This window comes from Streptomyces sp. NBC_01224 (genome assembly GCF_036002945.1).
In the GTDB taxonomy this organism is placed as follows: Bacteria; Actinomycetota; Actinomycetes; order Streptomycetales; family Streptomycetaceae; genus Streptomyces.
This window is the reverse complement of record NZ_CP108529.1, coordinates 3505725-3562076: the sequence shown is the minus strand read 5'-3', so window position 1 is coordinate 3562076 and position 56352 is coordinate 3505725. Positions and strand designations below refer to the sequence as shown.

The following is a 56352-nucleotide window of genomic DNA, read 5'->3' as shown; positions in this document are numbered from 1 at the left end:
TTCGCGGGCGTTTTGCCGTCGCGGCCGATGGCCTTGAGCGTCACGTCGTACGACTCGATCTCGCGCTCCACCGCGGCCGCCGTGCGGACTGTCTGGCCGCTGCCGGTCGCCACGACATACGCGGAGTACGAACCGTCCGTCGTGCCGCCCAGCCGGGTGTCCGCCGTCAGCGGCACCTCGGCCGTGCCGCCCGCCGGGACGGTGACCTCGCTCGTGCTCAGAGTGAAGAAACCGGCCGGGGCGGGCTTGCCCTTCGGGTCGAGCCCCGTCACTGCCAGCGAGAGGGTGACGTCCGTCGTCCCCAGGTTGCGGTACGTCACCTGCTTGGTGACCGGGGTGTCGTCGGTGTGAGGCCACTGCTGTGTACCGAACCCGACCGAGACCGGGTCGGCGATGACGCTCTGGTCGATCGCCCGGTCGAGGGCGATCCGGCCCGTGCCCTGCTCGAACGGGGTGTACGCGCCCGGCTTGGTGGAGGCCGTCAGGGCCCCCTTCAGCTCGGTGTTCCGCCACTGCGGGTGCTGCTGCTTGAGCAGCGCCGCGGCGCCCGCGACATGAGGGGTCGCCATCGACGTACCGGAGATGGTGGTGTAGCCGGCCGGCTTCTGGCCGACTTCCTGGTCGATGAGTGAGCCCGGCACCGCGGCCGCCGTGATGTCCACGCCGGGGGCGGTGACATCGGGCTTGATCGCTGAGTCGCCGATGCGCGGACCGCGGCTGGAGAAGTCGGCCAGCTTGTCGTTGTCGTCGACCGCGCCGACGGTCAGTGCGGCGTCCGCACTGCCCGGGGAGCCGACCGTGCCGGCGCCGGCCTCGCCCTCGTTGCCCGCCGCGATGGCGAACAGGACGCCCTTGTCGGCCGACAGCTTGTTCACCGCCGCTTCGAGCGGGTCGATCTCGGGGGTGTCGCCGCCGCCGAGGCTCAGGTTGATGATGTCGGCGCCCTGGGAGACCGCCCACTCCATGCCGGCCAGGATGCCGGAGTCGTCGCCGAAGCCGTCGTCGTCGAGCACCTTGCCCTCGATCAGCTTGGCGTCCGGGGCGACGCCCTTGAACTTGCCGCCCGACTTGGCGCCCGTACCGGCCGCGATCGACGACACATGGGTGCCGTGCCCGACCCGGTCCTTGGTGTCGGACGAGGTGGAGAAGTTCTTCGTCTCCAGGATCTGGCCCTTGAGGTCCGGGTGGGTGGCGTCCACACCGGTGTCCAGGACGGCGATCTTGACGCCCTTGCCGGTGTAGCCGGCCTTCCACGCGGCGGGTGCGCCGATCTGAGGCACGCTCTTGTCGAGGCTCGCCTTGCGTACGCCGTCCAGCCATACCCGGTCGATCCCCGGGGCCGTGGTGCGCTGGATGCTGCGGGACGGCTTGGCGGTGAGTGCCTGCCAGATGTCCTTGGCGTCGCTCTTGGGTGTGATCACCGACTCGGCGTTCAGCGACTTCAGCGTCCGGCTGACCTCGGTGCCACCGGCGTCCCTGACGTCGGCCTTGGCGGACGCGGTCTGTGCGCCCCGGTAGCCGACGATCAGCCGCAGGCCCTTCTGCTGGGACCTGCGGATCTCCGGACGGTTCAGCAGGGTGACGTCGAAGAGCCGCCGGTCGAGCTTTCCGGAGCCGATCAGCCGGTGGGCGTCGCTCGGAATGATGGATGTGTGCCCGTTGCGGACCTGCCGCTGTACGGGTATCCGCTCACGCCCCTTCGCGGGCTCGAAGCCCACGACCCGGCCCTTGGAGTCCACCGAGACGCGGTCGCCGGTGATGAGCGTCAGCTGATGGCGGGGCAGGGGCTTCGTCCCCGCCGGCCGGACCTGCTCCGGCTGTGCCATCGCCGGGGTGGTCATACCGGCTGCGAGCGCCACGGCGGCCGCCGTGGCGATGGTCGAAACACACGCGTTTCTCACGTGTCTGCGCAACTCTCCCCCTGGAGAATCAGGCGGCCCGCTGAGGAGCCACTGGTCAGCCGGCACCGCTGGGACGCCGGTGCCGGCCGGTTCACGTACCTAGAGGGGGAATTGATCGCGATGGTTCACAGAAACCTCACAGATGGGGGGAGTTGACGGAGGTTCATCGGCCCGGGGTCGACCGGAGGGGCGGACTCCGGACGGTTGTCGGCGGCCTTCCGGCCGGGGGGTGCCGGTCGGGGTGGCGGAAGTGTGGATGCGGGCAGCGATGAGTTTCGGCCGCCGCACCGGTCTCCCTGATGTGGAAGCCATGACCCCGATCGTTCTCGTCGTCACCGGCCGCGTCACGCGGGCCGCCGTGCCGGGACTCTGTGCCGAGCTGGAGTCGCTGCTGTACGACCCCGAGGGCGCCGTCCGCGACCCGGACGCCGGGGTGGACTGCGATGTGGGCGGGGTCGTACAGGCGGATCTGACCCTGGTCGAGGCGATCGCGCGGCTGGGGCTCGTCGCACGCCGTGCGGGCGGCAGACGGCTGCGGCTGCGCAATACGCCACCCGAGCTGCAGAGCCTGCTCGACATGGTGGGCCTGGCCGATGTGGTGGACGTGGGGTGCGGGACCGGGGGCGGGGCCGTGGGGAACGAGGCCTGAAGAGACGGCGCTTCAGGGAGCGCGCGGCCCCGTCCGCCTGCCCCGCCCGATGTTCAGTCCCCGCTCGGGCCCGCCGGGGTCCTTCCCTCGAACCGTGCGCAGACCGAGAGCCTGGCCACGCCGATGTCCGGGACCGCCGTCGCTGTGGGGAACGGCGACGCCCCGAAAGACACGGTCGCGTCGGCGTTGTCGCAGCCGTGCTCCGGCTGCGGTCCCGGTTCACCGCCGGGCACCGTGGTCCGGGCTGTCCCGGGGGTGGCCCCGTCGGTGGCGACGGGCTCACCCAGCCACTGGGTCAGCCCCCAGCCGCCGGCCGCGAGCACCGCCCAGCCCGCCACCAGCCCGTTCCGTACGCCGCGCCTCACGCCGCGTCGGCGTCGAGATGGTCCGGCAGACCGAACAGCGGGAACCAGCGGGGTGTGTCCAGGAAGCAGTGCATCCCCGTGATGGAGCCCTCCGAGATGTCGATGACCTGCACCGCCCACGGAACGAACCCCGGCCCGTCCGGATCCGGCTTGTAGTGCGCGAACGCCGGGGTGCCGTTCGCCTCCGTCGCCACCAGCCGTGAGCCTTCGCAGCTCGCACCGATGGTGCGCATGAAGCCGGTGATGTCGTCGTGCCCTTGGAGCCAGAGGTCGAACGGCGGCATGGTCATCACGGCGTCCTCGTGGAGCAGTGCGGTCAGCGCCGCCATGTCGTACCCCTCGAAGGCCGCGACGTACCGATCGAGGAGCTTGCGCTGCTCCTCGTCGAGCGGATCGGCGGTGTCGGCGGTCAGACCCTCGTGGTCCGCGAGGGTCGCGCGCGCCCGCTGGAGGGCGCTGTTGACCGAGGCGACCGAGGTCTCGAGCAGCTCGGCGACCTCGCTCGCCTTCCAGGCCAGTACCTCGCGCAGGATCAGCACGGCCCGCTGCTTGGGCGGCAGATGCTGCAACGCGGCCATGAACGCCAGCCGCACCGACTCCCGCGCCACCGCGGCCTCCGCCGGGTCGGCCACCGACGGCAGGATCCGTCCGTCCGGCATCGGCTCCAGCCAGGTGTTCTCCGGCAACGGGTTGAGCGCCGCCTGAGCGAGCGGCGTCGGGCCCGTCAGATCGACCGGACGGGCCCGCTTCTTGCCCGCGTTCAGCATGTCCAGACAGACGTTGGTGGCGATGCGGTACAGCCAGGACCGCAGCGAGGAACGCCCCTCGAACTTCTCGAAGTTGCGCCAGGCACGCACCAGCGTGTCCTGTACCGCGTCCTCCGCCTCGAAGGCCGAGCCGAGCATCCGGTAGCAGTAGCCGGTCAGCTCGACCCGGTGTACCTCCAGCCGGCTGTCGATGTCCGCCGTAGCTGTCCGATCACTCATCGCTCCACCCCTGTTGCGCTGTGATGCCGCTCACTTGAGCTCTTGGGAAGCTACCGCAGGCCACTGACAACGGGGGCGGGAAGTGCCGAAGCGGCACACGTTCCGGTCAGGTGCCGGGCTTGCGCCCGTACACGTACACGTCGTCGCCGTTCTTCAGCAGATTCCAGTACGACTTCGCGTCGGCGCCGCGCATGTTGACGCAGCCGTGCGACCCCGGCGGGTTCCACATCTTCAGGCCCACCGAGTGGAACGCCTGTCCGCCGTCGAAGAACTGGGCGTACGGCATCGACACGTGGTAGATCGACGAAACGTGGTTGATGTGCCGCATGTAGATCTTCTTGGACCCGGTGCGGGTCTCGTACCCGTTGCGGCCGCTGCGGATCGGCACCGGACCGAACTTCAGCTTGGCGCCGTCCTGGATCCAGCTCAGCTGCCGGGTCAGGTCCACACACGCGATGCGCCCCTTGTTGGTGGGGCACTTCTTCGCCTTGTTCGGGTTCTTGCCGGCTGCCTTCTGGGCAGTGAGCGTCTTCATCGTGCGCCAGGTGACCGGCCCCGCGTAACCGATGTCCGGGGTGACCCCGTAGGTGCGCTGGAACGACTGGATCGCCTTGCAGTCGGCGGCCGACTGCCTGCCGTCGACCGGCCGGTGCAGATACTTCTCGACCTGCTTCTGGTACGGCCCGGTGGACGTCGTGCAGGACGCCGCCTGCGCCGATCCGCCGGTGCCCAGGACGAGGGCGGGCGCCGCTATCAGACCGGCGGCGGCCAGCGCGACCGCGCGCCGCCCCCGGATCCCCCGTATGTTCCCCGCGACTCTCATGTACGCCCACTCTCCTTCGCGCGCTGTGTGTGCTTCCGCCTGCTAGACGCGCGTCGGGGAGTGGATGGTTGTGCGTCGTATGTCTCAGTTCGGTACGGACGCCACCGGCACGAGCCGGCGCCGCTCGGCGCGTGCGGCCCGCGTGCCGTACAGCGTGATCGAGACGACGCCGAGGACCGCGAGCAGCCCCAGCGATACGGTCCCGGCCCAGCCTCCGGCGTGGAAGGCGACCGCGCCGAGCGTGCCGCCCGCGCTGGAGCCCAGGTAGTACGCGGACTGGTAGAGCGCCGACGCCTGGGCACGGCCCTTCGTCGCCGTACGGCTCACGGACGAGGAGGCGACCGCGTGCCCGGCGAAGAAGCCCGCCGTGATCAGGACCAGCCCGAGGAGTACGGCGGCCAACTGGTCGGCGAGCGAGAGCAGCAGACCGGCGGCCGTGGTGGAGACGGCCAGGTACAGCGCGCCCCGCCGGCCGAGCCGGGCGACCAGCTTGCCGGCCGCGGCGGAGGAGACCGTTCCGACGAGATAGACCAGGAAGATCGAGCCGACGATGCCCTGCGGGAGGTTGAACGGCGCCTCCACCAGGCGGTATCCGATCACCGTGTAGACGGCGCCGAACACCGTCATGAACAGCGCGCCGATCGCGTACAGCCGGCGCAGCAGCGGATCGGCGAGGTGCCCGCCCACGGTCTTCGCGAGGGCCTTCGGGTTCAGCGAACCGGGGGTGAAGTGCCGGGCCCGGGGGATCATGAAGTGGAAGACGACCGCGCAGGCCACGGCCAGCAGCCCGACCGCGCCGAGCGCCGCCCGCCAGCCCCACAGCTGGGCGACCCAGCCGGTGAGGATGCGTCCGCTCATCCCGCCGATGCTGTTGCCCGCCACGAACAGTCCGATCGCGGCGACCAGCGCCTTCGGCCGTACCTCCTCGGCCAGATATGCCATCGCGGATGCGGGCAGTCCGGCCAGCGCCGCGCCTTGGACGGCGCGCAGCGCGATCAGCCAGCCCAGCGAGGGCGCGAACGGTACGAGCAGCCCGACCAGTACGGCGACCGTCAGCGAAGCGGTCATCATCTGCCGCCGCCCGAACCGCTCGGAGAGCGCGCTCATCGGCAGCACACACAGCGCCAGCGCGCCCGTCGCGGCGGAGACCGTCCAGCTGGCCTGTCCGGCCGTGGCGCCGAGGGAGGCGGAGACGGCGGGCAGCAGGGCCTGGGTGGAGTAGAGGAGAGCGAAGGTCGCGACACCGGCGGCGAAGAGCGCGAAGCTCATCCGGCGGTAGCCGGGGCGGCCGGGTTCGAGACGGTCCGGCGCGGAGGGGCCGGCGGTGGCGGCAGCGGCGGCGGGGGACGGCTGGGGTGAGGCGGCCACGGTGAGGGTGGACGCCCCGGTACTGGCAGGAGGCATGGTTCAAAAGTAGGACCCCCTGTTTCATGCGTCCAATGCATGAACTCGCCATAATCGTTCCTATGGTGCATGAACGCAGCTCACAGCCCCGGCTGTCACCCAGTAGTTACGAAGAAGACATTCGCGCAGTCCTCGCGCCGCGGCTGGCCCACTTCGAGGCGGTGGCCCGCCACGAGCACGTCACCCGCGCCGCGCACGAGCTCGGCGTCCCGCAGTCGACGCTCTCGCGGGCGATGGTCAGGCTCGAACAGGACCTGGGAGTCGCCCTGTTCGCCCGCAAGGGCCGAACCGTCTCCCTCACCCCCGCGGGCCGTACCTTCCTGGGCTCCGCCGAGCGGGCCCTCGCCGAGGTCGAGAAGGCCGCCGACTCGGTACGGGCGGACGCCGACCCGGCCACGGGCAAGGTCGCCTTCGGCTTTCTGCACACCATGGGATCCGAGACCGTGCCCGCCCTGATCCGAGCCTTCCGCGTCGACCACCCCCGGGTCCGCTTCCAGCTCGTGCAGAACTACGGCGAGGCGATGATCGAACGCCTCCGGTCCGGCGGCCTCGACCTCTGCCTCACCTCACCCGTCCCGGACGCCCCCGATCTGGTCGCCCGCCGCCTCGACGAACAGCGGCTGCGCCTTGTCGTCCCCGAGGACCACCGCCTTGCCTCGCGCCGCCGCATTCGACTGGCGGAGGCCGCCGACGAGAAGTTCGTCACCCTCGAACCCGGGTACGGCCTGCGGCGGATCACCGACGACCTGTGCGCGGAGGCGGGCTTCGCGCCACGTGTCGCCTTCGAGGGCGAGGAGGCGGAGACCTTGCGCGGCCTGGTCGCGGCCGGCCTCGGCGTGGCCCTGCTGCCGCCGCCCGCGGTGGCCCGGCCCGGCGTCGTCGAACTCACGGTGACGGCCCCGAGGGCGGCCCGCGAGATCGGCGTCGCCTGGCTGGACGGCCACCCGGACACCCCGCCGGTGGCCGCCTTCAAACGCTTCCTGCTGTCACGCCGGGGGCATCTGCTGCCGGACTGAGCTGGGCGGGGAGCCGAGAACGCCCCGGTGACGTACGCATCCGCCGCCGTGGGACCCCCGCCGCCCGGGGACCGCGGCAAGGCGTGGGCCGCCGGCCCGGCCGGTCTCGCGCTGGTCGTGGCGGCAGCCGTACCGCTGCTCGGCTTCCTGCCTGCGTCGCTCGCGGATCAACGTGATTACGCGGCCGCGTCCGCCTGCCCGGCGGGGAGGGCGGACGCGGACTGCCGGGCCGAGTCGCCCGCCACCGACGTCCGTACAAAGACGGCGCGGGGCCGTCCGGCTGCTCCACGGCATGAGCTCCGACGCCCGCCTGACCGGCGTCGAGACGGACAGCGCCCGGCAGCCGGCCGCAGCAGAGCACCTCGGCACCGACCCCCGCACCGCCTTCGAGGCAGCCGATGCCGACACCTGGCTCGACACCTACGACGGACCGCCGCCCGCTCGGGCGTACGTCGACTGCCGACCAGGGAGGTTCCACCGTCTGAACGGCCTTTTCGATCTGCTGGACCCGGCGGTCACTACGCTGTCGACGACCTGCTGTCACCACCCACATGGCCCAGCGACCACCAGCCCCGCGTCGACACCTTTCTCGCACACCTGCCCGATCCGGCCAACTTGCTTGCGAATCCGGCGACATGGGCGTCCGGGGTGCTCGTCGGAACCCGCATCTGACGGACTATCGTGGGCGGCATGTCCGCCCCTGAGCTGATCCGCATCGTGTCCCGCGACTCGCCCATGGCCCTCGCCCAGGTGGAGCGCGTCCGTGCCGAGCTGGCCGCGCTCCACCCCACTACCGCCACTGAAGTCGTCCCGGTCAAGACGACAGGTGACAAATGGATGGGCGACCTCTCCCAGGTCGAGGGCAAGGGCGCGTTCACCAAGGAAGTCGACCAGGCGCTGCTCGCCGGGGAGGCCGACCTCGCGGTGCACTGCGTCAAGGACGTCCCCGCCGACCGGCCCCTGCCCGCCGGGACCACCTTCGCGGCCTTCCTCGAACGCGACGACATCCGCGACGCGCTCATCCACCCGGACGGCCTGCAGCTCGACCAACTCCCGGCCGGCACCCGGATCGGCACGTCCTCCGTACGCCGCATCGCCCAGCTGGCCGCATCCCACCCGCACCTGGAGTGCGTACCGATGCGCGGCAACGCCAACCGCCGCCTGGAGAAACTCGCCGCAGGCGAGGCCGACGCGCTGCTCCTGGCCGTTTCCGGACTGGGGCGCATCGACCGCACCGACGTGATCACCGAGATCCTGTCGCCCGAGGTGATGTGCCCGCCGATCGGAGCCGGGATCCTGGCCCTGCAGTGCAGGGAGGGCGACACCGCCCTGATCGACGCCGTCAGCCCACTCGGCCATCACGCCACGTACCGTGAGACCACCGCCGAGCGGATGTTCCTGCATGTACTGCAGGGCCACTGCAACAGCCCCATCGCGGGATACGCACAGGTCGAAGGCAACGGCGAACTGTCGCTACGAGCCAAGGTCTTCACACCCGACGGCAAGACGGTCCTCAACGCCCACGAATGGGCCGGCCCTCTCGACCCCGCCACCCTCGGCACCTCCGTCGCCGTCAGCCTGCTGCGCCAAGGTGCACGCGAGCTGATCGATGGCATCGCGCACTGACCGCCGTCCGCGGTACCGCACACCTCAACGGACTCAGGACTGTTGTTGTAGCCAGGTACGGGATCCAGCACCGGGCCCCGAACGCGGCGGCGATCTCCTGGCTGCGCGGGTGCGGGGCGCAGTCCTGCGCAGGGCCCGGATGCCCATTTCCTGGTCGCCCCTCAGCCCCGCAGCGACCTCCCGAACCCCGCAGCCAGCGGCATCCGCAACCCCAGTGGTGGCGGCGCCGCCAGGGCGTCGGCGACCGGGCGGGCGTATGCCCGGCCGAAGAGCGATCCGCGGACGAAGTCCGTTGCCAGGGCCACCACTTCCGCCCGGTGCTGGCGCAGACCGTGGCCGTCCGAGTGGACCTCGAAGCGGCAGGTGTCGCGGTTGGCCTTCTTGGCGCGTTCGGCCAGGCGGAAGGAGAGTTCGGGGTCGGTGCGGGCATCGTTCGTGCCGTGCACGAGCAGGACCTGCCGGCCGAGCAGATGCTTCACCGGCTCCGGCTCGTCCGTCGAGCTTTCGGGCAGCCAAGGGGCCATCGCCAGAACGGAGTTGACCGCAGCGTGGCCGCCCGCACGGAGTGCGGCCCGGCCGCCCATGCCGTGGCCGGCGAGGCAGACGGGGACGTCGCCGTAGCGTCGTACGACCTCGTCCACCGCCCATCGGGCGTCCGCCGCGAGGTGCGCGTCGGTCGTGTTCCAGCCGCGACAGCGGTAGCGCACGACATGTGCGGCGAGCCCGTCCTCCTGGCCCGCGCGGGCCAGGGTGCGGGCCAGTGGCAGCTGGAGGGCGTACGAGAGAGGGGAAGGGCGGCGGTGCGAGTCGGACTCGCCGTCCGGGAGCAGCAGAACCACGCCGCTGACCGCAGATGGTGCTCCGGCCGCCCTGACGGCCCGTCCCAGCCTCGCAGCAGGCAGGGGGAGTGCGCGCTGTGCCATAACAGAACAGTGTCAGAAGGACAGGTGTATGCCACCCGTATTCGCGGTCACTATTGCGTATCGGCAAGCGACAATCTACGCGCGTAGGCGTTAGAGTGCCCAGATGATGAGCCCGACCCTCCATGTGCCCGGCCAGGACCAGATCCGGCGTGCCCCCAAGGTTCTTCTCCACGACCACCTCGACGGCGGCCTGCGGCCGGGAACGATCGTCGACCTCGCCCTCGCGAGCGGCTACGACGGACTTCCCGAGACCGAGCCCGACAAGCTCGGCATCTGGTTCCGCGAGGCGGCCGACTCCGGATCGCTGGAGCGCTACCTGGAGACGTTCGCCCACACCTGCGCCGTCATGCAGACCCGTGACGCGCTGGTCCGGGTGGCCGCCGAATGCGCCGAGGACCTGGCCGCGGACGGTGTCGTGTACGCCGAGGTGCGGTATGCACCGGAGCAGCACCTGGAAGCCGGGCTGACCCTCGAAGAGGTCGTCGAGGCGGTCAACGAGGGCTTCCGCGAGGGCGAGCGGCGGGCCCGTCTGGACGGGCATCGCATCCGTATGGGCGCCCTCCTCACCGCGATGCGGCACGCCGCCCGCTCCCTGGAGATCGCCGAGCTCGCCAACCGCTACCGGGACCAGGGTGTCGTCGGCTTCGACATCGCGGGCGCGGAGGCCGGCTTCCCGCCCACCCGGCACCTCGACGCCTTCGAGTACCTCAAGCGCGAGAACAACCACTTCACCATCCACGCGGGCGAGGCCTTCGGCCTGCCGTCGATCTGGCAGGCGCTCCAGTGGTGCGGCGCCGACCGGCTCGGCCACGGCGTCCGCATCATCGACGACATCGAGGTCGCCGAGGACGGCAGTGTGAAGCTCGGCCGCCTGGCCTCCTACGTACGGGACAAGCGCATCCCGCTGGAGCTGTGCCCGACCTCCAACCTTCAGACCGGCGCCGCCGCCTCGTACGCCGACCACCCCATCGGGCTGCTGCGGAAGCTGCATTTCCGGGCCACCGTGAACACGGACAACCGGCTGATGAGCGGTACGAGCATGAGCCATGAATTCGAGAAGCTGACCGAGACTTTCGGATACACGCTCGATGACATGCAGTGGTTCACCGTCAATGCGATGAAGTCGGCATTCATTCCTTTCGATGAACGTCTGGCGATGATCAATGACGTGATCAAGCCCGGATATGCCGAGCTGAAGTCCGAGTGGCTCTTCGAGCAGACCGCTGCGACCAGCGTTCCTTCCGCTTCCGCGGGCTGAACCGTACCTCCGCGGGAAACGGCCGGGACTGCGAAATCCCGGCCGTTTTCCGCGTGTCGGCATGTTTGCGGGACGGGCAGTGGGCTGACTACGTTTCAGAGCCGCTCACATCCCCTTCCCCAAGGATGAATTTCACATGAAGCAGTCTGCTGTCAGGACTCTCGGCGTCGCCGCTCTCGGTGCCGCTTTCGCCGCTGCCGCCGCGGGGACCGCATCCGCCACCGTGCTGCCGGCCGACGCCGCGGCCACTGCCCTGCCGGTCGCCGGCTCGGCGCTGGAGAACGCCACCCGGACCCTGCCGGTCCAGGACACGGCCCCCAAGCTGCTCGGCACCGGCCGGCAGAAGCTCGCCGGCGACGCCACCGCCCCGGTCAAAGGTCTGATCGGTGGTCTGCCCGCGGGTGGCCTGAGCGCCAGCGGCCTGTCGACCAACGGTCTCCCGCTCGGCGGCTGATCCCCGTACACACGCCTGTGGGGCGGACACCCGAACCGGGTGTCCGCCCCACAGGCGTGTGGTGCGTACGCGGGTCACCAGGCGGCGGACGGCGTCTTCTCGGACGGGAACAGCACCCACAGCGCCAGGTAGAGCAGGAACTGCGGCCCCGGCAGCAGGCAGGAGACCAGGAAGATGATGCGCATGGTTCCCGCGGAGGTGCCGAAGCGCCTTGCCAGCGCTGCGCACACTCCGCCGATCATGCGTCCGTCACGGGGGCGGGCAAGTGCGGCCATGGTGGGCTCCTTCGCGAACCGTTGCTGAGGGAGCAGCTCCGTCGTGCTCCCGATGCATCCATGGTCGCCCGGCGAACAGGGGCAAAGCGTCGCTCTATGGTGCGATGCCGACCCTGGGAATCGTCGGGGTCGACCCCTGAGCCGCCTCGTCCCTGGGGTGGGGCAGCACCCTGATCCGCTGCTGGTTCCTGCGGCGCAGCCGCGCCCGGCACATGGGCACGACCAGCAGATGGGCGAGCGCCACACCGGTGGTGTTCAGCAGCAGCGAGTCGACGTCGACGACCTGCCCCGGCACCCCGGTCTGCGCCAGTTCGATGGCCAGCGAGATCAGCGCCCCCGCCGCGACGGTACGGGCCAGCGAGGCCCACGGGGAGACGAACAGCCGGCCTCCGGCCACCGGCAGCAGCACGCCCAGTGGGGCGAGCAGCAGCAACCCCTCACCGATCCGACGGGTGGCCTCGACCGGGCCCAGGGACAGGTCCGCTCTGATACCGGCGAACGGTTGAAGATTCGAGGCGGTCGTCCACGGCACATCGAGCGGGCGCAGCGTCAGCCACCCGACAAGCAGCAGATGCGCGAGGAGGAGAGATACCCCGGCCGCGCGGAAGCGGATGACAGCTTGACTGCCCGAACCTTGACGCACGCCCCCCAAGACGCGCCGGGCGGCAGGATCGGTTCCGCCCGGCCCGACGAACCCGTATCTCAGCTGCGACGGCGACAAACCCAGCCGGGACGACGTAAAAACCCGGCCGGAACGACGCAAAAACCCGGCCTGTCCGGCGATTGAGGACAGAAGAACCGGCCGCCGGCCGCCCCCGTCCCCCGCTCAGGCCCCCGTCCCCGCCCCCAGCGTCGGTGCCGCCTTCGGCCTGGCCTTCGTCTCCGAGGTGCACAGATACCCACGCGGCGCATAGTTCCCCGGCCCGCCCAGCACCACCGTGCCGTCCGGGGCGAGCGACTCGCTCTCCGCGTACGTACACACGATCTGCGCCAGTGCCTCGGACGGCAGATCCTCCGGCTGCTCGCTGAGCCGCAGCGTCCCCTGCCGGTCGCCGCGGCGGGCCGCGCTGATCTGCAGGGTCGCCGGGACGGCCGTGGAGAACCCGGCCTGCCGCTCATCGGCGGGCGGCTTCTGCTCCAGCTCGTCCAGGAGCGCCTGCGCGATCCGGACCCGGTCCGACTTCGTATCGCCGACCTGAACCGTGCGGTCCACCGTGACCAGCTGCGAGGAGCAGACCAGATAGATCTGTACGGGGATGCCCTGGAGGGCCTGGGTGGCGACGTCCTCCGCGGACATCGAGCACGGCACCTGGGACGGTGCGGCCCCGGCGTCCACCGGCACGGAGGTGGTCCTGATCCCGCAGCCCGAGGCCAGCAGGGCCGTGATCGCGGCACCGGCCAGCGCCACTGCCGAACGGTGTGCCCGGCGGTTGCTGCCCATCACGTCGCGTCGCCCTCCTCGTTCTGATCCCCCGCGTCGTGATCCCCGGCGGAACGGGGGAGCGGCTCGGCATCGCGCGGCAGCCGCAGTACGAACACCGCGCCGTCGCCGTCCGGCGAGTTCGCGGCCGTGATGTCACCGCCGTGGATGTGCGCGTTCTCCATGGCGATCGACAGGCCGAGACCGCTGCCCTCGGAGCGCGGCCGGGAGGCGCTGGCCTTGTAGAACCGGTCGAAGACATGCGGCAGGACGTCCTCGGGGATACCGGGGCCGTGGTCGCGGACCTCGATGACGAGTTCGTCGCCCTCGGTCCGTACCGAGACCCGTACCGGCGAACCACCGTGCTTGAGCGCGTTGCCGATCAGATTCGCCAGGATCACATCGAGCCGGCGCGGGTCGAGGCGGACCATCATGCCGCGCTCGGCGTCCAGATCCACCGCGTCCAGCCAGGCGCGGGCGTCGATGCAGGCGGTGACCTGGTCGGCGACATCGACCGTGTCGAGGACGAGCCGGGCCGTACCCGCGTCGAAGCGGGTGACCTCCATCAGGTTCTCCACCAGGTCGTTGAGGCGCCGGGTCTCGCTCACCACGAGATGCACCGCGGGCGCGATCATCGGGTCCAGGCTGTCCGCCTCGTCCTCCAGCACTTCGGTGACGGCGGTCAGCGCGGTGAGCGGGGTGCGCAGTTCGTGGGACATGTCGGCGACGAACCGCCGGCTCGCCTCGTCCCGCGCGCTCATGTCCGCGACCTTCTTCTCCAGCGAACTCGCGGTCCTGTTGAACGTACGGGAGAGATCGGCGAGTTCATCGGTGCCGGACACCACGAGCCGGGTGTCGAGCTTGCCCTCGCCGAGCTTGCGCGCGGCGTCACCGAGCCGTTGCACGGGCCGCAGCACGGTCGTCGCGGCGGCCTGTGCGAGCAGCGCCGAGCCGACCAGGGCGAGCCCGGTGGCGATCCCCAGCGACCAGGCGAGGGAGTTCAGATCCTGCCGCTCCTGGTCGAGCGACTTCAGCATGTAGCCGGCCGGGCCACCGCCGATGATCTTCGTGCCGCCCACCAGATACGGCGTACCGCGGATGCTGACCCGCTGCCAGAACAGGTGGTACTCGTACTTGTTGCCCGTCTCCACCGGCTGCTTCTTGTTGACCGCCTTCTGCAGCGACAGCGGCACGTTGTCGAGCGTGAAGGTGTCCAGGTCGGAGTTGCCGACGATCGGCTTGCCGGTGTCGCGCTCATCGACCAGCAGCACGCTGTAGCCGGGCGAGCTGCTCGCCATCTGCACGGCGGCGTTCTGCAGATCGTCCTTGGTGGGATGCAGCGGCAGCGAGGCCGCTCGGTTCTGCATCTCCTGGCGGAAGTCCCCGAGCGCGGAGTCCTGGGTACGCGTCAGTACGGCCTCGCGGTTCAGCCAGTACGCGATCCCCGAGGCGGACACTGCGGCGGTCAGCGCCACCAGCGCGAACACGACGACGAGACGCAGTCGCAGACTGGTCCAGCGAAGCCCGGTGAGCAGACTTCGTTTGGCGGCGTCGCTCACTGAGGCGAATCCAGCCGGTAGCCCACACCCCGAACGGTACGGATCAGGGTCGGCGAGGACGGTACGTCCTCCACCTTGGCGCGCAGTCGCTGCACACAGGCGTCCACGAGCCGGGAGTCACCGAGGTAGTCGTGCTCCCAGACCAGCCGCAGCAGCTGCTGCCGCGACAGGGCCTGGCCCGGCCGGCGGCTCAGCTCCAGCAGGAGTCGCAGCTCGGTCGGCGTCAGCTGAAGATCCTCGCCGTTCTTGGTCACGGTCATCGCGGAGCGGTCGATCACCACGTTCCCGAAGGACGCGGAGTCGGTGGACTCGCGCTCACCGCGGCGCAGCACCGCCCGGATCCGGGCGTCGAGCACCCGGCCCTGCACGGGTTTCACCACATAGTCGTCGGCACCGGACTCAAGCCCGACCACGACGTCGATGTCGTCGCTGCGCGCGGTCAGCAGAATGATCGGCAGCTGGTCGGTGCGCCGGATGCGCCGGCACACCTCGAAACCGTCGATGCCGGGCAGCATCACATCCAGCACGATCAGATCCGGCCGCTGCTCACGCAGCAGTTTCAGGCCGTCCTCTCCCGTCGCCGCGGTGGCCACACGGTGGCCCTGGCGTGACAGCGAGAGTTCGAGGGCCGTGCGGATGGCGTCGTCGTCCTCGATCAGCAACAGGAAAGGCACGCTGGTCATTCTGACCCATGGTGGAGCCCCAGTTCGACAGTTGGCGCCGACTCATACATCCGGCGCAGCGCCGACGCACGGACGGCAGGCCCTGTGACAGGGCTGTGACAGTCGGCGGACAGCGTGATGAAACTGCCCCGGCAAGCTCATTGGCACAAGGAACGGACGGACTCCACCGATGGGGGGCGCAAGATGAACGCAACTCACAGCACCACCGCAAGCGCAGTTGTCACGCGTCTCCACGATGTCGGCCGGAGCACCGAGAAGTCCGGCGCCGGAGGGGGCCCCTCCCTGCTCGAGCGGAGCCGAGAGCTCGGGGGAGGGCGGGGGTGCGTTCGTGGCGCCGGGCGTCAGCACATGCCGTACATGACGGTGGTTGACGCGCCTGTGGGGGCCAACGGGGGAAGCACCGGGGGAGCCGCGTACGGGGAGGCCATGGGGGAGCGGAAGTCCCCGGCGCAGACCGAGGACGCCGAAACGGCGTTCACGGCCTACGTCCGGGAGCGCCGCGCCTCCCTGTACGCAACCGCCTACCACCTGACCGGAGACCGGTTCGAGGCCGAGGATCTGCTGCAGAGCGCCCTCTTCTCGACGTACCGGGCGTGGGACCGGATCAGCGACAAGGCGGCGGTCGGTGGCTATCTGCGCCGCACCATGACCAACCTGCACATCAGCGCCTGGCGCAGGCGCAAGCTCAACGAGTACCCGACCGAGGAGCTGCCGGAGACGGCGGGCGACACGGACGCGATGCGCGGCACGGAACTGCGCGCCGTGCTCTGGCAGGCGCTGGCGCGGCTGCCCGAACTCCAGCGCACGATGCTGGTCCTGCGCTATTACGAGGGCCGCACCGACCCGGAGATCGCGGCCATCCTCGACATCAGTGTCGGCACGGTGAAGTCCAGCATCTGGCGGTCGCTCCGTCGGCTGCGCGAGGACGAGGTCCTCAGCTTCGGCCGTGACGAGGAGGAGTCCTTCGGCGAGCTGGTGGCCTGAGGGGACGGGGGGATACGGGGGAAAGCGGGGCCGCTGCTTCGGGGGAGGCGGCGGTGCACGGGGGTACGGGGGAGTGCTGCGGGGTCGGACGGGCCGGGGGGTCCAGTCCGGCCCCGCTCGCCGTGTGCGCGGCCGGTGTTCCGGGCGCGAGGGTGACGGCCGAGTCATGCAGGCGGTCATCGCGGTGCTGGACAAGGGAGCCGCGGGCGACACCGTTCCGGAAGGTCTCAAGGTGCCTCTCGGCCGCGCGCTGAACGACTACACGGCGGACACACACGCCATTCTGGGCGGCTACGCGCCGGACAGCCCGGTCGGCCGGGACCACGTCGCCGGATCGGGCGACAGCGACTCCATCACGAACAGCAAGGCGAGTCTGTTGCGGGTGATGCGCGGCGTGTCCGACGGTGTGATCGGCACGGATGCAGAGGGGGACCCCGTACGGGTCTTCGACGCCCTGTACGAGGGGCAGCGTCGCTATGCGGCGGATTACCTGGACACCGGTCGGCACGTGCCCGAGAGCAGCCTGACAGAGAACGTGACCAGCTGGGACAACAGGTCGCGCGACGTAGGTCAGGCCTTCGGCGGTATGAACGCCATCGGCGCGGATATGGTGCTCGACGTCCGTGACGCCGAGGTCGGGAAGATCAACGACCAGGCACGCTACGCGTACCACGGCTTGGGGGCGCTGGCCAACACGATCCCGCAGGTCGGCGACATCGCGCAACGCGCTGTGGACGCCGCCACGTACGAGTGGTTCAAGGACGTCATCACCGAGAAGGAGAACATCGCTCGCGCCGAAGTCAGCAAGGAGACGGCGGGCGGCATCGCCGGCACGAACAATCTCATCGACGCCTGGGCCGACACCCGGGAGGCCAAGGGCAGCGACGCCGCCGAGAACGCCAAGGGCGAGGCGAGGCAGAGTTACATCACCGGCCGTGAGGAAGCGTACTCGGCCCTGCGAACCAGGAAGTGAGCAAGTGAGTACAGCAGCGGGCCGTCCCAGGCCGGCATGGAAGGTCTGGGCTGTCGTGGCCGTCCTGGTCATTGTGGTTGCGGGGCTGCTGCATGCCTATCGCAACACCAATGTGTTGACGGACGACCGGCTTTGCGGGGGGCTGGTCTCCACGGCGAAGGCGGATGTGGTCCTGCCGGGGTCCGGTCGTCTCGACGCCGAGGGAGACGGTCTTGCCGACGACCTGAAGGACACGGTGTGCGAGGTCGAGAAGTCGGCCATCGTGCTCGGCTCCGGAAAGGGCACCTTGACAGTCCGGGTCTGGGAAGAAGATGGTGACGCCCCCTTGGCGCACGAAGCGTGGCCACAACTGTCGGAGGAGTCGTTCTTCTCCGGAAAGGTGACCGGCGGAGTCGACAGGTACGAGGGGTGGGTCCTGTTGCTCGAGAAGTGTTGGACGACCCAGCCGGTGATCGTCAGAGCCAACTCCACTGAACCGATCTCCGACGCAAGGGCGTTCGCGGCTCTGGTCACCGACACGGCACGTGCTGTCGCGGCCCGGGCGGCGTGCGGCGAACTCCCCGAGGAGCCCGGAACGCTCCTGCCGCCGCGCTCCGAGGCGGCCCGCCCGGTTTCCGAAGGGCGGGTATGCGGCCTTGACGGCTTCTCCGTCCGCGGCCAGGTGCCGGCTGGCACCGAGGTGCTTGAAGCGGGCCAGACGGCTCCCGCTGATCTGTGGTCCTGCACGCTGTTCCTGGACGACGACTCACGTGGCCCTGTCCGTGCGGACGGCTTCATGACGTACACGGCTTCACGGGACCCGCTGCTCATCGCCGCTGTGAAGAAGTCGCCGGGCACGAGTAAAGGCGAGGCGCCGGACGGCCGGGAAGCCGATGTCGTCGATCCGCAACGGATCGTTCTGCCCTGTGCTCAAGGCGATCTCTATCTGGCGGCTGAGTCAGGGCTGCAGTACTTGGAGGCGCGTAAGCGTCACCCGGATCTTCCGCGGCGGGACTCCTACTTCGAGTCGTTCGTGAAGTCCGCGACCGAGACCTTCGACTGCGGCACAGCGGCGAGGTGACGGTATGACCGCCTCTTCCCCTGCCACCGAGGACCGCGCGGCCCCCGTGCCGGAGCGCCGGGGCCGTCCGCGCCTCCGGTAACTCGTCATGGCCCCGGTGTCGCCGGGGCCGAGCGGGAGGCGGCGGCCGAACGGATCGAACGCGGGCAGAGGACGGCCGGCCGTGGGGCCCTGATGAACCTGGACCGAGCCGCACCGGGGCCTGTACTGCCGTGGCCACCAGGTCACGGCAGTACTGTGCCCCGGCAGTGGCCGGCACCGGCTCACCCCACGCGCCTGTCCCTACTCCGGAACCGGCGCCCCCACCGGTGCCCGGCGGCAGCGTCCCGCCGCCGCGGCGGCCAGCCGGCCGAGGGCCTCCTCCTTGCCGCACGGGTGCGCGCCCAGTGCCGCCTGCTGTGCCACGATCCGCCGCTCCGCGCGCATCAGCCGCCACCCCCGTCGCAGCAGGAACGGCACCGACTTGCGGCCCTCCCGCAGATCCCGCAACAGCCGACGGCGGAAGGTCGTCGTCGGACGGCCGCGCAGGCACAGCGCGTCCGCGAGCACGCCCAGTTCCTGGCACCGTTCGACGATGTCCGCCGCGAAGATCCCCTCGGCCACGAACAGTGGTGTGCGGTCGATGTGGAGGGCCTCGTGGTCGACGCGGGAGCTCGTGGCGATGTCGTACACCGGGACGTTCGTCCGCCCCGTCCGGCACAGCTCCGTGACCGCGGCGACGGCCGCATCGGCGTCCCAGGACTGTGCGGAGTCCCAGTCGATGTCCGTGCTTCCGGGGACGAGCGGCAGCGTGGGGTCGTCGCCCTCCTTGTAGAAGTCGTCCAGGCGCAGCACCGGCAGATCGGTGCGGGCGGCGAGGGAGGACTTGCCGGAGCCGGAGGGGCCCGCGAGCAGCACGACGCGGGTCAGGAGCGGTTGGGAATTCACAGGACACGATTGTGAGGCATTGACCCGCGCAGGGGATCCCCCGGAGGCCGGGTTGGTATTGAGCATCACACCTCAACTACTCTACGCACTCAAATGGTTACTCGATCGGCTCGATCAGGTGGGAACTCCATGGCACGTCACGCACTTTCCAGGTCCCGGCGCCGCGCTCTGTTGCGGGCAGGTCTGACCGTCACCGCGGTGGGCGCCGCACTCGGTGCGGGAGGTGCGGCGGCCCAGGCGGCGCCGCTGCCCCTCGTACCGGCCACGGGCGCCGACACCGGGGCGCTCGGGCACTCGCTCCACAACGGCACCGCACCGGTGACGGATCTGCGGCTCGACCCGCTGGCCGGTACGGGCACGGACCCGCTGAACAACACGGTGGAGACGCAGATCGCCGACTTCAAGCCGCTCTCCACGGCCACCGTCACCGACCCGGTGACCAGCGGCGGCGCGCTGAAGGACCTGCCGGTGGTGGGGCAGGTCACACAACAGCCGCACGGCTGAGACGGACGCGGACGCGGCCCGCTCCTCCGGGAAATCCGGAGAAGCGGGCCGCGTCCGTGCGGGCGGGCCCGGCCGGCCCTCGCGCGGGTCAGTGCGAGGAGCCGGTACGGGGCGTCAGTACGAGGACCCCGAGGTGCCGAGCGCGCCTGTCGGGTGCCAGACCGTCTTCGTCTCCAGGAAGGCCGTCAGGCGGTGGGTGCCCGGATCGGCCGACCAGTCGAAGGTGCCGTCTTCGTCCACAGGCTGTGGACGAAGTACCCGCTTCAGGTTGTCCGCCGCAGCGATCTCCAGCTCCTGCGCCAGAGCGGCGTCCGCGCCCGTGAGGTCGATCGCGTTCACGTCCTGGTGGGACGCGAGCGGTGCCGCGATCTCCGCCGTCTTCCCGGACAGGATGTTGACCACGCCGCCCGGCAGGTCGGAGGTGGCCAGCACCTCGCCCAGGGACAGGGCCGGCAGCGGGGAGTGGGCCGAGGCGACGACGACCGCCGTGTTGCCGGTCGCGATCACCGGAGCGATCACCGAGACCAGGCCCAGGAACGAGGACTTCTGGGGCGCCAGCACCGTGACCACACCGGTCGGCTCGGGCGTGGACAGATTGAAGAACGGGCCCGCGACCGGGTTCGCCCCGCCCACGATCTGGCCGATCTTGTCGGTCCAGCCCGCGTACCAGACCCAGCGATCGATGGCCGCGTCCACGACGGCCGCCGCCTTGGACTTCGACAGGCCCTCCGCGTCCGCCACTTCCCGTACGAACTGGTCCTTGCGGCCCTCCAGCATCTCCGCGATGCGGTAGAGGATCTGGCCGCGGTTGTACGCCGTCGCGCCCGCCCAGCCGCCGAACGCCTTGCGGGCGGCCACGACCGCGTCACGCGCGTCCTTGCGCGAGGACTGGGGGGCGTTCGCCAGCCACTTGCCCTTGGAGTCCGTCACCTCGTACACCCGGCCGCTCTCGGAGCGGGGGAACTTGCCCCCGACGTACAGCTTGTAGGTCTTGAAGACGCTCAGACGGTTATCGGACATCGAGGTACGCCTCCAGGCCGTGACGGCCGCCTTCGCGGCCGAAGCCCGACTCCTTGTAGCCGCCGAAGGGCGAGGTCGGGTCGAACTTGTTGAACGTGTTGGCCCAGACGACGCCCGCCCGGAGCTTGTTCGCCACCGCGAGGATGCGGGAGCCCTTCTCCGTCCAGATGCCGGCCGAGAGGCCGTACTGGCTGTTGTTGGCCTTGGCGACCGCCTCGTCGGGCGTACGGAACGACAGCACCGACAGCACCGGGCCGAAGATCTCGTCGCGGGCGATGGTGTGCGCCTGGGTGACGTTGGTGAACAGCGTCGGGGCGAACCAGTAGCCGGAAGAGGGGAGTTCACAGGCGGCGGACCAGCGTTCGGCGCCCTCCGCCTCGCCCGTCTCGACGAGCGCGGTGATCCGGGCGAGCTGCTCCGCGGAGTTGATCGCGCCGATGTCGGTGTTCTTGTCCAGCGGGTCGCCGAGCCGGAGAGTGGACAGCCGGCGCTTCAGGGCGTCCAGCAGCTCGTCCTGGATCGACTCCTGCACGAGCAGGCGCGAGCCCGCGCAGCAGACCTGGCCCTGATTGAAGAAGATGCCGGTGACGATGCCCTCGACGGCCTGGTCGATCGGGGCGTCATCGAAGACGATGTTGGCGCCCTTGCCGCCCAGCTCCAGGGTGACCTTCTTGTTCGTACCGGCGACCTGGCGGGCAATGGCCTTGCCGACCGCGGTCGAGCCGGTGAAGGCGACCTTGTCGACGTCCTCGTGCTCGACGAGGGCGGCGCCCGCGTCCCCGTACCCGGTGAGGATGTTCACGACACCCTTCGGCAGGCCCGCCTGGCGGCAGATGTCCGCGAAGAAGAGCGCGGAGAGCGGGGTCGTCTCGGCGGGCTTGAGGACCACCGTGTTGCCGGTGGCGAGCGCCGGGGCGATCTTCCAGGCCAGCATGAGGAGCGGGAAGTTCCACGGGATGATCTGGCCCGCGACGCCGAGGGGGCGGGGGTTCGCGCCGTAGCCGGCGTGGTCGAGCTTGTCGGCCCAGCCCGCGTAGTAGAAGAAGTGCGCCGCGACCAGGGGGAGGTCCGCGTCGCGCGTCTCCTTGATCGGCTTGCCGTTGTCGAGGGTTTCGAGAACGGCGAGCTCTCGGCTGCGCTCCTGGATGATGCGGGCGATCCGGAAGAGGTACTTGGCGCGCTCGGAACCGGGCAGCACCGACCACTTCTCGAAAGCCTTGCGGGCCGCCTTCACGGCCCGGTCGACGTCCGCGGCGCCGGCCTGCGCGACCTCGGAGAGCACCTCTTCGCTGCTCGGCGAGACCGTCTTGAAAACCTTGCCGTCGGCCGCGTCGGTGAACTCGCCGTCGATGAACAGGCCGTACGAGGGCGCGATATCGACGACCGAGCGCGACTCGGGGGCGGGGGCGTACTCGAATGCAGATGCCATGGGGATCAGTCCACCGTCACGTAATCGGGGCCGGAGTAACGGCCGGTGCTGAGCTTCTGGCGCTGCATCAGCAGATCGTTCAGCAGGCTGGAGGCGCCGAAGCGGAACCAGTGGTTGTCCAGCCAGCCCTCGCCCGCGGTCTCGTTCACCAGCACCAGGAACTTGATCGCGTCCTTGGAGGTGCGGATGCCGCCGGCCGGCTTCACACCGATCTGTACGCCGGTCTGCGCCCGGAAGTCGCGCACGGCCTCCAGCATCAGCAGGGTGTTCGCGGGCGTGGCGTTGGTGGAGACCTTGCCGGTCGACGTCTTGATGAAGTCGGCGCCCGCCAGCATGCCGAGCCAGGAGGCGCGGCGGATGTTGTCGTACGTGGACAGCTCGCCGGTCTCGAAGATCACCTTCAGCCGGGCGTCGGGGCCGTCGGCCCGCGCGCACTCGGCCTTCACTGCGAGGATCTCCTCGTACACCTTGAGGTAACGGCCGGAGAGGAAAGCGCCCCGGTCGATCACCATGTCGATCTCGTCGGCCCCGGCGGCAACGGCGTCGCGGACATCCGCGAGCTTGACGTCGAGCGCGGCGCGGCCGGCGGGGAAGGCCGTCGCCACTGAAGCCACCTTCACGCCGGAACCGGCCAGCGCGGCGACGGCCGTCGCCGCCATGTCGGGGTAGACGCAGACCGCCGCGGTGCGCGGGGTCGTGCGGTCGGTCGGGTCGGGATTGACGGCCTTGGCGGCGAGAGCCCGGACCTTGCCCGGGGTGTCCGCGCCTTCCAGCGTCGTCAGGTCGATCATCGAGATGGCCAGGTCGATGGCGTACGCCTTGGCCGTCGTCTTGATCGAACGGGTTCCGAGGGACGCGGCGCGCGCTTCGAGGCCGACGGCGTCGACGCCGGGCAGCCCGTGCAGGAAGCGGCGCAGCGCACTGTCGGACGCGGTCGCGTCGGAGAATGCGGGAGCAGTGGTGGGCATGGTCACCAGAGGAGCATATCTACGCGCGTAGCGACCTGTACAGGGGGCCTGCTCATCCGTGCGTCGCACAGTACGGGGACGGCCGCCCCGGCGCCCCTTGCGCACGTCAGGCAGAATCGGGCCCATGACGAGCCCCACACCGCCTGCCGAGCCCACCTACGCCGACCGGACCTTCCGGTCGCCCGCCGGGATCGCCGGGGGTGTCCTGCTGCTGATCCTCATGTGCTGGATCGGCGGGGACGCCGTGTTCCGGGGCGGCGGCCGGGTGCCGTGGCTGGCGCTGGCCGGGCTGCTGACCGCGGTGCCGCTGGTCGTCGCGTTCACGCTGCGGCCCGTCGTCCTCGCCAACGAGCAGCGCATCAAGATCCGTAACCCGTTCCGGACGATCACCATGCCGTGGACGGCGGTCGCGGATCTGCGAGCCGGGTATTCGAGCGAGCTGTTCACCGAGGACGGCGCCAAGTACCAGCTGTGGGCGGTACCCGTGTCGCTGCGCCAGCGGAAGAAGGCGGCCAGGCAGCAGTCCCGGCGGTCGCTGGACGACCCGTACGACCGCACTTCCGTGCATGCGGACGTCCGTGACACCAAAGCCCGGACAGCGACGGCCGACCAGACCATGGCGGACCTGCGGGAGCTGGTGGAGCGGGCGAAGACGGGGGCGGGTTCGGGGAAGTCGTCGAAATCCGCGGCGACTTCGGACTCTTCGCCGTCCTCGGTCTCGGTGCGCTGGGCGTACGAGGTGATCGCACCGGCGGTGGTGGGCGCGGTGCTGCTGGTGGTGCTGCTCGCGACGGGCTGAGGCCTCAGCCGCAGAGCAGCCCCGTCCTCCCGGCCCAACCCTTAGTGGCCGGCCGGTACGCGCACACATGCACGCCCGTGCCGCTGGTGACCGTCGAGACCAGCTCAAGTGTGCGACACCTACCCGGTGGGCCCACCGGTCCGGTTCTGAGGCGGAACGGCGGGAGGCGGGGGTTCCGGGAGGAGTTCCGCGAGGTGGTCTCGGGCGCGCGCGACACAGTCCGAAGACGCCGCCGAGACCGCCGATTCCACCATCGGCTTCCCCGCGGTGGCACGGCGAGTCGCTCGCAGACGCCGGGAGGGGACGGTCAGCACACCGAGGCAGGCGATGACGAGCACGATCCCGGCCCAGCCGAGGGCGGGCAGGTGTTCGCCCACGACCAGGACCGCGAACACAGCCGCTACGGCGGGCTCCAGCAGGGACAGGGTCGTCGCGGTGCTGACGGGAATGCGGGACAGGCCGAACCCGAACAGGACGTACCCGGTGAACATCGGCACCAGCGCCATGTAGAGGCCGACGCCCGCATTCGTCCAGGAGGCGACCAGCGGTGCGCCGGTGGCCAGCAGCACCGGCACGAGCATCAGCCCGCCGAGTCCGAACACCGCTCCCATGGCCGCGCGCGAGGTGACGCCGCGTGTGATGAGGCGATGCGCAGCCCACGCGTACACGGCGTACGTCACGCCCGCCACCAGCCCGAGCCCCACCCCGGCGACGGTCTGCCCGGCAGACCCCGCACCGGTTCCGGAACCGCCCTGCGCGGCCTCGGCCGCACACAGCAGCACGGTGCCGGCCACCCCGAGGGCGGCACCGGTCATCCATCGCCGGGACAGGCGCTGCCGGTCGACGATCCGCTCGATCAAGGCCGATGCCAGCGGGGCCGAACCGATGGACACGACCGTTCCCACCGCGACACCGGCCAGATGCATGGAGGTGTAGAACGCCAGCGGATACAGAGCCACGCCCGATCCCCCGACGAGCACGATCCGCCACTGCGCCCTGAGCGCCGCGCGGGCCTGCGCGATGCGACGCCCGGCCATCAGAGCCTGCAGCAGCCCCCCCAGGCCCATCGCCGCGGCACCGATCGCCAGCGGCCCCACCTGTGGTGCGAAGGTTGCCGCAGTGCCTGTGGTGCCCCACAGCACCGAGGCCAGCAGCACGGCGAGTGCGCCTGCCCCCGGTCCGGCCGCAGTGCGACCGGCGCGCTCCATCACAGGCCGTCCACCAGGCGCGCCGCCATGTCGCGTGCGCGCCGCATGCGTACGCCGTCTCCTTCGAGGCCCGCGCGCACGATGGCCCCTTCGAGCAGGAACGCCAGGTGTTCCGCTGTGGCGCGGGCCTTCTCGTCCTGGCCGGGCAGCAGCTCCTGGAGGTGGGTGGCGAGCAGGCTCTCGACCTCCTCCTTGTGGTGGCGCACCACCGTCCGGCCCTCGTGTCCGGTGGGCAGCTCGGCGGCCGCGTTGAGCAGCCCGCATCCGCGGAAGCCGTGCTCGTAGGCGAGACCGGCATGGTCGGCGTAGGCATCGAAGACGGCCAGTACGGCCTCCCGTGGGCCCTGCGCGTCGGCCAGGCGCCGCCGGTAGAGGCCGAGCCACTCCTCGTGCCGGGCCTGGAGGTAGGCGGAGACGAGGTCGGCCTTGGAGGCGAAGTTGTTGTAGAGGCTCATCTTCGCCACACCGGCCTCGGCGGTGATCGTGTCGATCCCGGTCGCCGCCACACCGTCGGCGTAGAACCGTCGCGCCGCGGCCTCAAGAATCCGCCCGCGCGCAGGCCCCTGCCGCCGCTTTCCCGGCTGTTTTCCGGCGGCCCTCGCGTCAGTCATGCCTGCTCCTTCTCCCATGATTAGGTAGACCAGTCTACCTAATCATTTGGATGCCGCCAGTGAATGCTGCACGCAGAGCGCGACTGTCACGATCCGGTGCGGCAGGTGCCCCCTTGCCGCGAGCGGACGGTTCCCATCTGACAAGATCGTGCGCTTGAACATGCGCCGGCTGTGGGGGCTCAGCCGCCCGGCCGGGCAACGGGAATGCTTCAACGGGGAGATCGAAGATGCATACGTGGAATCGTGCTGTGCCGGCGGCTGTGGGCGCTCTGGCGCTGGCCGTGGTGCTGACCGGTTGCAACGACTCGGATTCGGCGAAGGGCGGCCACAGTTCCAGCTCCTCGTCGGAGGACAGGACGAGCTACCGTCTGGGCGAGGCCAGCCCGCCGCAGGAAAGCACCATGCAGAACTCGAAGGACAGCAAGTTCACGGTCACGCCCACGAAGGTGCAGACCGGAACGAAGGCCGACATGGACAACTCCGGCCTGGAGAAGGGCAAGGACGAGGCCCCCAAGGTCCCCGTGTACGTGTGGTCCACCCTCACCCACAAGAGCGGCAAGCCCATGGAAGTCGGCGACATGGACGACGACCTGGTCGTCAAGACGGACAAGGGTGAGCGCACCAAGGCCCTCATCGTCATCATGGGTGACGCCAAGTGGCCGAACTGCCCGGCGCCCGACACCGGCAAGAAGTTGAGCCCGGGACAGTCGGAGAAGATCTGCACCGCCTTCCTGATCCCCGAGGGCCAGCAGGCCGCCGCGGTCGAACTGAGCCAGGGCTTCTACAAGGACCCGCTGGAGTGGCCGGTCAAGAACTGACGCCCGGTCGGGGCCTGGCCCAGCCCGATAGCGGGGCTTCGCTGCTCGACGGAGTGCGCGCACCCGAGACGGAGGGTGCGTGCACTCCACCGTCACCTTTGCCGGAGACGGTGGACACGACCGAGCCCGGTTCTGGAGCGGAGACACCTGCCTCTTCGCAACCCCGGGCAGTAGTGGTTGTGCGCGTGGGAGCAACCGGTCGTGTGCAGATCCGCACTCGGCCCGAAGGTCATCGAAGCAGCCGAGACCGAATGGGCCGGGCTCGTAGCGGTACTCCTGCAGCACGTGCGGGACGACGCCCTCGTCGGCGACCCACGGGTGCAGGCCCTGGCCGGTCGCTGGGAGCGTGCTGGGCAACCAGCTCCACGCCGCCGGTGGCGACGGTGGGCGGGCCGAGGCCGCAGTGCAGACGATGCGGCAGCTGAACAGGTCAGACAGGCGTCGGGAACACGAACCTTACGTCGGTCAGTTCTTCTGACACTTCCCACAGCCGACGGCCGGTCTCGGCGTCGGATGCCGTGGGGGACAACCGGACCCGCGTCGGTCCGCCGCGCAGTTCGGCCAGGCCGTCCGGGCCGATGAACTGGCCGCCCTCCACGCTCGGGTCGGTCGCCGCGTACAGCTGAGGCAGTGCGCCGTGGGCCGGGGGCTGGGCGAACAGAGGGTTGCCGATGCGGCCGAACACCACTCGCCACAGACCGATCGGCGCACTCGTCTGCAAGTTGGTGGCGGTATAGCCGGGATGGGCGAGCACGCTGCGCACCGGGCTGCCGGCTTCGGTCAGCCGTCGGTGGAGTTCCCGTCCGAAAACGGCATTGGCGAGCTTCGACTGGTTGTAGAAGGCCATGGGCTTGTAGCTGCGCTCGCCACCGAGGTCATCGAAGTGGATGCGTCCCTGCCGGTGGTTGATCGAACTCACCGTGACGACGCGTGGGTCGTGCCCGGCGGCCAGGAGATCGAGCAGCAAGCCGGTGAGCGCGAAGTGGCCGAGATGATTGCAGGCGAACTGCAGCTCGTGGCCCTGCTCGCTCAGCGATCGAGGCGGTGCCATCACGCCGGCGTTGTTGACGAGCACGTCCAGTCTTGGGTGATCGGTGTGCAACTGATCGGCGAAGGCCCGCACCGAGTCGAGATCGGCCAGGTCGAGGCGGCGCACTTCGAGGTCGGCGCTCGGCTGCTCGGCGGTGATCTCTGCGACGGCCCGGTGGCCCTTTCCCTCGTCGCGCACCGCAAGGATCACGTGCCCGCCCCGGCGGGCGAGCGCCCGGGTGGTCGCCAGGCCCAGGCCGCTGTTGGCACCGGTGACGACGAACACCCGCTTGGTCTGGTCCGGGATCTGATCAGGAGTCCAGCGCTGCTGCTCTGTCATTCGGCACAGATTGCCGTTAGTGGCACTTGGTGTCAAGATGCGCCTGAGTGTCATGCAGGGCATGGCGTTACGATGCTCCGGTGAGTTCCCGCCCCGAAGTGAGCATGGCCCAGCGCAAACGTCAGCTCGTCTCGAACGAGCTGACCGAAGCGGCGCTCCAACTGCTGGCGCTGAAGGGCTTCGACGTGGTCACCGTCGACGAGATCGTGACCGCCGCCGGTGTGTCCAAGAGGACGTTCTTCCGGTACTTCGCGTCCAAGGAGGACGTGGTCGTCCAGTTCCTGGCCGACATGGGCACCGGCATTCGCGCAGAGTTGGCGGCCCGCCCCATCGAGGAACGGCCCTCCGTGGCGCTGCGGCACGCAGTCTGGGTCTCCATCGCCGCCTGCGGCGACCACTCGGAACGTGCGCTGCCGGTGGTTCAGCTGATTCTGCGCACCCCCGCCCTGCTCGCCCGTTTCCTGGAGCGCCGGGCGCAGTGGTGCGACGACCTGACGGCGGAGTTGGCGCGCCGCCTGGGGCTCGACCCCGACACCGATCTGTACCCGCAGCTCGCCGCCGGGATGGCGCTGGCCGCCTTCGACGCCGTGCTGCAACGGTGGAGCGGCAGCGACGGCGCCGAGGACCCCGCCGAACTGACCGACCGGGCCTTCGCCGTGATCGCCCCGGCGTTGGACGCCGTTGGGCAGGGGCTCTCCCGTGGGGAGACGATCAGCGGGCAGTAAGACCTCTGTTCGTTCGCCGCGTCGCGTCCGGCGCGCGGAACACCTCTGTGTATGCCGGGCGCCCTACGGGCAACTTCCGCGTGAAAGCCGACCGTGTCGCCGGTTTCCGGTCCCACTGGTCACGTCCGTCTCCATACATTGCGCGTGCCGCCCCGACTTCCGATGCGGGCGGCGGGGGGTGGGGCGAGATGACGGATACCGGCGGTTCCGGCAGAGCGGACACCAGTGGTGCGCGCTGCCGGATCGATATCGACACGGACGGCGGATACGGCTGGCGGATGATCGCGCAGAACGGTCGCGTGGTCGCGGTCTCCGCGCTCTCGTACGGCGAGTACGGCGAGTGCCGTGCCGCGTTCGAGGAACTGTGCGCCGGGCAGCAGGGGCTGGTGGGCGGGGTGCAGCACACACCGGAGGGCAATGGCTGGATGTGGTTACTCCGGGACCGGGACGGCCGGGCCACCGTCGTTTCGGCGCGGGCGTACGAACGGCACTCGACCTGCCGGGCGGCGTACGAACGGTTCCGCGCGCTGCTCGGTGAGATGGGGGGTGTCACCGGAAGTTGCCTTTAGGGCACACCTCATTCACATCTCGGAGCGCGCATGTCCATGACGCGCCGTCAGCGTCGACCGCGTGACGAGAGATACGAGTGGGACCGAGGCGCAGGACCTGCCTCGGAGGCTGTACGCGGACCCGGGGCTGCCCGACCGCGTCTTCCGGGGGGTGGCCCGCAGCGGCGGCGGGCTGGTGCTCGCGGTCATGCTGCTGGTCGGCGGGTTTCTGCTCTACCGGGCCTGGCAGGCGTTGTCCCGGGCGGGCTGGTCGTTCCTGACGACACAGGCCTGGGAGCCGGACGCCGGCCGCTTCGGGATCGCCGCCGTGCTGGTCGGGACGGTGCTCATCGCGCTGGTGGCCGTCGCCGTCGCCGTACCGCTGGCGATCGGCGGGGCGCTGTACATCTCCGAGTACGCACCGCCCCGGCTGCGCCGCACGCTGATCAGCGTCGTCGACCTGATGGCGGCGGTGCCGTCCGTCGTCTACGGGCTGTGGGGGCTGTTCTTCTTCGAGGGGAAGATCCTCCCCACCGCTCGCTGGATCGCGACCTATCTGGGCTGGATCCCGCTCTTCCACGTGGACGGCGCCGATCCGTCCGATCCGCTCGCACCGGAGAGCGTCTACACGTCCTCCACGCTGGTCGCGGGGGTCGTCGTGGCGCTGATGGTCGCGCCGATCGCCTGCTCGGTGATGCGTGAGGTGTTCTCCCAGGCGCCGGTCGGCGAGCGCGAGGGCGCGTACGCGCTGGGGGCCACCCGCTGGGGCATGATCCGCAGCGTCGTCCTGCCGTTCGGCAAGGGCGGCATGATCGGCGGCACCATGCTCGGTCTCGGGCGGGCCCTGGGCGAGACCATCGGGGTCTACCTGATCATCTCGCCGGTCTTCGAGATCCAGTGGCATGTGCTGCAGAGCGGGGCCAGTTCGGTCGCCGCGCTGATCGCCCTGCGCTACGGCGAGGCCAGCGAGTTCGGCATGTCGGCCCTGATGGCCGCAGGCCTCGCGCTCTTTCTGATGACGCTCGTCGTCAACTTCGCCGCGTCGTCGATCGTCGCCCGCAGCCGGTCCGGCGCGGCGAGTGAATGAGGGGACAGAGCAGATGACCATCGCACCCGAGAGGCCCGCCGTGGCCGAGGCGGCGCGGTCCGTGGGGGAGCGGCGGCGCTCCCTGACACTGCTGCGCGCCACCGATGTGTACGCGCTGCTGGGCGCAGCGGCAGCCGCGCTCTCGATCACCTGGCTGTTGTTCGCCCGGCTGCTGCCGTTCAGCGGGACCGTCGGCTTCCTGGTCCTCGCGTACGGGCTGTTCCTCACCCTGTACGGACTGCTGGTCTCGTTCGACGAGAACGGCCCGGCGGTACGCGACAGGTTGGCCGCCGTCGTCGTGCAGAGCCTCGGCCTGGTCATGGTCGTCGCGCTCGCCTTCGTCGTCGTCTTCACCCTGTGGGAGGGCCGTAGGGCGCTGCCGCACCTGAACTTCTTCACCCAGCACATGGCGAAGGCCGGCCCGCTGGACCCGCTCTCGGCCGGTGGCATTCTGCACGCGATCGTCGGCACGCTGGAGCAGATCGCCATCGCGCTCGCCCTGACGGTGCCGTCCGGCATGGTCTGCGCGGTCTTCCTGAACGAAGTGCCGGGCCGCTTCGCCCGGTTCGTGAGGACCGTCGTCGAGGCGATGACCGCGCTGCCGTCGATCGTCGCGGGCCTGTTCATCTACGCGACCGTCATCCTCGCCCTCGGCTTCGACCGGTCCGGGCTCGCCGCGTCCCTCGCCCTCGCCGTGATGATGCTGCCGATCATCATCAGGGCGGCCGACGTGGTGATCCGGCTGGTGCCGGGGACGCTGCGGGAGGCCTCGTACGCCCTCGGCACGTCGCGCTGGCGCACCGTCTGGCACGTGGTGCTTCCGACCGCCAGGTCCGGGCTGACCACCTCCGTCATCCTCGGGACCGCGCGGGGGGTCGGCGAGACCTCGCCCGTGCTGCTGACCGCCGGATTCACCGCCGAGCTCAACGGCGATCCGCTGTCCGGGCCGCAGGTCTCACTGCCGCTGGCCACCTTCGAGTTCGTCAAGTCGCCCGAGCCCACGATGATCGCCCGCGGTTTCGGTACGGCGGCGGTCCTGATGGCACTCGTCCTGCTGCTGTTCATCGTCGCCAGGGTCATCGGCGGGCGCGGAGCCGGTCGGTTGACAAAGCGTCAGGAACACCGGCGGGTGCTGGCCTCACGCCGTGACGCCGAACGGTTCGCCGCGCGGGCGAAGTCCGAGATACCCATGGAAACGAGGAGTGAGCAGTGAGACCCGCAACCGTCTCCCGACTGACCATGGCGGTGGCGGCACTGGTGTGCGCGCTGCTCGCCCTTCATCCGCCCGCCGCCCAGGCGGCCTCGTACACCAAGATCAGCGGTGCGGGCTCGACGTGGAGCTCCAACGCGCTCGACCAGTGGCGCCGCAATGTCGCCTCCAACAGCGGGATGACCGTCAACTACCAGGCAGTCGGCTCCTCGGTCGGCCGTGAGCAGTTCAAGAACGGCACGGCGGACTTCGCGGTCTCCGAGATCCCGTACGGGCTGACCGAGGCCGGGATGCGGGACGCGCCTCCCAAGCGCGGCTACGCGTACATGCCGATCGTCGCCGGCGGCACGGCCTTCATGTACAACCTCAGGATCGGCGGCAAGAAGGTCACCAACCTGCGGCTCTCCGGCGAGGTCATCACGGAGATCTTCACCGGGAAGATCACCATGTGGAACGACCCGGCGGTCCGGGCCGACAACCCCGGGCTCACTCTCCCCGCCCGCCGCGTCATCCCCGTCGTACGCTCCGACGGCTCCGGCACGACGGCCCAGCTGACCACCTGGATGGCCAAGGAACACGCTGGTCTGTGGGACGACTACTGCAAGCGGGCGGGCCGGTCCACGCCCTGCGGCATGACCTCGTACTTCCCCGTCGTGCCCGGCTCCTCGCACATCGCCAAATCCGGTTCGCTGGGCGTCTCCGGCTACACCAAGCAGGGGCACGCCGAAGGCGCGATCACCTACGTCGAGTACTCGTACGCGATGAACACGGGCTTCCCGGTGGCGAAGATGCTCAACGCGGCCGGCTACTACGTGGAGCCGACCGCCTCCAGCGTCGCCGTGGCCCTGATGAGGGCCCGGATCAACGAGGACAAGAACTCCGAGAACTACCTCACACAGATCCTCGACGGCGTCTACCGCTCCGCCGACCGCCGCACCTACCCGCTCTCCTCCTACAGCTACATGGTCGTGCCTACGTCGACCGAGCAGCCGTTCACCCAGGCCAAGGGCAGGACGCTCGGCACCTTCGCCAACTACTTCCTCTGCGACGGACAGAAGCAGGCCGAGGAGCTCGGCTACTCGCCACTGCCCAAGAACCTCGTCGAGGCGGGCTTCGCCCAGGTGCGCCGGATCCCGGGCGCGCCCACCGGCAGCATCGACATCAAGAAGTGCCGCAACCCCACCTTCTCCTCGGACGGCTCCAACACGCTCGCCGAGAACGCCCCGTACCCGAAGGCCTGCGACAAGCGGGGCCCGCAGCAGTGCGCGGACGGCACGGCGGGCGCCAAGCAGCAGACCCGGGTCAACCCGGGTGCGTCCGGCGGCGGTTCAGGAGGCAGTGGCGGTACGGGAAGTGGCTCGGGCAGCTCGTCCGGCGGCGCCACGACCGCGGGATCGTCCGGCGGCGGATCGTCCGGTACGGACGGGGCCTCGGGTGGTACGGCGGGCAGCTCGTCCGGCGGCGTCATAGACCCCGACACCGGCGAACTGATCAGCAACGACTCCACCGGAGCCGGTGCCGGTGACGCCTCGGTCGTCGGCAACCCGGTCACACTCGCCGCTGGTGACTCTCCGGGCCTGCGGGGCGTGCTGATGGCCCTGTCGGCCCTCCTGCTGCTCGGCGTGGTCGTCGGACCACCCCTCACCGCGCGGGCCCTCGTCGCGCGGGGCCGCCGCAAGGAAGGGACTCTGCGATGAAGAACCGACGCATCGTCACAGGGGCAGGGGCGCTGCTCGCCGCCCTCGTGGTGGCCCTGCTGCCGCTGCCCGCCACCACCGCCCCCGCCCAGGCGGCGACGGGCTCCGCCGTCACCGTGACCGGCCGCAAGGGCACGTACGACGACTTCTCGAAGCTCAAGGTCACCGTCCACCAGACCAAGCAGCTGCGGGCCCAGGGCGTACGGATCACCTGGACCGGCGGCAAGCCGACGGAGACCGGCTTCCGCCACAACTACCTCCAGATCATGCAGTGCTGGGGCGACAGCTCCGAGGGGCCCTCGCGCGAGCAGTGCCAGTTCGGCGGCGGCGGAACGTCGCAGGCGCAGGGAGGCAACTGGACCGGACTGCGTCAGATCGACGGCATCCCCGATCCCGCCGAGAAGGAGTACGTGCACAACGGGCCGAGCGGCGAGTCCTACGTTCCGTTCCGGCCCGCCGACGGCGGGCCGGAAACCACCGGATCGCGCGACTGGACCTACTTCAGCACGCTGGACACCAACGAGGAGCCGTACGCGGTCACGCACGAGGACGGCACGGGGGAGTTCACCTTCCAGATGCAGACCGCGCAGGAGGCCTCGCAGCTCGGCTGCGGCGACCCGGTGAAGAAGTCCGGTGTGGTCAAGGGACGTTCCTGCTGGCTGGTCGTCGTACCGCGTGGCGAGCACGACGTGGATGGCGCGAGTGGCTCCGGCACACGGCTGGACTCATCGCCCCTCACCACCTCCAACTGGGCCCGGCGCCTGGTGGTTCCACTGGACTTCCAGCCGGTGGGCAACACCTGCCCCGCCGACCGGGTGGAGCGCCGGGTGATCGGCTCGGAGCTGGTCACCGATGCGATGAGTTCGTGGCAGTCGACCATCTGCGCGGGAGCCGGCGGTGTGAAGTTCGCATTCAGCCAGAGCGGTGAGGAGATCGCACGGCAGACGATCACCCAGCCCACCTCCGGGGCGCCCGGGCTGGCCTTCACCGTCGACCCGCTGCGGCCGCCGGAGGGCGGCGCGACCGAGACCGCCGTGCACGCCCCGGTCGCGGTCAGCGCTCTGGCGGTCGGCTTCTTCGTCGAAATTCCGGGCTCCGGACAGCTCACCTCGATGAAACTCACCCCCAGACTGCTCGCCAAACTGCTCACTTCCTCGTATCAGAGAGATGTGACACGCAGAGGCCGGACCGTCCTCGAACACATCGAGGGCAATCCGCTCAGCCTGTTCCACGACGAAGAATTCAAACAGCTCAATCCGGCCTTCAATGACTGGCAGAGCTACAATCAGCCGCCGATGAGCCTCATGGTGCAGCTGTCGAATTCCGACACCACCGAAATGCTGTGGAAGTGGCTCCGGTCTGACGCCGAGGCGCGGGAATTCCTGGCCGGCACTCCCGACCCCTGGGGTACGAAGATCAACCCGTACTTCAAGGAACTCGGCCTGGACACCGACACGACCGTGTCCGACTTCCCCAAGGCGGACCCGACGCGCACGGTCGTGACCGTCGGTGAGGAGAGCCTGGAGTACGGAACCATCGAGGTCGCCCCGTACGTCCAGGACATGCACGAGGGCGCACTGCGCACCCGCCGGGGCAACAACGGCGCCACGACCACCCCGTCCGCGGGCGGCAACGGTTCACCGGCCAAGCTGGTCAACACGCCGCCGCTCTCCGGCGAGCGCATGGTCCTCGCGATCGTCGACGCGGCCTCCGCGGCCCGCTACGGGCTCCAGACCGCGGCCCTGCGCAACGCCGACGGCGCCTTCGTCCAGCCCACCTCCGCCTCCCTCCTCGCGGGCGTCGCCGCCATGAAGGACTCGGCCGTACCGGGCGTGCTCGCGCCGAACCCGGGCGGCGCGAAGGGGCAGGCGTACCCGCTGACCTCGGTCGTCTACGCGGGCGCGTACACGAGCACCGGCGCGGACGAGCGCAGGGACTACGCCTCGCTGATCCGGTACGCGGCAGGGTCGGGCCAGAGCCCCGGCGTCTCGCCCGGACAGCTCCCGCCGGGATACGCGCCGCTGCCCGCGGCGCTCCGGGACGAGGCGCGCGCCGCCGCGGACCGGCTGCAGAACCCGAAGTCCTCCGACGGGGACGCCGGTCCGGGCGGCCCGGGCGGCTCCGGCGCTTCGGCCGGCGGACCGGCTGGAGCGGGCGGCGGCGGGACCGGAAGCGCCGGTGGCGCTGCGGCCGCGGGCGGCGCCGCCGGTGACACCGCGAATCCCGACACCACGGACAGGTCCGCCCCCTCGGTGAACCCGGCCGCCCCGGAGCGGCAGAACGTTGCCGAGTCCGGCGGACTGACCCCCTCCACGGTCCTCGGGATCGTCCGCTGGGTGCTCATCGGAGTGCTGCTCGCGGGCGGAATCGCGGGTCTTTCCGGTCCGATTCTGCTCCGCTTTTCGGTACGGAAATCCGTCCGGGTCGGCTGAGTTCTCCAGGTGTCACCTCGTAAAGCATTTCGTAACCTGATCAACCGTCGCCGTTGGTGGTCGCCGAAGACCCGATACGGAAAAGTTATCGGTGGCCGGTCGACGGGCCGGTGGAAAAAGAATTCAGAATTCTGCTTGAGCGTCCATTCCTTCCATTCCTCGTATCCGTATGCACGGAGGAGAACAGAAGTGAACGTCAAGTCCCGCGCACGCATCGGTGCCGTTGTCGGTACCGCAGCCCTCGCCCTCGGCGCCATGGCGATCCCCGCATCGGCGGACCCGGCCCCCGGCACGTACCGGGTGCTCGCCGGCGTCGGCTCCGACACCACACAGGACGTCGTGAACGGCCTGGGCACCGCCGTCGACAGCGGCGCCCTCATCGCCTCGTACAACGCCACCGGCACTTCGCCGGTCAAGACGCGTGCCACCGGCTGCGAGATCGCCCGGCCCAACGGCTCCTCGGCCGGCATCAACGCGCTGCGCAACGCCGTCGACAACAACACCGGATGTCTGGACTTCGCCCGCTCCTCGCGCGGTGTCGCGGACAGCTCGACCACCGACCTGACCTGGATCCCGTTCGGCAAGGACGCGGTGACGTTCGCCGTACGCGGCGACAGCGCCCTGCCCAAGGCGCTGACGAAGGCGCAGCTTGTCTCCATCTACACCTGCCGGACCACCTCCCTCAACGGTGTGACGCTCACCCCGCTGCTGCCCCAGTCCGGCTCCGGCACCCGGTCCTTCTTCCTGGGCCGGCTGGGCCTCACCGAGGACACCTTCGGCACCTGTGTGGACGACACGGTCCAGGAGCACAACGGCCAGGCGCTGGACAGCGCGGGCGACATCGCCCCGTACTCCATCGCGCAGTACATCGCCCAGGGCAACGAGATCGTCGGCGTCGACGACCGGCGCGGGGACGCCGTGCTCGGTTCGGTCGACGGGGTGCAGCCCCAGCTGGCCGACGGCACCCTCAACACCGCCTTCCCCTTCAACCGTGACGTCTACAACGTCGTCCCGACCGCCAAGCTGACCGACCCGACGCTCGCCGGTGCCTTCGTCGGATCCACGTCCAAGGTCTGCGCGCAGACCGCCGTGATCAACACGTACGGCTTCGGCGCGATCGCCACCTGCGGCAACACCGACCTCAAGGGCGAGAGCTGAACACCACCCCGTAACCGCGCAACGGCCGGGCACCCCCAGGGTGCCCGGCCCCCCGGCGTATTCGCTGCCACCGCATCCCATTGGGGGGATCCACCACCATGAGACACCTCGCACCAGCGAGACTTCCCGCCGCTCTGCTGCTCTGCTGCTCACTCCTGCTCGCCGCCGCGGCAACCGTCCTCGGCCTCGCACCGTCGGCGCGCGCCGATGACGCGCTGGGCAAACTGACGTTCCCGGTGACGTCCGGGAAGATCGCCGACAGCCCCACATTCCCCAGGGTGACGACGGACGGCCCCTGCCTGTCTGCCAACGCACAGCAGGTTTCGCTGAACCTGGCCTGGCCAACCGGTCTGCTGCCCCTGGGCAGGACGGCAGTCGGCGCGCCCTTCGACCAGGGGCCGTTCAGTACCGACATCGCCACCGGCACGTCGCTGGAATTCCAGCTGCGGACCAAGATCCTCACCGGGTCGCTCGACGGCACCTACGACATCCGGCTCATGTGCCGCACCGCGGCGAATGTGGGGAGCAAATACTTCCCCGCGCAGGTCCAGGTCACCGGCGACTCCTGGACCCTCAAAGCCGCCGCGCCCACCGCCACGGTCCTCACCGCCACCCCCGCCACCACCGCCCCCGCCGGTGCCGAGGTGAAGCTCACGGCCGCCGTTACGCCCCCGGCCGCGGCCGGACAAGTAGCCTTTCTGGACGGGACCACTGAGCTGGCCAAGGCCGATGTCGCCTCCGGGGCGGCCGAGTTGAAGACACAGGCGCTGGCCGAGGGCGCGCACACGATCACCGCGAAGTTCATCCCGGCGGACACCGGCGCGTACGCGGAGTCCGTCTCCACCGCTGTGGCCTACACCGTCACCAAGGCCGGCTCCTCGCCCTCCCCGGACCCGAGCGACACCGGCAGCCCGGCCCCGAGCGCGCCCGCCGATCTCGACGTCACCGACGAGGACGGCAAGGCCCTCGACGTCAACCCGACGCTGTCCGCAGGGCGGAAGGTGCTCATCACCGCCCGCGGCTACACCAAGGACGCCAAGGTGAAGGTCACTCTCGCCGACAGCGGGGCCACCTTCCCCGACGCCGCCGCCGATGCCGAAGGGACCGTCTCCGCCTACGCGTTCACCGTCCCGGACGGCATCGAGGACGGCTCGTACACGCTCACCCTCGCCGAGGACAAGGCCGACGGCCACAGCGTCGAGTTCCTCTTCGCCATCGGCGAGGCACCGGGGCCCGACCCCAGCCCGAGCGACTCGGCGGGCGCGGACGACGGCGGTACGACGGCCGGGGCGGACGGCGGCGGCACCGAGGGCCCGTCCACCGGCGGCGACGGCAGCGGCTCCGCCACGGGCCCGCTCGCCTCGACCGGCACCAGCGCCCTCGCGCTCGGCGTCGCGGCGCTCTCCCTGTGCGGCCTCGGCGCCGCATTCGTGATGCACGCCCGGCGCAGAGGCCTGCTCCAGTTCTGACGTACGGGGACGGGGGCCGCGGCCCCCGCCCCGCCCCTTCATCCCGTCCGACGAGGAGTGCATCCGACGTGACAACCGTGCTGACTCCGCCCCCACCGGTGGCCCCCGCCCCACCTGTGCCCGGCCCCGCAGGGACATCCCGGCCCCCCGCCGCCCACCCCGGTCTCGCCCTGGCCGGAGCGGCGCTGTGCGTTCTCGCGGCCGTGCTCCTCGGCTTCGCCGCCGATCTCACGGTCGTCGGACACCTCCAGCACGCCCGCGACCAGCAGACCGCCTTCGACGAGCTCCGCAGGCAACTCGCTCTCGGCACCGCCCCGGTCGGCCAGCGCACCTTCGACGACAAGCCCCTTTCCATGGGCGCCCCCGTCGCACTCCTTCGCATCCCCGTCCTCGGTCTGCGCGAGGTCGTCGGCGAGGGCACCACGTCCGGCGTCCTGACGTCCGGGCCCGGCCACCGCCGCGACACTCCGCTGCCGGGCCAGGCCGGCACCAGCGTGATCATGGGCCGTCAGTGGGGGTACGGCAGCCCGTTCAACGCTCTGTCCAAGCTTCCGGCCGGCGCGACGATCGAGGTGACAACCGGTCAGGGCAAGGCGGTGTACGCGGTCCTGGGCGTCCGCCGCTCCGGCGACAAGCTCCCCGCACCCGCCGGGGCCCGGGGCCGGCTCACCCTCATGACCGCCTCCGGCAGCCCGTACACCCCCACGGGCGTGCTGTATGTCGACGCCGAGCTCACCACCCCCGTCCAGCCCAGCCCGGCCCGCTACGTCCGCCTCGGCTGGATCGGCCCGGCAGAGGAGGCGCTCGGCGGGGAGAGCGGGGAGGGCGGCGCCTGGCTCGCGGTCTTCCTCTGGTCGCAGGCTCTGCTGGCCGCCGCGCTCCTCACGGTCTGGCTGCACCGGGTCTGGGGGCACTGGCAGACCTGGATCACCGCCGGCCCCGTCCTGACCGCACTGGGCCTCGCCGTCTCGTCGGCCGCCACCCGCCTCCTCCCCAACCTGCTCTGAAAACACAGGAGTTGACAGACCGCGATGACCGAGACCATTCCACTGCCCGCCGCATCGGCGAACCGGCCGCGCACCGGCACCGCTTCCCCCGCCACCCTCGAAGCCGAAGCGGTCTCCGCCTGGTTCGGCGACCACAAGGTCCTGGACCGGGTCTCCCTGCACATGCCCGCCCTGGAGGTCACCGCCCTCATCGGCCCGTCTGGCTGCGGCAAATCGACGTTCCTGCGCATCCTCAACCGGATGCACGAACTGATCGGCTCCGCCTCGCTGGCCGGCCGGGTGCTGCTCGACGGCGACGACATCTACGACCGCGGCCGCCGCATCACCCGCGCCCGCCGCGAGATCGGCATGGTCTTCCAGAAGCCCAACCCGTTCCCCGCCATGTCCTTGTACGACAACGTCCTCGCGGGCCTGAAACTCAACGGCATCAAGGCGGCCAGGGACGGCAGGGACGACCTCGTGGAGGAGTGCCTGACCAAGGCCGGACTGTGGCGCGAGGTCAAGGACCGGCTCCGCCAGCCCGGCGGCGCACTCTCCGGCGGCCAGCAGCAACGCCTTTGCATAGCGAGGTCGTTGGCGGTACGCCCCCGAGTGCTGCTGATGGACGAACCCTGCTCCGCGCTCGACCCGACCTCCACCCGCCGGATCGAGGAGACCATCGCCGACCTCAAGGAGGAGGTCACCATCGTCATCGTCACGCACAACATGCAGCAGGCGGCACGGGTCTCCGACCACTGTGCGTTCTTCCTGGCCGAGCAGGGCACGCCGGGCGTCATCGTCGAGCACGGAACGACCGACGACATGTTCGACTCGCCTCAGGACGCCCGCACCGCCGACTATGTGAACGGCCGCTTCGGATGACACCCGGCGGGCCCGCCGCGCTCGCTCTTCCACTTCTGCTGCCGGCCGCGCTCACCGGGTGCGGCCGCGCCACGGACCCGGCGGCGCCCCCGGAACCCCCGGCACGGTGGTGAGCGTCGAGACGCCGCGCGAGGTCCTGCGGTACCGGGTGTACGCGCGCCACCTCGCACCGGGCCGCGGCACCCCGGCCCACGGCCTGTACCGGGGTGACCTGACGCTCCGGTCCTGCGTGGGCCCGGACACCGGCTTCACGTATCCGATGCGTACGTGAAGCCGGCGGTCACAACAGGTCAGATCCCGGCCGCCGCCGCCAGGTCCCGCTTGATCCCGGCGAGCAGCTCCGCACCCTTCGTGCGGGCCGCGGGCAGCTCGTCCGCCGAACCGACCGGCACCACGACCTCCAGGTAGCACTTGAGCTTCGGCTCGGTGCCGCTCGGGCGGACGATCACCCGGGCGCCGTCGAGGTGGTAGCGCAGCCCGTCGGTGGGCGGCAGCTGCTCCGTACCCTCCGACAGGTCTTCGGCCGAGGTGACGGCGAGGCCGGCGAGCGCGGTCGGAGGCTGGTCGCGGAGCCGCCGCATGGCGTCCGCGATGACCGACAGGTCCTCCACCCGTACCGACAGCTGGTCGGTGGCGTGCAGCCCGTGCTCGACCGCGATGTCGTCGAGGAGATCGAGGAGCGTACGGCCCCGCTCCTTGAGCATGGAGGCCAGCTCGGCGACGAGCAGGGCGGCCGTGATGCCGTCCTTGTCGCGTACGCCTTCCGGGTCGACGCAGTAGCCGAGCGCCTCCTCGTACCCGTACCGCAGGCCGTCGACGCGGGCGATCCACTTGAAGCCGGTCAGCGTCTCCTCGTACCCGTTGCCCGCCTTCTCGGCGATCCGGCCGAGCAGCGACGACGACACGATCGACTCGGCGAAGACGCCGGTGGCGCCTCGGGCGACCAGATGCGCGGCGAGCAGCGCGCCGACCTCGTCGCCGCGCAGCATTCGCCAGCCGCCGTCCGCGGTGGCGTCCGGCACGGCCACGGCGCAGCGGTCGGCGTCCGGGTCGTTGGCGATGATGAGGTCGGGGTCCGTGCGGCGTGCGGTGGCGAAGGCGAGATCCATCGCGCCGGGCTCTTCCGGATTGGGGAAGGCGACGGTGGGGAACGCCGGGTCGGGCTCCGCCTGCTCGGCGACGAGCACGGGCTCCGGGAACCCGGCCCGGGCGAAGGCGGCGGTCAGTACGGAGGTGCCGACGCCGTGCATCGCGGTGTACACGACCTGGGCGGTACGCGGTGACCCTGTGGCGAGCACGGCGTCCGTACGGGCCAGGTAGGCCGCCAGGACCTCGTCACCGAGGGTCTCCCAGCCGTCGTCGGGGCGGGTCACGCCGTCGAGCGGGCCGACCGCGGCGATCGCGGCGGCGATCTCACCGTCCGCGGGGGGGACGATCTGCGAGCCGTCGCCGAGATAGACCTTGTAGCCGTTGTCGCGCGGCGGATTGTGGCTGGCGGTCACCTCGACGCCCGCGACGGCGCCCAGGTGCCGTATGGCGTACGCCAGCACAGGAGTGGGGAGCGGGCGGGGGAGTACCGCCGCGCGCAGGCCCGCGCCGGTCATCACGGCCGCGGTGTCGCGGGCGAAGTCGGCGGACTTGTAGCGGGCGTCGTATCCGATGACGACGAGCCCGCCGGTCTGTCCCTCGGCCTTGAGGTAGGCGGCGAGTCCGGCCGCGGCGCGGATGACGACCGCGCGGTTCATCCGCATCGGCCCGGCCCCCAGCTCACCGCGGAGCCCGGCCGTGCCGAACTGCAGCGTGCCGGCGAACCGTGCGGCGAGCTCGTCGAGGTCCTCGGTGTCGATGAGCTCGGCGAGCTCGTCACGGGTCTCGGGATCGGGGTCCTCCGCGAGCCATGCCCTGGCCTGCGCGATGAGGTCCTGCTGCACGGTGTCCGCCTTTCTGCGGGGTGGGGTGGGTTACGGGGGCGCTGCCCCCGGACCCCCGCTGCTCAATCGCCGGAGCGGCTTGCTTTCCAGCTCGTCGGCGTCCGGGGCGCGGGGCCCGGGGCGGAGCCCCGGTTCGGGAAGGGGCGGGGCGGGGAACAGGCCGCCGCAGGCGTCACGCCCACCCGGAACCCGCACCCTGCGGCCCTCACCCCCGGCTCAGATCCGCTCAAGCACCCGTGCCAGCAACGTCCCCATCCGGGTAGCGGAATCCCGCCCCGCCTGCAGCACCTCTTCATGGTTGAGCGGCTCCCCGCTCAGCCCCGCCGCCAGGTTCGTGACCAGCGAAATGCCCAGCACCTCGGCGCCCGCCTCCCGTGCGGCGATCGCCTCCAGCACGGTGGACATGCCGACCAGGTCGCCGCCCATGACACGGACCATGTTGATCTCGGCCGGGGTCTCGTAGTGCGGGCCGGGGAACTGCACGTACACACCCTCTTCGAGGGTCTCGTCGACCTCCTTGCACAGCGCGCGCAGCCGCGGCGAGTACAGGTCGGTCAGGTCGACGAAGTTGGCGCCGATGATGGGGGACGCCGCGGTCAGGTTGATGTGGTCGCTGATCAGGACCGGCTGCCCGGGGCGCATGCCCTCGCGCAGACCGCCGCAGCCGTTCGTCAGGACGACGGTCTTGCAACCGGCGGCGACGGCCGTCCGGACCCCGTGCGCGACGGCGGCGACGCCGCGGCCCTCGTAGAAGTGCGTGCGGCCGAGGAAGACCAGGGCTCGCTTCTCGCCGATCCGGTACGAGCGGATCGTGCCGCCGTGCCCCTGCACGGCGGGCGCCGGGAAACCGGGCAGGTCGGTCACCGGGAACTCGGCCTCCGGAGTGCCGAGCGCATCGCCCGCAGGTGCCCAGCCGGAACCCATCACGAGCGCGACGTCGTGGGTCTCGGCACCGGTCAGCTCGCGCAGGCGGGCGGCGGCGTCGGCGGCGGCGGCGTGCGGGTCGCCCTGGATGTTGTCCGGAATAACTGATGCGTTCACGCGGATGAGGGTAGCCGGTGATTCCCTACGCGCGTAGATGCCCATGCGTAGAGTCTGCACAGGCTTCCTCGTACATTCACACAAAAGTGCTGGTTCGGCGGGTCAGCAGGGACGCTTGCGCAGTTCCATCACATAGTCGTGCGGCGCGCCCGCGGACTCCGCGGCGTCCGCGATCTCGCCCAGATAGCGGGCGGACGGCAGCCCGCCCTCGTACCCGTTCAGCACATACATCCAGGCCGGCTCCTCGCCGTCCAGGGTGTGCACACGCACCCGCATCCGCCGGTAGATGTCGAGGCCGACGCCCTCCCACCGGTCCATGGAGTCCTCGTCCATCGGCGCCAGGTCGTAGAGCGCCACGAAGACCTGGGAACGGGGGGCCTCCACCACCGTGGCGAGCGCGCCCTCCCAGCCCATCTGCTCTCCGCCGAAGGTCAGCCGCCAGCCGTTGAGCCAGCCGGTGCCGCGCAGCGGTGAATGCGGTGCGCGGCGCGTCATCAGCCGCGCGTCGAGGTTGCCGGCGTACGCGGCGTAGAGCGACATGGGGTCGAGGGTACGGGAGGCGGTGGGCGGAACGTCGATTCCTGTGAGGAAGACCCCTTACGGGGTTCCGCACGGTGTTCCGCTCACCGTCCCGGAACCCCGTCGCGCACGCCCCGGCGCACGTATGGAGGGCCCCGGGGCGAAGCACCTTGGCGCGTGCGGGACAATGAAGTACGTACTGCATTCCCCGGGGCGACCCCCCGGACCCCCGGCCGGGGCAGCAGACGGCCGCGGGATGACACACGCGAGGCGGACTTTTCGTGACCCGGATCGTGATCATCGGCGGCGGACCCGGCGGGTACGAGGCGGCATTGGTGGGCGCCCAGCTCGGCGCGGAGGTGACCGTCGTCGACTGCGACGGCCTCGGCGGCGCGTCCGTGCTCACCGACTGCGTGCCCTCGAAGACCCTGATCGCGACGGCAGAGGTGATGACCACCTTCGACTCTTCGTACGAGGAGTTGGGCATCATCGTCGCGGACGACACGCCGCACATCGAGCAGGCGGCCCGTGTCGTCGGCGTCGACCTCGGCAAGGTCAACCGGCGCGTGAAGCGCCTGGCGCTCGCCCAGTCCCACGACATCACCGCCTCCGTCACCCGTGCGGGGGCGCGCGTGATGCGCGGTCGCGGCCGCCTCAAGGGCCTCCAGGCCGCCGATGGCTCCCGCACGGTCGTCGTGACCGCCGCCGACGGTACGGAGGAGACGCTCACCGCCGACGCCGTGCTGATCGCGACCGGTGGCCACCCCCGAGAGATTCCGGATGCGCTCCCCGACGGCGAGCGCATCCTGAACTGGACCCAGGTCTACGACCTCGACGAGCTTCCCGAGGAGCTCATCGTGGTCGGCTCCGGCGTGACGGGTGCCGAGTTCGCGGGCGCGTACCAGGCGCTCGGCTCACGCGTCACCCTCGTCTCGTCCCGTGACCGGGTGCTGCCGGGTGAGGACCCGGACGCGGCCGCCGTCCTGGAGGACGTCTTCCGGCGCCGCGGCATGAACGTCATGGCCCGCTCCCGCGCCCAGGCGGCGAAGCGCGTCGGCGACCGGGTCGAGGTCACCCTCGCCGACGGCCGGGTCATCTCCGGTTCGCACTGCCTGATGGCGGTCGGCGCGATCCCGAACAGCGCGGGCATGGGCCTGGAGGAGGCCGGGGTCAGGCTCAAGGAGTCCGGCCACATCCGGACCGACAAGGTCTCCCGCACCAGCGCCCCCGGTGTCTACGCGGCCGGTGACGTCACCGGGATCTTCGCCCTCGCCTCGGTCGCCGCCATGCAGGGCCGGATCGCGATGTACCACTTCCTCGGTGACGCGGTGGCCCCGCTGAACCTGAAGACGGTCTCCTCGAACGTCTTCACCGACCCCGAGATCGCCACTGTCGGCTACAGCCAGGCCGACGTCGACTCCGGCAAGATCGACGCACGGGTGGTCAAGCTGCCGCTGCTGCGCAACCCGCGCGCCAAGATGCAGGGCATACGCGACGGCTTCGTCAAGATCTTCTGCCGGCCCGGCACCGGCATCGTGGTCGGCGGCTGTGTCGTCGCGCCGCGGGCGAGCGAGTTGATCCACCCCATCTCGATCGCGGTCGACAACAATCTGACAGTGGAACAGATCGCAAACGCTTTCACTGTGTATCCGTCCCTGTCGGGATCGATCGCGGAAGTGGCCCGTCAGTTGCACACCCGTAAGCTCACGGGCGAGGCGTAAGCGCCTTCGGGAACCTGGCAATCCCCGGCAACTCCCGGCAACTCAGGCGGCCGGGTGACCGTCTGACGATCAGTACGGAACAACAACGGGGCCGCCTATACCACTTGGCGGCCCCTTGTATGTACAACTTCTGTTATTCGGCGCAAACTGCTGAAAACGCTCGAGCGTCACGTTACTGTCAGTTTCGTGTTCGCTGCAGAACGTCGTCAGTTGATCCTCGAAATGGTGCGTGCCAACGGGGCGGTATCGCTCCGTGAGCTCGCCCGCGTCGTCCAGACCTCCGAAGTGACCGTACGGCGGGACGTGCGGGCGCTGGAGGCAGAAGGACTCCTCGACCGCCGGCACGGCGGTGCGGTCTTGCCGGGCGGTTTTACGCGGGAGTCCGGCTTTCCGCAGAAATCCCATCTCGCCACCGCCGAGAAGACGGCCATCGCCGACCTGGCCGCCGGTCTCGTCGAAGAGGGTGAGGCCATCGTCGTCGGTGCCGGTACGACCACGCAGGAGCTGGCCCGTCGGCTCGCGCGGATCCCCGGTCTGACCGTCGTCACCAACTCGCTGCTGGTCGCCCAGGCGTTGGCCCATGCCAACCGGGTGGAAGTGGTGATGACCGGTGGCACCCTGCGCGGCTCCAACTACGCCCTGGTGGGCAGTGGGGCCGAGCAGTCCCTCCAGGGACTGCGGGTCTCGCGAGCGTTCCTCTCCGGCAGCGGGCTCACCGCGGAACGCGGCCTCTCCACGTCCAACATGCTCTCCGCGAGTGTGGACCGGGCCCTGGTGCAGGCCGCGGCGGAGGTGGTGGTCCTGGCGGACCACACCAAGCTCGGCTCCGACACCATGTTCCAGACGGTGCCGACGGATCTCATCACCCGTCTGGTGACGGACGAACCGCCGGGCCACGACGACCGTGCCGCCACCGAACTGCAGGCCCTGGCCGACCAGGGGGTGCAGATCGCGGTGGCCGGCGCCGGCGGCGGCCCCGCACCGGCCGAGGCCCTCCCGCCGGGCCGCCAGAGCCGCCGCGACATGCCACTGCCCGGGCAGCGCCGTACGCGCGGGGGTGGTCCCGGGGGGCCCGGCCCGCAGCCGCTACGGAGCGCTGCGGTACTGGCGGAACAGGGGCAGGGGGATCGCGCGAGAGTGGCGGATCTGCGGCGCCGGTAGGGGGTGGGGGTTACTTTCCCCCGACCCGCCCCTGCTCGAACCCGGGGCGGAGCTCCTGGTTGTTCTTCCAGCCCGTCCGGCGATTCAAGACCGGGGCCCGGGCGGCGCCCCGGTTCGGGAAGGGGTGGCCAGGGGAGCAGGCCCCGCGCAGCGGACCCGCAGCGCCCACGGCCACCCGCGCCCGCCGCGCGCACCCACACCCCTCAACCCCCCTCCGCGTTCGGCCCTTTCAGCCCCTGCAAGGTCAGCATCAGCAGCCGCCCCGCCAACTCCGGATCATCCGGCGACTGCTCCGCAGCCAGCGCGATCGCGTTCGTCAGCTGCATCAGGTCGTCGATGGACACATCCGCCCGCACGGCCCCACTCGCCTGCGCCCGCGCCAGCAGCACCGCCCCCGCCTCGCGCAGCGGCACATTGCACTGCGAAAGTGCCGAAGTCTCGTCCCGTGACGTCGACATGAGCGCCTGGGCGAGCCCGCGGTACTCACCCGCATGAGTGATGATCGCGCCCAGCCACTCCACCAGGCCCCCGCACGGCTGCTCCGCCCCCGCGAGTTCGCGGGAACGGGTGATCAGGGAGGTGAGGGCCTCCTGGAAGACAGCGTTCATCAGCGCGTGCCGGTTCGGGAAGTGCCGGTACAGCGTGCCGATCCCCACGCCCGCACGTCGCGCGATGTCCTCCAGGGACGCATCGGTGCCGTGTTCCGCGAAGGCGGTACGGGCCTCACCCAGCAGCCGGTCGTAATTGCGGCGCGCGTCGGCACGCATGGGCCGGGCCGGCGTCTGTGCCGTGCTCATCGCCATTGCGCAGTCCTCCCTCGTTTCCGCCCCAGGGTCCAGGATGCCATTGCGCATCCAGAGGGCTCCTCCGTATCGTTTCGGAGATCACCTCCGATTAACGTCCCCTGGAGGCACTGCCGCTCGCACCGTCCATGCTCGCGCTGGTCACCACCACCTTCGCCGCCGGGCCCGAACGCGATCGCGTGCTCGGCCTGTTCACCGGCGTGGCCGCCGCGGGGTCGGCGATCGGGATGATCCTCGGCGGTGTACTCACCGACGTGGGCTGAGCGTCACCCCGGACCGGGCCGGTGCCGCGTCCGGACTGATGCAGACCATGCAGCAGGTCGGCGGCGCACTGGGTCCTTCCGCGCTGGTGACGGTGTACGGGGCCGCGGTCCGGGCGGCGGATGCCACGGCCGGACGGGATGGCCGAGGGCTACGCGACCGGGCTGCTCGCCGGGGCCGGCTTCCTGGCGCCGACCCTGATCCTGCTGCTCGCCACGAGGACGGCCGCCGCGCCGCCCGCCGGGGAGTGACGCACGCCGCCGAACGGCCGAACGGGGCCCCTGCGCAGCCGTACGACTCCGCAGGGGCCCCGGCAGAACGTCGGGTACCGCTCGATCAGTCCTTGATCTCGCAGATCACGGCGCCGGAGGAGACCGAGCTGCCGACCTCGGCGGCGAGTCCCTTGACGGTGCCGGCGCGGTGCGCGTTCAGCGGCTGCTCCATCTTCATGGCCTCCAGGACGACGATGAGATCGCCCTCGTTGACCTGCTGGCCCTCCTCGACGGCGATCTTGACGATGGTGCCCTGCATCGGGGACGCGAGGGTGTCGCCGGAGACCGCGGAGCCGCTCTTCTTCGCCGCGCGGCGCTTGGGCTTGGCGCCCGCCGCGAGCCCGGTACGGGCCAGGCTCATGCCCAGTGATGAGGGCAGCGAGACCTCGAGGCGCTTGCCGCCGACCTCGACGACGACGGTCTCGCGGCCGACCTCCTCCTCCGCTTCCGCATCGGCGGTGGCGGTGAAGGGCTTGATGTCGTTGACGAACTCGGTCTCGATCCAGCGGGTGTGGATCCGGAACGGGGCAGCGGTGAAGGCCGGGTCGGTGACGACCGCGCGGTGGAACGGAATGGCGGTGGCCATGCCCTCGACGTTGAACTCGGCCAGCGCGCGCGCCGCCCGCTGCAGCGCCTGCTCACGGGTCGCACCGGTCACGATGAGCTTCGCCAGGAGCGAGTCCCAGGCGGGGCCGATGACGGAACCGGACTCCACGCCCGCGTCGAGACGGACACCGGGGCCGGTCGGCGGGGCGAACGTGGTCACCGTGCCCGGGGCGGGCAGGAAGCCGCGGCCGGGGTCCTCGCCGTTGATCCGGAACTCGAACGAGTGCCCGCGCACGGCCGGGTCGTCGTAGCCGAGCTTCTCGCCGTCGGCGATGCGGAACATCTCGCGTACGAGGTCGAGGCCGGTGACCTCCTCAGTGACCGGGTGCTCGACCTGGAGGCGGGTGTTGACCTCCAGGAACGAGATGGTGCCGTCCGTGCCGACGAGGAACTCCACGGTGCCCGCACCGACGTAACCGGCCTCCTTGAGGATGGCCTTCGACGCCGCGTACAGCTCCGCGTTCTGCGCCTCGGAGAGGAACGGCGCGGGGGCCTCCTCGACCAGCTTCTGGTGGCGGCGCTGGAGCGAGCAGTCACGGGTGGAGACGACGACGACGTTGCCGTGGCTGTCGGCCAGGCACTGCGTCTCGACGTGGCGCGGCTTGTCGAGGTAGCGCTCCACGAAGCACTCCCCGCGGCCGAACGCCGCGACGGCCTCACGGACCGCGGAGTCGTACAGCTCCGGGATCTCCTCCAGCGTGCGCGCCACCTTCAGCCCGCGACCGCCACCACCGAAGGCGGCCTTGATCGCGATCGGCAGCCCGTGCTCCTTCGCGAACGCCACGACCTCGGCGGAGCCCTCGACCGGGTCCGGCGTACCGGCCACCAGCGGGGCACCGGCGCGCTGCGCGATGTGACGGGCGGCGACCTTGTCACCGAGGTCCCGGATCGCCTGCGGCGGCGGGCCGATCCAGGTCAGACCCGCGTCGATGACGGCCTGGGCGAATTCGGCGTTCTCCGACAGGAAGCCGTATCCCGGGTGGATCGCGTCCGCCCCGGAGTCCTTGGCAGCCTGGAGCACCTTGGCCATGTCCAGGTAGCTGGCGGCCGGGGTGTCACCGCCCAGAGCGAATGCCTCGTCGGCCGCACGTACATGCAGAGCGTCGCGGTCCGGGTCGGCGTAGACGGCCACGCTCCCGATTCCGGCATCCCGGCATGCCCGAGCAACACGGACAGCGATTTCGCCACGGTTGGCGATGAGCACCTTGCGCACGATGGCTCCCTCCTTGAAACAAGCTGAGTTTAGGGACTACCGACACGGCCCTACGACCCGTCCCCATTGGTGAGCTTGCCCACACGGAGTGTGATTCGAGGCTTGCTCAAGTCGCGAAATCCCTTGTGACACCACGGTACGCCGGGATTCATGACCGCACAGTAGCCACGAGGTGTGGCCCAGGTCTCTGTTGGTGCAAGCAGCCGCACACGGCGTTTCTTTGTCGAGTCCCCACTAACGGGCGAATGATTCTTTGCCCGACGTACCAGAGGCGCGACAAGAGGGGTGCGGGGAAAGTGCACGGGTGCACCTCGGAGGTACGGGTTGAGAGCGAAGGCCGTCCGGACCCTTGTCCCGAGCATTACCCATTAGTAGGGTCCGCGCTATCGCACGTACTGCAGGTAACAGGGGGTGAGCACCGTGGTGCGCAGACCGGTGGCGTTCGTGACCGCGATCGTGCTGTTCGTGGAGGCCGTGGGCATCGTGGTCATCAACGGCATCCTGGCGACGGTCGTCAAGAACCAGGACATGTCACTGGCCGGGCTGGAATCCGCAGCCATGTCCAACGGCACATGGGCTATGGGCGGCGCCTTCGGCCTGTATCTGCTGCTGTGCGGGCTGGTCCTCCTGCTGGCCGGCATCCGCGACCGGGCCCCGGGCCGTATCGCCCGTATCGCCCTCATCACCTGCGCCGTGGTGCACGGGGTGCTGGGTGCGCTGACGGTGGGACTGGTCGGCTGGGCCGCGTTCGCGTGTCTCATGGTGGTGCTCGGGCTGATCGTGCTGACGCTGTTGGCGTACGGCCCCGAGGCCGGCCGGTCGACGGACGACGCCGAACCCAGCGCTCCGGCCACGGCCTGACGCAGAACGGGTCCGGCTCAGACCCACAGCTCGGTCACGGAGATCCCCAGCTCGCCCAGCAGCCGGCGCAACAGCGGCAGCGAGAGCCCGATGACATTGCCGTGGTCGCCGTCGATGGAGTCGACGAACGGCGCCGAACGGCCGTCCAGCGTGAAGGCGCCCGCCACGTGGAGCGGCTCGCCCGAGGCCACGTAGGCGGCGATCTCGGCGTCTGTCGGTTCGCCGAAGCGGACGGTCGTGGAGGCGGTCGCCGAGGCCGTACGTCCGGTCGCGGTGTCGATCACGCTGTGGCCGGTCTGCAGTACACCGGCCCGGCCGCGCATGGACTTCCAGCGGGCGATGGCCTCCTCGCTGTCGGCCGGCTTGCCGAGCGCCTCGCCGTCGAGTTCGAGCACGGAGTCGCACCCGATGACCAGGGCACCCGCCGCCTCCGGCCGGCCGGCCACCGCGGCGGCCTTGGCCTCGGCGAGGACGAGCGCCAGCTCGGCCGGCGTCGGGGCGCTCAGCGCGTCCTCGTCCACCCCGCTGACGATCACCTCGGGCGCGAATCCGGCCTGCCGCAGAAGGCCGAGACGGGCGGGGGAGGCGGAGGCGAGCACGAGACGGCGCTGATCAGTCATACGCGCCATCGTAGAAGGGGCGAGCCGGCATCCGGCCCGCCCGGGTGGATTTCAGCCCGCCCGGCGTTCGAGGACCGGGGCCCGGGGCGGAGCCCCCCCACGCGGCGGAGCCGCCCATCGACGCAGCCGGGACGGGGCAGGCAGGGGAACAAGCCCCGCGCGGCGGCCACCCGACCCCGCACCCCACCCCCACCGCACCCCTCACCGCGTCCCGAGTACGAACATCGCGACCACCATCGCGAGCGCAAGCACCAGCCCCGCGCGCCGCATCATGTCCTGGGCGTCGCGCAGTTCCTTCGGCGGCTTGTTCTCCGGGTCGGACCACAGCATGGGACCGATCCTGCTGCGGGGGCGGATGCGGCGCCTGAGTACAGGTACTCAGGCGCTCTGGTGCGTACGGACCAGAGCGCGCCCGCCCGGACGCACCGGAGGTCCGGGCCCCAAAGGGGCCCGGACCTCCGAAAACGTGCGCGAAAAGGTACTCCAGCGACTACCCGGGCCAGTACGTCCGCGCCCAGGCCCGCGGCCCCGGCAGACGGCGCTCGCGCCGGGCGATACGCCCCGGGTCGGACCACTGGCCGGGCAGCGCCGGCGCGTCGGACGGCGCGCCGGACGCCGTAGCCGCGGCACGCGCCCGGACCACCGCCAGTGCGGCAGCCAGCTCCTCAGGGGTCGGGTTGCCCCGTACGACCTTGATCATGGCCAGGACCCTTTCTAGAGGGGGATGTTGCCGTGCTTCTTCGGGGGCAGCGATTCCCGCTTCGTACGCAGCTGGCGCAGGCCCTTCACGATGTGGGCGCGGGTGTCGGAGGGCATGATCACCGCGTCGACATAACCGCGCTCGGCCGCCACGTACGGGTTGAGCAGCGCGTCCTCGTAGTCGGCGATCAGCGCGGCGCGGGTGGCTTCTGCCTCGGCGGGGTCCGTGACGGCTGCGATGGTGCGGCGGTGCAGGATGTTCACGGCGCCCTGCGCGCCCATCACGGCGATCTGCGCGGTCGGCCAGGCGACGTTGATGTCGGCGCCGAGGTGCTTGGAACCCATGACGTCGTACGCGCCGCCGAAGGCCTTGCGGGTGATCACCGTGATCAGCGGGACGGTCGCTTCCGCGTAGGCGTAGATCAGCTTGGCGCCGCGGCGGATGATGCCGCCGTACTCCTGGTCGACGCCGGGCAGGAAGCCGGGGACGTCGACGAAGGTCAGGACGGGCACGTTGAAGGCGTCGCAGGTGCGGACGAACCGTGCGGCCTTCTCGCTCGCGTTGATGTCCAGACAGCCGGCGAACTGCATCGGCTGGTTGGCGACGATGCCGACCGGGTAGCCCTCGACACGCCCGAAGCCGGTGATGATGTTCGGCGCGAACAGGGACTGGGTCTCCAGGAATTCACCGTCGTCCAGCACGTGCTCGATGGCGGTGTGCATGTCGTACGGCTGGTTCGCCGAGTCCGGGATGAGGGTGTCGAGCTCGCGGTCCTCGTCGGTGGTGGCGAGACCCGCCTCCTCCGGGAAGGCCGGTGCTTCGGAGAGGTTGTTCGAAGGGAGATACGACAGCAGCGACTTGACGTACTCGATGGCGTCCTTCTCGTCGCCCGCCATGTGATGCGCCACACCCGAAGTGGTGTTGTGGGTGCGGGCTCCGCCCAGCTCCTCGAAGCCGACGTCCTCGCCGGTGACGGTCTTGATGACGTCGGGGCCGGTGATGAACATGTGCGAGGTCTGGTCGACCATGACGGTGAAGTCGGTGATCGCGGGGGAGTAGACCGCTCCGCCCGCGCACGGTCCGACGATCAGCGAGATCTGCGGGACCACGCCCGAGGCGTGCACATTGCGGCGGAAGATCTCGGCGAACAGGCCGAGCGCGGCCACACCCTCCTGGATGCGGGCGCCGCCGCCGTCGTTGATGCCGATGACCGGGCAGCCGGTCTTCAGCGCGAAGTCCATCACCTTGACGATCTTCTCACCGTAGACCTCGCCGAGCGAGCCGCCGAAGATGGTGAAGTCCTGCGAATACACGCAGACGGGGCGGCCGTCGACCGTGCCGTAGCCGGTGACGACGCCGTCTCCGTAGGGGCGGTTCTTCTCGATGCCGAAGTTGGTGGAGCGGTGCCGGGCGAATTCGTCGAGCTCCACGAAGGAACCCTCGTCGAGCAGCAGGTCGATCCGCTCGCGGGCGGTCAACTTGCCCTTCGCGTGCTGCTTCTCGACCGCGCGCTCGGAGCCCGCGTGCGTTGCTTCGTCGATACGGCGCTGCAGGTCCGCGATCTTGCCCGCGGTGGTGTGGATGTCGATCTCTTCCGGCTCGGACATCGGGTGGCGGCTCCCTGCCTGGTCACGGGGACGACTGTGCTGCTGATCAGGTGCTGAACACCTACTGATCCGTAGGGTATCGGCGTGGATACGGTTCAGCAGTGCGTCGTTTGCCACACCTAGTCTGGCTTGCATGACACCTTCGGATGCGTCTCACAGCCGCTGGTCGGATCTGGACCGACCGCCCCTGAACGTCCCCGCGCTGCGCCGTGGGCTGCTGCGGCCGGGCGGACTGTGGACCTCGCTCGACGTCGTGGAGACCACCGGGTCCACCAACTCCGATCTTGCCGGGCGAGCGGCGGCGGCGGGGCTTGCAGGCGGCGCCGTGCTGGTCGCCGAGGAACAGACCGCGGGCCGCGGCCGCCTCGACCGCGCATGGACGGCTCCGGCCCGTTCGGGCCTGTTTCTCTCCGTCTTCCTGACACCGGGCGATGTCCCCGTCCACCGGTGGGGCTGGCTGCCGCTGCTCACCGGCGTCGCGGCGGCGACCGGTCTGGCCCGTGCGGCGGGCGTCGACACGTCCCTCAAGTGGCCCAACGACCTCCTCGTGACGGTGGAGGGCGAGGAGCGCAAGACGGGCGGCATCCTGGCCGAGCGAGCCGGGGACGGCGTCGTCGTGGGCATCGGCCTCAACGTGTCCCTGCGCGCCGACGAACTCCCCGCCCCCACGGCCGGCTCGCTGGCGCTGGCCGGGGCGGTCTCCACCGACCGCGAGACGCTGCTGCGGGGCGTACTGCGCTCGCTGGAGCTCTGGTACGGCCGGTGGCGCGCGGCGGACGGCGACGCGGCGGCGAGCGGCCTGCAGGAGGCGTACGCGGCGGGCTGCGCGACGCTCGGCCGGACGGTACGTGCCCAGCTGCCCGGCGACCGCACGCTCACCGGCGAGGCCGTGGCGATCGACGGCGACGGCCGACTGATCCTGTCCACCGACGACGGCCTCCAGGAACCCGTATCGGCGGGCGACATCGTGCACCTGCGGGGCATCGGCGGCGGCCTGACGTGAGGCAGCGGCGGTCGCGCAAGGCCGCCTCCACCTCACCCGGACACGTACCAGTACGTGCGGGGCACCGCGGTGTGTCTACGCCTGCCCTCCGCCTCCGGCCTGCCTCGACACGTACCGGGGGCATGAATCCTTGCCCTCCTGGAAACCACCCACCGGCCGCAACCACCCGCCCCCGGCCCACCCAGGAACATTCCCGGAAGACTCAGCGACGTGAGCCACGGCACACCTGCCGTATCGTTGAGGCGATCCACCGACAGATCGGCAGGGCAGTGCGCAGGGAACGGGCAGGAGGCGGCTGGTGACCGTCGACGACACGACCTCCGGCGCGGGCGCGGAGCCCCCGCCGGACCCCTCGGTCCACCCGACACCGCATCACGAGGTCGACCATACGGCGGAACCGACCGACGATCCCCTCGCGATCCGGCTGGAACAGCTGATTCTGGGCGCCGACCGGCGCTACACGCCGTTCCAGGCGGCCCGTACCGCCGGCGTCTCGATGGACCTGGCCTCCCGGTTCTGGCGGGCCATGGGCTTCGCCGACATCGGGCAGGCCAGGGCGCTCACCGAGGCCGATGTGCTGGCGCTGCGCCGGCTCGCCGGTCTCGTCGAGGCGGGGCTGCTCAGCGAGCCGATGGCGATCCAGGTGGCCCGGTCCACCGGGCAGACCACTGCCCGGCTGGCGGAGTGGCAGATCGATTCCTTCCTGGAGGGTCTGACCGAGCCGCCCGAGCCCGGCATGACCCGGACCGAGGTCACGTACCCGCTGGTCGAGCTGCTCCTCCCGGAGCTGGAGGAGTTCCTGGTGTACGTGTGGCGGCGCCAGCTCGCCGCCGCCACCGGCCGGGTCGTGCAGGCCGCCGACGACGAGGAAATGGTCGACCGGCGCCTGGCCGTCGGCTTCGCCGACCTCGTCGGGTTCACCCGGCTGACCCGGCGGCTGGAGGAGGAGGAGCTCGGCGAACTGGTCGAGGCGTTCGAGACCACCTGCGCCGACCTGGTCGCCGCCCACGGCGGCCGGCTCATCAAGACCCTCGGCGACGAGGTCCTCTACGCCGCCGACGACGCACGCACCGCGGCCGAGATCGCGCTGCGCCTGATCGAGGCGATGACCCAGGACGAGACCATGCCCGCGCTGCGCGTCGGCATCGCTTTCGGTACGGTCACCACCCGAATGGGCGATGTCTTCGGCACGACGGTGAACCTCGCCAGTCGGCTGACCTCGATAGCGCCGAAGGACGCCGTGCTGGTGGACGGGGCGTTCGCGGAGGAGCTGACCCGCACCGGCGACGCTCCGTCCTCCGAGGCGCAGGCGGCGGAGGAAGCCGCGATGGCCGAGAAGGAGCGCCGGAACGGCGTGGAGCCGACGTCCGCGCCCAAGTACCGCTACGGGCTGCAGCCGATGTGGCAGCGCCCGGTGCGCGGCCTCGGCGTCGTGGAGCCCTGGCTGCTGGCGCGCCGGGGCACGTCCTGACATCACCCCGGACCGCTGTCCGGGGCGCCCCATAGGATCCCCCTGGTAACGATCGTTAACCGGAGGGGTGCAGTCATGACCGTCACGTCCGAGCAGCGGTTCGGGGAATTCGTCGTCGTGCGGGTCCACGAGGGACAGGAACACGTCGCGGAGCTGGTCCTCGACCGGCCCAAGGCGATGAACGCCGTGTCCACGGACATGGCCCGCTCGATCGCCGCCGCCTGCGCCGCGCTCGCCGCCGACCCGGGTGTACGGGTCACCGTCCTCACCTCCAGCCATGAGCGGGCCTTCTGTGTGGGCGCGGACCTGAAGGAGCGCAATTCCTTCACCGACGCCGAGCTGCTGCGCCAGCGCCC

Annotated in this window: 56 protein-coding genes and 1 pseudogene (2 of these 57 running past the window's edge); 30 read left to right on the top strand and 27 right to left on the bottom strand. The window is 70.5% G+C overall.

What is annotated here, in order from left to right:
- Positions 1-1901, bottom strand: partial view of a S8 family peptidase gene (locus tag OG609_RS15395; protein ID WP_442817966.1) — the 5' portion only. 1441 nt of this gene lie to the left of the window's left edge; the window shows 1901 of its 3342 coding nt (coding positions 1-1901); its start codon is at positions 1899-1901; its stop codon lies beyond the left edge, outside the window.
- A gap of 268 nt (positions 1902-2169) precedes the next feature.
- On the opposite strand from OG609_RS15395, the gene OG609_RS15390 reads away from it, so the two are divergent.
- Entirely contained in the window at positions 2170-2550 is a 381-nt protein-coding gene (locus OG609_RS15390; RefSeq protein ID WP_327273349.1) for an STAS domain-containing protein, read from the top strand.
- A gap of 53 nt (positions 2551-2603) precedes the next feature.
- Here the strand turns inward: OG609_RS15390 and OG609_RS15385 are convergent, their stop codons facing one another.
- The 4 genes from OG609_RS15385 to OG609_RS15370 form a co-directional block, all read right to left on the bottom strand.
- Positions 2604-2915 (bottom strand): hypothetical protein, encoded by a 312-nt coding sequence (locus OG609_RS15385; protein ID WP_327273348.1) that lies wholly within the window; start codon positions 2913-2915, stop codon positions 2604-2606.
- The gene (locus tag OG609_RS15380) at positions 2912-3901 is read right to left on the bottom strand and encodes a sigma-70 family RNA polymerase sigma factor (RefSeq protein ID WP_327273347.1); all 990 of its coding nucleotides are present in this window, start codon (positions 3899-3901) and stop codon (positions 2912-2914) included. The genes OG609_RS15385 and OG609_RS15380 overlap by 4 nt, the downstream gene beginning before the upstream one ends.
- A 106-nt stretch (positions 3902-4007) precedes the next feature.
- The gene (locus tag OG609_RS15375) at positions 4008-4724 is read right to left on the bottom strand and encodes a L,D-transpeptidase family protein (RefSeq protein WP_327273346.1); all 717 of its coding nucleotides are present in this window, start codon (positions 4722-4724) and stop codon (positions 4008-4010) included.
- Positions 4725-4808: 84 nt separating this feature from the next.
- A complete protein-coding gene (locus OG609_RS15370) occupies positions 4809-6128 on the bottom strand; it encodes an MFS transporter (RefSeq protein WP_327273345.1) in 1320 nt (439 codons plus the stop codon).
- Positions 6129-6190: 62 nt separating this feature from the next.
- On the opposite strand from OG609_RS15370, the gene OG609_RS15365 reads away from it, so the two are divergent.
- A complete protein-coding gene (locus tag OG609_RS15365; RefSeq protein WP_327273344.1) occupies positions 6191-7144 on the top strand; it encodes a LysR family transcriptional regulator in 954 nt (317 codons plus the stop codon).
- A gap of 690 nt (positions 7145-7834) precedes the next feature.
- On the top strand, positions 7835-8770 hold the full coding sequence (gene hemC / locus OG609_RS15360) for a hydroxymethylbilane synthase (RefSeq protein WP_327273343.1): 936 nt from the start codon (positions 7835-7837) through the stop codon (positions 8768-8770).
- Between the two features lie 161 nt (positions 8771-8931).
- On the opposite strand, the gene OG609_RS15355 is transcribed toward hemC, so the two are convergent.
- The gene (locus OG609_RS15355; RefSeq protein ID WP_327273342.1) at positions 8932-9693 is read right to left on the bottom strand and encodes an alpha/beta hydrolase family protein; all 762 of its coding nucleotides are present in this window, start codon (positions 9691-9693) and stop codon (positions 8932-8934) included.
- Positions 9694-9796: 103 nt separating this feature from the next.
- On the opposite strand from OG609_RS15355, the gene OG609_RS15350 reads away from it, so the two are divergent.
- Positions 9797-10951 carry an adenosine deaminase gene (locus tag OG609_RS15350; RefSeq protein WP_327273341.1) on the top strand — a complete coding sequence of 385 codons (1155 nt, stop codon included), beginning with the start codon at positions 9797-9799 and terminating at the stop codon, positions 10949-10951.
- A 136-nt stretch (positions 10952-11087) separates the two neighbouring features.
- On the top strand, positions 11088-11405 hold the full coding sequence (locus tag OG609_RS15345; RefSeq protein ID WP_327273340.1) for a hypothetical protein: 318 nt from the start codon (positions 11088-11090) through the stop codon (positions 11403-11405).
- Positions 11406-11479: 74 nt separating this feature from the next.
- On the opposite strand, the gene OG609_RS15340 is transcribed toward OG609_RS15345, so the two are convergent.
- From OG609_RS15340 to afsQ1, 5 genes are all read right to left on the bottom strand, one after another.
- Positions 11480-11680 (bottom strand): PspC domain-containing protein, encoded by a 201-nt coding sequence (locus tag OG609_RS15340; protein ID WP_114246256.1) that lies wholly within the window; start codon positions 11678-11680, stop codon positions 11480-11482.
- Between the two features lie 94 nt (positions 11681-11774).
- Positions 11775-12323, bottom strand: coding sequence for a VanZ family protein (locus tag OG609_RS15335; RefSeq protein WP_327273339.1), 549 nt, complete (start codon positions 12321-12323; stop codon positions 11775-11777).
- A gap of 183 nt (positions 12324-12506) precedes the next feature.
- Positions 12507-13124: a hypothetical protein gene (locus OG609_RS15330; RefSeq protein ID WP_385648083.1), complete on the bottom strand. Its 618-nt coding sequence runs from the start codon at positions 13122-13124 to the stop codon at positions 12507-12509.
- Complete coding sequence (locus tag OG609_RS15325) at positions 13121-14659, bottom strand: HAMP domain-containing sensor histidine kinase (RefSeq protein WP_327273337.1); 1539 nt, start codon at positions 14657-14659, stop codon at positions 13121-13123. Before OG609_RS15325 ends, OG609_RS15330 begins: the two co-directional genes overlap by 4 nt.
- Entirely contained in the window at positions 14656-15333 is a 678-nt protein-coding gene (gene afsQ1, locus OG609_RS15320; RefSeq protein ID WP_176729344.1) for a two-component system response regulator AfsQ1, read from the bottom strand. Before afsQ1 ends, OG609_RS15325 begins: the two co-directional genes overlap by 4 nt.
- Before the next feature lie 192 nt (positions 15334-15525).
- On the opposite strand from afsQ1, the gene OG609_RS15315 reads away from it, so the two are divergent.
- The 3 genes and pseudogenes from OG609_RS15315 (at position 15526) to OG609_RS15305 (ending at position 18359) form a co-directional block, all read left to right on the top strand.
- Positions 15526-16326, top strand: a complete 801-nt coding sequence (locus OG609_RS15315) for a SigE family RNA polymerase sigma factor (protein ID WP_327273336.1) — start codon at positions 15526-15528, stop codon at positions 16324-16326.
- A gap of 148 nt (positions 16327-16474) precedes the next feature.
- Positions 16475-17299 (top strand): annotated as a pseudogene (locus tag OG609_RS15310) (hypothetical protein); the annotation flags it as partial.
- 4 nt (positions 17300-17303) lie between these two features.
- Positions 17304-18359 (top strand): hypothetical protein, encoded by a 1056-nt coding sequence (locus OG609_RS15305; RefSeq protein ID WP_327273335.1) that lies wholly within the window; start codon positions 17304-17306, stop codon positions 18357-18359.
- A gap of 282 nt (positions 18360-18641) precedes the next feature.
- Here OG609_RS15305 and OG609_RS15300 read toward each other — a convergent pair whose 3' ends face one another.
- Positions 18642-19352: a uridine kinase gene (locus tag OG609_RS15300; RefSeq protein WP_327273334.1), complete on the bottom strand. Its 711-nt coding sequence runs from the start codon at positions 19350-19352 to the stop codon at positions 18642-18644.
- 63 nt (positions 19353-19415) lie between these two features.
- Here OG609_RS15300 and OG609_RS15295 point away from each other — a divergent pair, with 63 nt between their 5' ends.
- The gene (locus OG609_RS15295; protein WP_327273333.1) at positions 19416-19790 is read left to right on the top strand and encodes a hypothetical protein; all 375 of its coding nucleotides are present in this window, start codon (positions 19416-19418) and stop codon (positions 19788-19790) included.
- Positions 19791-19904: 114 nt separating this feature from the next.
- On the opposite strand, the gene OG609_RS15290 is transcribed toward OG609_RS15295, so the two are convergent.
- From OG609_RS15290 to deoC, 3 genes are read right to left on the bottom strand one after another with little or no spacing between them, the layout of a single operon-like run.
- Positions 19905-20810, bottom strand: coding sequence for an aldehyde dehydrogenase family protein (locus OG609_RS15290; RefSeq protein ID WP_327273332.1), 906 nt, complete (start codon positions 20808-20810; stop codon positions 19905-19907).
- The gene (locus OG609_RS15285; protein ID WP_327273331.1) at positions 20800-22239 is read right to left on the bottom strand and encodes an aldehyde dehydrogenase family protein; all 1440 of its coding nucleotides are present in this window, start codon (positions 22237-22239) and stop codon (positions 20800-20802) included. The genes OG609_RS15290 and OG609_RS15285 overlap by 11 nt, the downstream gene beginning before the upstream one ends.
- A gap of 5 nt (positions 22240-22244) precedes the next feature.
- Positions 22245-23207: a deoxyribose-phosphate aldolase gene (gene deoC / locus OG609_RS15280; protein ID WP_327278061.1), complete on the bottom strand. Its 963-nt coding sequence runs from the start codon at positions 23205-23207 to the stop codon at positions 22245-22247.
- A gap of 124 nt (positions 23208-23331) precedes the next feature.
- On the opposite strand from deoC, the gene OG609_RS15275 reads away from it, so the two are divergent.
- Positions 23332-24006, top strand: coding sequence for a PH domain-containing protein (locus tag OG609_RS15275; RefSeq protein ID WP_327273330.1), 675 nt, complete (start codon positions 23332-23334; stop codon positions 24004-24006).
- A 119-nt stretch (positions 24007-24125) separates the two neighbouring features.
- On the opposite strand, the gene OG609_RS15270 is transcribed toward OG609_RS15275, so the two are convergent.
- Both OG609_RS15270 and OG609_RS15265 read right to left on the bottom strand, forming a co-directional pair.
- Positions 24126-25214, bottom strand: coding sequence for a DMT family transporter (locus tag OG609_RS15270; protein WP_327273329.1), 1089 nt, complete (start codon positions 25212-25214; stop codon positions 24126-24128).
- A complete protein-coding gene (locus OG609_RS15265; protein ID WP_327273328.1) occupies positions 25214-25825 on the bottom strand; it encodes a TetR/AcrR family transcriptional regulator in 612 nt (203 codons plus the stop codon). The genes OG609_RS15270 and OG609_RS15265 overlap by 1 nt, the downstream gene beginning before the upstream one ends.
- A 248-nt stretch (positions 25826-26073) precedes the next feature.
- Here OG609_RS15265 and OG609_RS15260 point away from each other — a divergent pair, with 248 nt between their 5' ends.
- Positions 26074-26643 carry a hypothetical protein gene (locus OG609_RS15260; protein WP_327273327.1) on the top strand — a complete coding sequence of 190 codons (570 nt, stop codon included), beginning with the start codon at positions 26074-26076 and terminating at the stop codon, positions 26641-26643.
- Positions 26644-27073: 430 nt separating this feature from the next.
- Here OG609_RS15260 and OG609_RS15255 read toward each other — a convergent pair whose 3' ends face one another.
- On the bottom strand, positions 27074-28012 hold the full coding sequence (locus tag OG609_RS15255; RefSeq protein WP_327273326.1) for an oxidoreductase: 939 nt from the start codon (positions 28010-28012) through the stop codon (positions 27074-27076).
- 104 nt (positions 28013-28116) lie between these two features.
- Between OG609_RS15255 and OG609_RS15250 the strand changes: the two genes are divergently transcribed.
- The 11 genes from OG609_RS15250 to OG609_RS15200 all read left to right on the top strand — a co-directional run bounded on the left by OG609_RS15250 (position 28117) and on the right by OG609_RS15200 (position 40477).
- Positions 28117-28737 (top strand): TetR family transcriptional regulator, encoded by a 621-nt coding sequence (locus tag OG609_RS15250; protein WP_327278060.1) that lies wholly within the window; start codon positions 28117-28119, stop codon positions 28735-28737.
- A 188-nt stretch (positions 28738-28925) separates the two neighbouring features.
- Positions 28926-29306 (top strand): hypothetical protein, encoded by a 381-nt coding sequence (locus OG609_RS15245; RefSeq protein ID WP_327273325.1) that lies wholly within the window; start codon positions 28926-28928, stop codon positions 29304-29306.
- Between the two features lie 61 nt (positions 29307-29367).
- Positions 29368-30372, top strand: coding sequence for a phosphate ABC transporter permease subunit PstC (gene pstC, locus OG609_RS15240; protein ID WP_327273324.1), 1005 nt, complete (start codon positions 29368-29370; stop codon positions 30370-30372).
- Positions 30373-30385: 13 nt separating this feature from the next.
- On the top strand, positions 30386-31585 hold the full coding sequence (pstA, locus tag OG609_RS15235; protein WP_327273323.1) for a phosphate ABC transporter permease PstA: 1200 nt from the start codon (positions 30386-30388) through the stop codon (positions 31583-31585).
- Positions 31582-33279 (top strand): phosphate ABC transporter substrate-binding protein PstS, encoded by a 1698-nt coding sequence (gene pstS, locus OG609_RS15230; RefSeq protein ID WP_327273322.1) that lies wholly within the window; start codon positions 31582-31584, stop codon positions 33277-33279. The genes pstA and pstS overlap by 4 nt, the downstream gene beginning before the upstream one ends.
- Positions 33276-35711, top strand: coding sequence for a hypothetical protein (locus tag OG609_RS15225; protein ID WP_327273321.1), 2436 nt, complete (start codon positions 33276-33278; stop codon positions 35709-35711). The genes pstS and OG609_RS15225 overlap by 4 nt, the downstream gene beginning before the upstream one ends.
- 189 nt (positions 35712-35900) lie before the next feature.
- Positions 35901-36869: a hypothetical protein gene (locus OG609_RS15220; protein ID WP_327273320.1), complete on the top strand. Its 969-nt coding sequence runs from the start codon at positions 35901-35903 to the stop codon at positions 36867-36869.
- Positions 36870-36967: 98 nt separating this feature from the next.
- Positions 36968-38338 carry an Ig-like domain-containing protein gene (locus OG609_RS15215; RefSeq protein WP_327273319.1) on the top strand — a complete coding sequence of 457 codons (1371 nt, stop codon included), beginning with the start codon at positions 36968-36970 and terminating at the stop codon, positions 38336-38338.
- A 68-nt stretch (positions 38339-38406) separates the two neighbouring features.
- Positions 38407-39345: a sortase gene (locus OG609_RS15210; RefSeq protein ID WP_327273318.1), complete on the top strand. Its 939-nt coding sequence runs from the start codon at positions 38407-38409 to the stop codon at positions 39343-39345.
- 24 nt (positions 39346-39369) lie between these two features.
- Complete coding sequence (locus OG609_RS15205) at positions 39370-40206, top strand: phosphate ABC transporter ATP-binding protein (protein WP_327273317.1); 837 nt, start codon at positions 39370-39372, stop codon at positions 40204-40206.
- Positions 40207-40264: 58 nt separating this feature from the next.
- Entirely contained in the window at positions 40265-40477 is a 213-nt protein-coding gene (locus OG609_RS15200; protein ID WP_327273316.1) for a hypothetical protein, read from the top strand.
- A gap of 19 nt (positions 40478-40496) precedes the next feature.
- Here OG609_RS15200 and OG609_RS15195 read toward each other — a convergent pair whose 3' ends face one another.
- The 3 genes from OG609_RS15195 to OG609_RS15185 form a co-directional block, all read right to left on the bottom strand.
- Entirely contained in the window at positions 40497-42137 is a 1641-nt protein-coding gene (locus OG609_RS15195; RefSeq protein WP_327273315.1) for a phospho-sugar mutase, read from the bottom strand.
- 216 nt (positions 42138-42353) lie between these two features.
- Positions 42354-43178 (bottom strand): purine-nucleoside phosphorylase, encoded by an 825-nt coding sequence (locus OG609_RS15190; RefSeq protein ID WP_327273314.1) that lies wholly within the window; start codon positions 43176-43178, stop codon positions 42354-42356.
- A 102-nt stretch (positions 43179-43280) separates the two neighbouring features.
- The gene (locus tag OG609_RS15185; RefSeq protein ID WP_072486709.1) at positions 43281-43718 is read right to left on the bottom strand and encodes a gamma-glutamylcyclotransferase; all 438 of its coding nucleotides are present in this window, start codon (positions 43716-43718) and stop codon (positions 43281-43283) included.
- Between the two features lie 260 nt (positions 43719-43978).
- Between OG609_RS15185 and OG609_RS15180 the strand changes: the two genes are divergently transcribed.
- Positions 43979-45418, top strand: a complete 1440-nt coding sequence (locus OG609_RS15180) for an NAD(P)H-quinone dehydrogenase (RefSeq protein WP_327273313.1) — start codon at positions 43979-43981, stop codon at positions 45416-45418.
- 186 nt (positions 45419-45604) lie between these two features.
- A complete protein-coding gene (locus OG609_RS15175) occupies positions 45605-46579 on the top strand; it encodes a DeoR/GlpR family DNA-binding transcription regulator (protein WP_327273312.1) in 975 nt (324 codons plus the stop codon).
- Between the two features lie 203 nt (positions 46580-46782).
- On the opposite strand, the gene OG609_RS15170 is transcribed toward OG609_RS15175, so the two are convergent.
- Positions 46783-47382 carry a TetR/AcrR family transcriptional regulator gene (locus tag OG609_RS15170; protein WP_327278059.1) on the bottom strand — a complete coding sequence of 200 codons (600 nt, stop codon included), beginning with the start codon at positions 47380-47382 and terminating at the stop codon, positions 46783-46785.
- 128 nt (positions 47383-47510) lie between these two features.
- Here OG609_RS15170 and OG609_RS15165 point away from each other — a divergent pair, with 128 nt between their 5' ends.
- Together OG609_RS15165 and OG609_RS15160 are read left to right on the top strand one after the other, a co-directional pair.
- On the top strand, positions 47511-47645 hold the full coding sequence (locus OG609_RS15165; protein WP_327273311.1) for a hypothetical protein: 135 nt from the start codon (positions 47511-47513) through the stop codon (positions 47643-47645).
- 120 nt (positions 47646-47765) lie between these two features.
- On the top strand, positions 47766-47894 hold the full coding sequence (locus OG609_RS15160; protein ID WP_327273310.1) for a hypothetical protein: 129 nt from the start codon (positions 47766-47768) through the stop codon (positions 47892-47894).
- Positions 47895-47979: 85 nt separating this feature from the next.
- Here OG609_RS15160 and OG609_RS15155 read toward each other — a convergent pair whose 3' ends face one another.
- Positions 47980-49734 carry an acetyl/propionyl/methylcrotonyl-CoA carboxylase subunit alpha gene (locus OG609_RS15155; protein WP_327273309.1) on the bottom strand — a complete coding sequence of 585 codons (1755 nt, stop codon included), beginning with the start codon at positions 49732-49734 and terminating at the stop codon, positions 47980-47982.
- A 411-nt stretch (positions 49735-50145) separates the two neighbouring features.
- Between OG609_RS15155 and OG609_RS15150 the strand changes: the two genes are divergently transcribed.
- Positions 50146-50595: a hypothetical protein gene (locus OG609_RS15150; protein WP_327273308.1), complete on the top strand. Its 450-nt coding sequence runs from the start codon at positions 50146-50148 to the stop codon at positions 50593-50595.
- Between the two features lie 17 nt (positions 50596-50612).
- Here OG609_RS15150 and OG609_RS15145 read toward each other — a convergent pair whose 3' ends face one another.
- The 4 genes from OG609_RS15145 to OG609_RS15130 all read right to left on the bottom strand — a co-directional run bounded on the left by OG609_RS15145 (position 50613) and on the right by OG609_RS15130 (position 53522).
- Positions 50613-51224 (bottom strand): nucleoside triphosphate pyrophosphatase, encoded by a 612-nt coding sequence (locus OG609_RS15145; RefSeq protein ID WP_327273307.1) that lies wholly within the window; start codon positions 51222-51224, stop codon positions 50613-50615.
- A gap of 192 nt (positions 51225-51416) precedes the next feature.
- On the bottom strand, positions 51417-51545 hold the full coding sequence (gene mmpB / locus OG609_RS15140; RefSeq protein ID WP_093900106.1) for a morphogenic membrane protein MmpB: 129 nt from the start codon (positions 51543-51545) through the stop codon (positions 51417-51419).
- A gap of 160 nt (positions 51546-51705) precedes the next feature.
- The gene (locus tag OG609_RS15135) at positions 51706-51915 is read right to left on the bottom strand and encodes an acyl-CoA carboxylase epsilon subunit (RefSeq protein WP_327273306.1); all 210 of its coding nucleotides are present in this window, start codon (positions 51913-51915) and stop codon (positions 51706-51708) included.
- A 14-nt stretch (positions 51916-51929) separates the two neighbouring features.
- The gene (locus OG609_RS15130; RefSeq protein ID WP_327273305.1) at positions 51930-53522 is read right to left on the bottom strand and encodes an acyl-CoA carboxylase subunit beta; all 1593 of its coding nucleotides are present in this window, start codon (positions 53520-53522) and stop codon (positions 51930-51932) included.
- A gap of 133 nt (positions 53523-53655) precedes the next feature.
- Between OG609_RS15130 and OG609_RS15125 the strand changes: the two genes are divergently transcribed.
- From OG609_RS15125 to OG609_RS15115, 3 genes are all read left to right on the top strand, one after another.
- Entirely contained in the window at positions 53656-54525 is an 870-nt protein-coding gene (locus tag OG609_RS15125) for a biotin--[acetyl-CoA-carboxylase] ligase (RefSeq protein ID WP_327273304.1), read from the top strand.
- 298 nt (positions 54526-54823) lie between these two features.
- Positions 54824-55996: an adenylate/guanylate cyclase domain-containing protein gene (locus OG609_RS15120; RefSeq protein WP_327273303.1), complete on the top strand. Its 1173-nt coding sequence runs from the start codon at positions 54824-54826 to the stop codon at positions 55994-55996.
- A 75-nt stretch (positions 55997-56071) separates the two neighbouring features.
- Positions 56072-56352, top strand: partial view of an enoyl-CoA hydratase/isomerase family protein gene (locus tag OG609_RS15115; RefSeq protein ID WP_327273302.1) — the beginning only. It continues 532 nt past the right edge of the window; only the first 281 of its 813 coding nucleotides appear in the window; the start codon lies at positions 56072-56074; the stop codon falls past the right edge of the window.

Bases quoted from the DNA above. Each gene is read 5' to 3' on its own strand.
- OG609_RS15390 (WP_327273349.1), top strand. From the start codon at position 2,170: ATGAGTTTCGGCCGCCGCACCGGTCTCCCTGATGTGGAAGCCATGACC.
- OG609_RS15380 (WP_327273347.1), bottom strand. From the start codon at position 3,901: ATGAGTGATCGGACAGCTACGGCGGACATCGACAGCCGGCTGGAGGTA.
- OG609_RS15375 (WP_327273346.1), bottom strand. From the start codon at position 4,724: ATGAGAGTCGCGGGGAACATACGGGGGATCCGGGGGCGGCGCGCGGTC.
- OG609_RS15370 (WP_327273345.1), bottom strand. From the start codon at position 6,128: ATGCCTCCTGCCAGTACCGGGGCGTCCACCCTCACCGTGGCCGCCTCA.
- OG609_RS15365 (WP_327273344.1), top strand. From the start codon at position 6,191: ATGGTGCATGAACGCAGCTCACAGCCCCGGCTGTCACCCAGTAGTTAC.
- hemC (WP_327273343.1), top strand. From the start codon at position 7,835: ATGTCCGCCCCTGAGCTGATCCGCATCGTGTCCCGCGACTCGCCCATG.
- OG609_RS15355 (WP_327273342.1), bottom strand. From the start codon at position 9,693: ATGGCACAGCGCGCACTCCCCCTGCCTGCTGCGAGGCTGGGACGGGCC.
- OG609_RS15350 (WP_327273341.1), top strand. From the start codon at position 9,797: ATGATGAGCCCGACCCTCCATGTGCCCGGCCAGGACCAGATCCGGCGT.
- OG609_RS15345 (WP_327273340.1), top strand. From the start codon at position 11,088: ATGAAGCAGTCTGCTGTCAGGACTCTCGGCGTCGCCGCTCTCGGTGCC.
- OG609_RS15340 (WP_114246256.1), bottom strand. From the start codon at position 11,680: ATGGCCGCACTTGCCCGCCCCCGTGACGGACGCATGATCGGCGGAGTG.
- OG609_RS15315 (WP_327273336.1), top strand. From the start codon at position 15,526: ATGAACGCAACTCACAGCACCACCGCAAGCGCAGTTGTCACGCGTCTC.
- OG609_RS15300 (WP_327273334.1), bottom strand. From the start codon at position 19,352: ATGCTCAATACCAACCCGGCCTCCGGGGGATCCCCTGCGCGGGTCAAT.
- OG609_RS15295 (WP_327273333.1), top strand. From the start codon at position 19,416: ATGGCACGTCACGCACTTTCCAGGTCCCGGCGCCGCGCTCTGTTGCGG.
- OG609_RS15290 (WP_327273332.1), bottom strand. From the start codon at position 20,810: ATGTCCGATAACCGTCTGAGCGTCTTCAAGACCTACAAGCTGTACGTC.
- OG609_RS15285 (WP_327273331.1), bottom strand. From the start codon at position 22,239: ATGGCATCTGCATTCGAGTACGCCCCCGCCCCCGAGTCGCGCTCGGTC.
- deoC (WP_327278061.1), bottom strand. From the start codon at position 23,207: ATGCCCACCACTGCTCCCGCATTCTCCGACGCGACCGCGTCCGACAGT.
- OG609_RS15275 (WP_327273330.1), top strand. From the start codon at position 23,332: ATGACGAGCCCCACACCGCCTGCCGAGCCCACCTACGCCGACCGGACC.
- OG609_RS15270 (WP_327273329.1), bottom strand. From the start codon at position 25,214: ATGGAGCGCGCCGGTCGCACTGCGGCCGGACCGGGGGCAGGCGCACTC.
- OG609_RS15265 (WP_327273328.1), bottom strand. From the start codon at position 25,825: ATGACTGACGCGAGGGCCGCCGGAAAACAGCCGGGAAAGCGGCGGCAG.
- OG609_RS15255 (WP_327273326.1), bottom strand. From the start codon at position 28,012: ATGACAGAGCAGCAGCGCTGGACTCCTGATCAGATCCCGGACCAGACC.
- OG609_RS15250 (WP_327278060.1), top strand. From the start codon at position 28,117: ATGGCCCAGCGCAAACGTCAGCTCGTCTCGAACGAGCTGACCGAAGCG.
- OG609_RS15245 (WP_327273325.1), top strand. From the start codon at position 28,926: ATGACGGATACCGGCGGTTCCGGCAGAGCGGACACCAGTGGTGCGCGC.
- pstA (WP_327273323.1), top strand. From the start codon at position 30,386: ATGACCATCGCACCCGAGAGGCCCGCCGTGGCCGAGGCGGCGCGGTCC.
- OG609_RS15225 (WP_327273321.1), top strand. From the start codon at position 33,276: ATGAAGAACCGACGCATCGTCACAGGGGCAGGGGCGCTGCTCGCCGCC.
- OG609_RS15215 (WP_327273319.1), top strand. From the start codon at position 36,968: ATGAGACACCTCGCACCAGCGAGACTTCCCGCCGCTCTGCTGCTCTGC.
- OG609_RS15205 (WP_327273317.1), top strand. From the start codon at position 39,370: ATGACCGAGACCATTCCACTGCCCGCCGCATCGGCGAACCGGCCGCGC.
- OG609_RS15185 (WP_072486709.1), bottom strand. From the start codon at position 43,718: ATGTCGCTCTACGCCGCGTACGCCGGCAACCTCGACGCGCGGCTGATG.
- OG609_RS15170 (WP_327278059.1), bottom strand. From the start codon at position 47,382: ATGGCGATGAGCACGGCACAGACGCCGGCCCGGCCCATGCGTGCCGAC.
- OG609_RS15165 (WP_327273311.1), top strand. From the start codon at position 47,511: ATGCTCGCGCTGGTCACCACCACCTTCGCCGCCGGGCCCGAACGCGAT.
- OG609_RS15160 (WP_327273310.1), top strand. From the start codon at position 47,766: ATGCCACGGCCGGACGGGATGGCCGAGGGCTACGCGACCGGGCTGCTC.
- OG609_RS15145 (WP_327273307.1), bottom strand. From the start codon at position 51,224: ATGGCGCGTATGACTGATCAGCGCCGTCTCGTGCTCGCCTCCGCCTCC.
- mmpB (WP_093900106.1), bottom strand. From the start codon at position 51,545: ATGCTGTGGTCCGACCCGGAGAACAAGCCGCCGAAGGAACTGCGCGAC.
- OG609_RS15135 (WP_327273306.1), bottom strand. From the start codon at position 51,915: ATGATCAAGGTCGTACGGGGCAACCCGACCCCTGAGGAGCTGGCTGCC.
- OG609_RS15130 (WP_327273305.1), bottom strand. From the start codon at position 53,522: ATGTCCGAGCCGGAAGAGATCGACATCCACACCACCGCGGGCAAGATC.
- OG609_RS15125 (WP_327273304.1), top strand. From the start codon at position 53,656: ATGACACCTTCGGATGCGTCTCACAGCCGCTGGTCGGATCTGGACCGA.